Origin of the sequence: Nostoc sp. S13 (assembly GCF_029379315.1) — a bacterium.
In the GTDB taxonomy this organism is placed as follows: domain Bacteria; phylum Cyanobacteriota; class Cyanobacteriia; order Cyanobacteriales; family Nostocaceae; genus Nostoc.
On sequence record NZ_JAQYWQ010000044.1, the window covers coordinates 1 to 48,970 of the forward strand.

Annotated in this window: 53 protein-coding genes, 1 tRNA gene and 1 pseudogene; 18 read left to right on the plus strand and 37 right to left on the minus strand. The window is 41.6% G+C overall.

Annotation, left to right across the window (positions count from 1 at the left end):
• Positions 1-94: 94 nt before the first annotated feature.
• The 3 genes from PUQ00_RS15420 to PUQ00_RS15430 form a co-directional block, all read right to left on the minus strand.
• Complete coding sequence (locus PUQ00_RS15420; RefSeq protein ID WP_300418083.1) at positions 95-1,849, minus strand: DUF3352 domain-containing protein; 1,755 nt, start codon at positions 1,847-1,849, stop codon at positions 95-97.
• Between the two features lie 641 nt (positions 1,850-2,490).
• A complete protein-coding gene (locus tag PUQ00_RS15425; protein WP_300418085.1) occupies positions 2,491-3,120 on the minus strand; it encodes a chorismate lyase in 630 nt (209 codons plus the stop codon).
• 410 nt (positions 3,121-3,530) lie between these two features.
• Positions 3,531-3,611 (minus strand) — tRNA-Leu (locus PUQ00_RS15430).
• A 156-nt stretch (positions 3,612-3,767) separates the two neighbouring features.
• Here PUQ00_RS15430 and PUQ00_RS15435 point away from each other — a divergent pair.
• The 3 genes from PUQ00_RS15435 to PUQ00_RS15445 all read left to right on the plus strand — a co-directional run bounded on the left by PUQ00_RS15435 (position 3,768) and on the right by PUQ00_RS15445 (position 5,551).
• Entirely contained in the window at positions 3,768-3,950 is a 183-nt protein-coding gene (locus PUQ00_RS15435) for a hypothetical protein (protein ID WP_300418087.1), read from the plus strand.
• Positions 3,951-4,033: 83 nt separating this feature from the next.
• Positions 4,034-5,377, plus strand: coding sequence for an acetyl-CoA carboxylase biotin carboxylase subunit (gene accC, locus PUQ00_RS15440; RefSeq protein ID WP_300418090.1), 1,344 nt, complete (start codon positions 4,034-4,036; stop codon positions 5,375-5,377).
• Between the two features lie 18 nt (positions 5,378-5,395).
• Positions 5,396-5,551, plus strand: a complete 156-nt coding sequence (locus PUQ00_RS15445) for a histidine kinase (protein WP_300418092.1) — start codon at positions 5,396-5,398, stop codon at positions 5,549-5,551.
• Here the strand turns inward: PUQ00_RS15445 and PUQ00_RS15450 are convergent.
• Positions 5,534-5,827, minus strand: coding sequence for a YggT family protein (locus tag PUQ00_RS15450; protein ID WP_229548642.1), 294 nt, complete (start codon positions 5,825-5,827; stop codon positions 5,534-5,536). The genes PUQ00_RS15445 and PUQ00_RS15450 overlap by 18 nt on opposite strands.
• A 309-nt stretch (positions 5,828-6,136) precedes the next feature.
• On the opposite strand from PUQ00_RS15450, the gene PUQ00_RS15455 reads away from it, so the two are divergent.
• From PUQ00_RS15455 to PUQ00_RS15465, 3 genes are all read left to right on the plus strand, one after another.
• Positions 6,137-6,256, plus strand: coding sequence for a photosystem II reaction center X protein (locus PUQ00_RS15455; protein ID WP_300418097.1), 120 nt, complete (start codon positions 6,137-6,139; stop codon positions 6,254-6,256).
• Between the two features lie 245 nt (positions 6,257-6,501).
• Positions 6,502-7,419 (plus strand): Ycf66 family protein, encoded by a 918-nt coding sequence (locus PUQ00_RS15460; protein WP_300418100.1) that lies wholly within the window; start codon positions 6,502-6,504, stop codon positions 7,417-7,419.
• 47 nt (positions 7,420-7,466) lie between these two features.
• Entirely contained in the window at positions 7,467-8,027 is a 561-nt protein-coding gene (locus PUQ00_RS15465; protein ID WP_300418103.1) for a hypothetical protein, read from the plus strand.
• Between the two features lie 324 nt (positions 8,028-8,351).
• Here the strand turns inward: PUQ00_RS15465 and PUQ00_RS15470 are convergent, their stop codons facing one another.
• From PUQ00_RS15470 to PUQ00_RS15485, 4 genes are all read right to left on the minus strand, one after another.
• Complete coding sequence (locus PUQ00_RS15470; protein ID WP_300418106.1) at positions 8,352-8,729, minus strand: hypothetical protein; 378 nt, start codon at positions 8,727-8,729, stop codon at positions 8,352-8,354.
• 285 nt (positions 8,730-9,014) lie between these two features.
• Positions 9,015-9,398 (minus strand): hypothetical protein, encoded by a 384-nt coding sequence (locus PUQ00_RS15475; RefSeq protein WP_300418108.1) that lies wholly within the window; start codon positions 9,396-9,398, stop codon positions 9,015-9,017.
• Positions 9,399-9,673: 275 nt separating this feature from the next.
• Positions 9,674-9,862, minus strand: a complete 189-nt coding sequence (locus PUQ00_RS15480; RefSeq protein WP_073641045.1) for a hypothetical protein — start codon at positions 9,860-9,862, stop codon at positions 9,674-9,676.
• A 236-nt stretch (positions 9,863-10,098) separates the two neighbouring features.
• Positions 10,099-10,320: a hypothetical protein gene (locus PUQ00_RS15485; protein WP_300418115.1), complete on the minus strand. Its 222-nt coding sequence runs from the start codon at positions 10,318-10,320 to the stop codon at positions 10,099-10,101.
• Positions 10,321-10,407: 87 nt separating this feature from the next.
• On the opposite strand from PUQ00_RS15485, the gene PUQ00_RS15490 reads away from it, so the two are divergent.
• Complete coding sequence (locus PUQ00_RS15490; protein ID WP_300418118.1) at positions 10,408-10,689, plus strand: site-specific integrase; 282 nt, start codon at positions 10,408-10,410, stop codon at positions 10,687-10,689.
• A 63-nt stretch (positions 10,690-10,752) separates the two neighbouring features.
• The gene (locus PUQ00_RS15495) at positions 10,753-11,277 is read left to right on the plus strand and encodes a Tol biopolymer transporter periplasmic protein (protein WP_300418121.1); all 525 of its coding nucleotides are present in this window, start codon (positions 10,753-10,755) and stop codon (positions 11,275-11,277) included.
• Between the two features lie 65 nt (positions 11,278-11,342).
• Here PUQ00_RS15495 and PUQ00_RS15500 read toward each other — a convergent pair whose 3' ends face one another.
• On the minus strand, positions 11,343-12,350 hold the full coding sequence (locus PUQ00_RS15500; RefSeq protein WP_300418210.1) for a succinate dehydrogenase/fumarate reductase iron-sulfur subunit: 1,008 nt from the start codon (positions 12,348-12,350) through the stop codon (positions 11,343-11,345).
• Positions 12,351-13,819: 1,469 nt separating this feature from the next.
• Between PUQ00_RS15500 and PUQ00_RS15505 the strand changes: the two genes are divergently transcribed.
• Together PUQ00_RS15505 and PUQ00_RS15510 are read left to right on the plus strand one after the other, a co-directional pair.
• On the plus strand, positions 13,820-14,257 hold the full coding sequence (locus PUQ00_RS15505) for an AbrB family transcriptional regulator (protein ID WP_273766880.1): 438 nt from the start codon (positions 13,820-13,822) through the stop codon (positions 14,255-14,257).
• A gap of 185 nt (positions 14,258-14,442) precedes the next feature.
• Positions 14,443-15,312, plus strand: coding sequence for a type II CAAX endopeptidase family protein (locus PUQ00_RS15510; protein ID WP_300418123.1), 870 nt, complete (start codon positions 14,443-14,445; stop codon positions 15,310-15,312).
• A gap of 262 nt (positions 15,313-15,574) precedes the next feature.
• On the opposite strand, the gene PUQ00_RS15515 is transcribed toward PUQ00_RS15510, so the two are convergent.
• From PUQ00_RS15515 to PUQ00_RS15555, 9 genes are all read right to left on the minus strand, one after another.
• Positions 15,575-18,604, minus strand: coding sequence for a type I restriction endonuclease (locus PUQ00_RS15515; RefSeq protein WP_300418126.1), 3,030 nt, complete (start codon positions 18,602-18,604; stop codon positions 15,575-15,577).
• Positions 18,605-18,644: 40 nt separating this feature from the next.
• Positions 18,645-19,061, minus strand: coding sequence for a putative toxin-antitoxin system toxin component, PIN family (locus PUQ00_RS15520; protein ID WP_300418129.1), 417 nt, complete (start codon positions 19,059-19,061; stop codon positions 18,645-18,647).
• On the minus strand, positions 19,051-19,278 hold the full coding sequence (locus PUQ00_RS15525) for a hypothetical protein (protein ID WP_300418131.1): 228 nt from the start codon (positions 19,276-19,278) through the stop codon (positions 19,051-19,053). Before PUQ00_RS15525 ends, PUQ00_RS15520 begins: the two co-directional genes overlap by 11 nt.
• 14 nt (positions 19,279-19,292) lie before the next feature.
• Entirely contained in the window at positions 19,293-20,627 is a 1,335-nt protein-coding gene (locus tag PUQ00_RS15530; RefSeq protein WP_300418134.1) for a restriction endonuclease subunit S, read from the minus strand.
• Entirely contained in the window at positions 20,627-22,843 is a 2,217-nt protein-coding gene (locus tag PUQ00_RS15535) for a class I SAM-dependent DNA methyltransferase (RefSeq protein ID WP_300418136.1), read from the minus strand. The genes PUQ00_RS15530 and PUQ00_RS15535 overlap by 1 nt, the downstream gene beginning before the upstream one ends.
• Positions 22,844-23,132: 289 nt before the next feature.
• Positions 23,133-24,254 (minus strand): geranylgeranyl reductase family protein, encoded by a 1,122-nt coding sequence (locus PUQ00_RS15540; RefSeq protein WP_300418213.1) that lies wholly within the window; start codon positions 24,252-24,254, stop codon positions 23,133-23,135.
• A 183-nt stretch (positions 24,255-24,437) separates the two neighbouring features.
• Complete coding sequence (gene frr / locus PUQ00_RS15545) at positions 24,438-24,986, minus strand: ribosome recycling factor (protein ID WP_300418140.1); 549 nt, start codon at positions 24,984-24,986, stop codon at positions 24,438-24,440.
• Positions 24,973-25,701 carry a UMP kinase gene (gene pyrH / locus PUQ00_RS15550; RefSeq protein ID WP_300418143.1) on the minus strand — a complete coding sequence of 243 codons (729 nt, stop codon included), beginning with the start codon at positions 25,699-25,701 and terminating at the stop codon, positions 24,973-24,975. Before pyrH ends, frr begins: the two co-directional genes overlap by 14 nt.
• A 71-nt stretch (positions 25,702-25,772) precedes the next feature.
• Positions 25,773-26,327 carry a thioredoxin family protein gene (locus tag PUQ00_RS15555; protein WP_300418146.1) on the minus strand — a complete coding sequence of 185 codons (555 nt, stop codon included), beginning with the start codon at positions 26,325-26,327 and terminating at the stop codon, positions 25,773-25,775.
• Positions 26,328-26,792: 465 nt separating this feature from the next.
• Between PUQ00_RS15555 and PUQ00_RS15560 the strand changes: the two genes are divergently transcribed.
• A complete protein-coding gene (locus PUQ00_RS15560; RefSeq protein ID WP_300418148.1) occupies positions 26,793-27,692 on the plus strand; it encodes an alpha/beta fold hydrolase in 900 nt (299 codons plus the stop codon).
• Between the two features lie 38 nt (positions 27,693-27,730).
• On the opposite strand, the gene PUQ00_RS15565 is transcribed toward PUQ00_RS15560, so the two are convergent.
• The gene (locus tag PUQ00_RS15565; protein WP_300418151.1) at positions 27,731-28,213 is read right to left on the minus strand and encodes a hypothetical protein; all 483 of its coding nucleotides are present in this window, start codon (positions 28,211-28,213) and stop codon (positions 27,731-27,733) included.
• 68 nt (positions 28,214-28,281) lie between these two features.
• Positions 28,282-28,461 (minus strand): hypothetical protein, encoded by a 180-nt coding sequence (locus PUQ00_RS15570; protein ID WP_300418153.1) that lies wholly within the window; start codon positions 28,459-28,461, stop codon positions 28,282-28,284.
• Positions 28,462-28,589: 128 nt separating this feature from the next.
• Between PUQ00_RS15570 and PUQ00_RS15575 the strand changes: the two genes are divergently transcribed.
• The 3 genes from PUQ00_RS15575 to PUQ00_RS15585 all read left to right on the plus strand — a co-directional run bounded on the left by PUQ00_RS15575 (position 28,590) and on the right by PUQ00_RS15585 (position 29,603).
• A complete protein-coding gene (locus PUQ00_RS15575) occupies positions 28,590-28,967 on the plus strand; it encodes a hypothetical protein (protein ID WP_300418156.1) in 378 nt (125 codons plus the stop codon).
• 133 nt (positions 28,968-29,100) lie between these two features.
• Positions 29,101-29,340, plus strand: a complete 240-nt coding sequence (locus PUQ00_RS15580; protein ID WP_300418159.1) for a hypothetical protein — start codon at positions 29,101-29,103, stop codon at positions 29,338-29,340.
• Positions 29,337-29,603, plus strand: coding sequence for a type II toxin-antitoxin system RelE/ParE family toxin (locus tag PUQ00_RS15585; RefSeq protein WP_300418162.1), 267 nt, complete (start codon positions 29,337-29,339; stop codon positions 29,601-29,603). The genes PUQ00_RS15580 and PUQ00_RS15585 overlap by 4 nt, the downstream gene beginning before the upstream one ends.
• A gap of 374 nt (positions 29,604-29,977) precedes the next feature.
• On the opposite strand, the gene PUQ00_RS15590 is transcribed toward PUQ00_RS15585, so the two are convergent.
• Positions 29,978-30,679 (minus strand): SEC59/DGK1/VTE5 family protein, encoded by a 702-nt coding sequence (locus PUQ00_RS15590; RefSeq protein ID WP_300418165.1) that lies wholly within the window; start codon positions 30,677-30,679, stop codon positions 29,978-29,980.
• 61 nt (positions 30,680-30,740) lie between these two features.
• Here PUQ00_RS15590 and yidD point away from each other — a divergent pair, with 61 nt between their 5' ends.
• The 3 genes from yidD (at position 30,741) to ychF (ending at position 32,544) form a co-directional block, all read left to right on the plus strand.
• Positions 30,741-30,977 (plus strand): membrane protein insertion efficiency factor YidD, encoded by a 237-nt coding sequence (yidD, locus tag PUQ00_RS15595; protein ID WP_300418168.1) that lies wholly within the window; start codon positions 30,741-30,743, stop codon positions 30,975-30,977.
• Between the two features lie 244 nt (positions 30,978-31,221).
• Positions 31,222-31,407, plus strand: a complete 186-nt coding sequence (locus PUQ00_RS15600; protein WP_300418171.1) for a hypothetical protein — start codon at positions 31,222-31,224, stop codon at positions 31,405-31,407.
• 45 nt (positions 31,408-31,452) lie between these two features.
• Positions 31,453-32,544 carry a redox-regulated ATPase YchF gene (ychF, locus tag PUQ00_RS15605; RefSeq protein WP_300418174.1) on the plus strand — a complete coding sequence of 364 codons (1,092 nt, stop codon included), beginning with the start codon at positions 31,453-31,455 and terminating at the stop codon, positions 32,542-32,544.
• Between the two features lie 366 nt (positions 32,545-32,910).
• Here ychF and PUQ00_RS15610 read toward each other — a convergent pair whose 3' ends face one another.
• The 15 genes and pseudogenes from PUQ00_RS15610 to PUQ00_RS15680 form a co-directional block, all read right to left on the minus strand.
• Complete coding sequence (locus tag PUQ00_RS15610; RefSeq protein ID WP_300418177.1) at positions 32,911-33,900, minus strand: hypothetical protein; 990 nt, start codon at positions 33,898-33,900, stop codon at positions 32,911-32,913.
• Between the two features lie 411 nt (positions 33,901-34,311).
• Complete coding sequence (locus PUQ00_RS15615) at positions 34,312-34,419, minus strand: DUF4351 domain-containing protein (protein WP_334739324.1); 108 nt, start codon at positions 34,417-34,419, stop codon at positions 34,312-34,314.
• A 304-nt stretch (positions 34,420-34,723) separates the two neighbouring features.
• Positions 34,724-34,855, minus strand: coding sequence for a hypothetical protein (locus tag PUQ00_RS15620; protein WP_300418180.1), 132 nt, complete (start codon positions 34,853-34,855; stop codon positions 34,724-34,726).
• 18 nt (positions 34,856-34,873) lie between these two features.
• The gene (locus PUQ00_RS15625; RefSeq protein WP_300418183.1) at positions 34,874-35,785 is read right to left on the minus strand and encodes a hypothetical protein; all 912 of its coding nucleotides are present in this window, start codon (positions 35,783-35,785) and stop codon (positions 34,874-34,876) included.
• 479 nt (positions 35,786-36,264) lie between these two features.
• Positions 36,265-38,034: a GTPase HflX gene (gene hflX / locus PUQ00_RS15630; protein ID WP_300418218.1), complete on the minus strand. Its 1,770-nt coding sequence runs from the start codon at positions 38,032-38,034 to the stop codon at positions 36,265-36,267.
• Positions 38,035-38,252: 218 nt separating this feature from the next.
• On the minus strand, positions 38,253-38,507 hold the full coding sequence (locus PUQ00_RS15635) for a UPF0175 family protein (protein ID WP_300418221.1): 255 nt from the start codon (positions 38,505-38,507) through the stop codon (positions 38,253-38,255).
• Between the two features lie 100 nt (positions 38,508-38,607).
• Entirely contained in the window at positions 38,608-40,188 is a 1,581-nt protein-coding gene (locus PUQ00_RS15640; RefSeq protein WP_300418186.1) for a tetratricopeptide repeat protein, read from the minus strand.
• A gap of 771 nt (positions 40,189-40,959) precedes the next feature.
• On the minus strand, positions 40,960-41,940 hold the full coding sequence (gene cofG, locus PUQ00_RS15645; RefSeq protein WP_300418188.1) for a 7,8-didemethyl-8-hydroxy-5-deazariboflavin synthase subunit CofG: 981 nt from the start codon (positions 41,938-41,940) through the stop codon (positions 40,960-40,962).
• Between the two features lie 86 nt (positions 41,941-42,026).
• Positions 42,027-42,788, minus strand: a complete 762-nt coding sequence (crtW, locus tag PUQ00_RS15650; protein WP_300418190.1) for a beta-carotene ketolase CrtW — start codon at positions 42,786-42,788, stop codon at positions 42,027-42,029.
• 309 nt (positions 42,789-43,097) lie between these two features.
• Positions 43,098-43,300, minus strand: a pseudogene (locus tag PUQ00_RS15655) (high light inducible protein).
• Positions 43,301-43,611: 311 nt separating this feature from the next.
• A complete protein-coding gene (locus PUQ00_RS15660; protein WP_300418193.1) occupies positions 43,612-44,058 on the minus strand; it encodes an SRPBCC family protein in 447 nt (148 codons plus the stop codon).
• Between the two features lie 20 nt (positions 44,059-44,078).
• On the minus strand, positions 44,079-44,267 hold the full coding sequence (locus PUQ00_RS15665; protein WP_300418224.1) for a CPXCG motif-containing cysteine-rich protein: 189 nt from the start codon (positions 44,265-44,267) through the stop codon (positions 44,079-44,081).
• Positions 44,268-44,429: 162 nt separating this feature from the next.
• Positions 44,430-46,085 carry a radical SAM protein gene (locus PUQ00_RS15670; RefSeq protein ID WP_300418196.1) on the minus strand — a complete coding sequence of 552 codons (1,656 nt, stop codon included), beginning with the start codon at positions 46,083-46,085 and terminating at the stop codon, positions 44,430-44,432.
• 21 nt (positions 46,086-46,106) lie between these two features.
• The gene (locus PUQ00_RS15675; RefSeq protein ID WP_300418199.1) at positions 46,107-46,361 is read right to left on the minus strand and encodes a SemiSWEET transporter; all 255 of its coding nucleotides are present in this window, start codon (positions 46,359-46,361) and stop codon (positions 46,107-46,109) included.
• A 196-nt stretch (positions 46,362-46,557) separates the two neighbouring features.
• On the minus strand, positions 46,558-47,043 hold the full coding sequence (locus tag PUQ00_RS15680; RefSeq protein ID WP_300418201.1) for a hypothetical protein: 486 nt from the start codon (positions 47,041-47,043) through the stop codon (positions 46,558-46,560).
• Between the two features lie 315 nt (positions 47,044-47,358).
• Between PUQ00_RS15680 and PUQ00_RS15685 the strand changes: the two genes are divergently transcribed.
• Positions 47,359-47,661: a virulence protein gene (locus PUQ00_RS15685; RefSeq protein WP_300418204.1), complete on the plus strand. Its 303-nt coding sequence runs from the start codon at positions 47,359-47,361 to the stop codon at positions 47,659-47,661.
• Between the two features lie 91 nt (positions 47,662-47,752).
• On the opposite strand, the gene PUQ00_RS15690 is transcribed toward PUQ00_RS15685, so the two are convergent.
• Entirely contained in the window at positions 47,753-48,223 is a 471-nt protein-coding gene (locus tag PUQ00_RS15690) for a GNAT family N-acetyltransferase (protein ID WP_300418207.1), read from the minus strand.
• Between the last annotated feature and the right edge of the window lie 747 nt (positions 48,224-48,970).

Here is a 48,970-nt window from a genome sequence, read left to right on the forward strand (position 1 = left end):
CTAACTCCTAACTCCTAACTCCTAACTCCTAACTCCTAACTCCTAACTCCTAACTCCCCACTCCCCACTCCCCACTCCCCACTCCCTCATCTCCCTATCTAATAGAGTTGCCCTTATTGCTTCCTGGACTAGGCAAGGCAGTCGAGTTCGTAACTTTTTTTAGTCCGATAAAAATGTCGTAGATGTTACTGCGACTGTCGCTGACAGCAGATGTCATCCCAATTGAGCGCGTTGCATTTAGCAAAGTTTGTTGATTAGGAATTAGAGTTGGTAAAGGGAAATTTTTCACAATTCGTTCCACATCCACGAAAAATTGACCATTTGTCGGATTTGGTTCTGTAGGAACTGTTTGTTGGAAGGGGATCGTGCTAGCTAGTGTGTTGTTGGGTTTGGGAATAATTTTATCAGTGATGGGAGCGCCCACTACTAGAAAGGCGACATCTCCATCTAACCAGCCGTGGGTAGCAGTTAATGTACCATAAGGTGAAAACCAGTTAACAACGGGTTGATCTGCGACTTTTGCCGGTTGGATTTGGAATTGGTATTGATTTCTCATTACGTCATCGAGCTGTTTTATGGATGCTTCAGCTGATTGGCGATTGCTTCCCTGTACCATGAACACCAAACCCGCACGAAAATCATCTGGTGAACCTTGTTTTGAAGTAGTCGGAATCACTGATAGAGAAAATTCGCCTTTCATCCAACTGAGCAAATCCTTATCTAAATCAAGATTGGTAAGAGATTTTATACCACTTCTGAGCTGTTCTGGTGCGATCGGCGAGAGGGGATTTCCCTGAGATGTTAAAACGTAATCTCCCCACAACCTCTGTAAGTTACCGCCAGATAGCATCATTAAGGTTTCGGCTGGTAGGCGGCTTTGCATTTCCCCAGCTTTGTTTTCCACCGCCAGCACACGTTGACTATTAGGGTTTAGCCAAGAAACACCCTTGAAGCGAATTCCTTCTGGCTCTAAAGTCATTGTCCCCGCTAAACCTTGGTTATTTTGCAGTTGAGCCAAAACTTGAGCAGGTAAAGGGCGGTTTGGAGAAGCTGCGGCTATTTTGGCTGCTGTTGGCACATTTATATAAAACTGGGCAAAGGGTTGGTAATTGCCAATTTTCAGAAAATTCTCAGCAAAGCCCCCTGTTGTAGCTAAAGATGTTTTATTTTTGTAGGCATCGATCGCTCGTTCTGTGGCTTTGGGATTATCAGTTATGACTAAAAAGCGCCCATCTAGTAATGCTGCGGAGAAGTTTTCTCCTGCTTGTCCCTGATTTTGTTTGATGGCGATCCCTTCATAAGTCCGGTCAATCCATTTGCCTTGTTTAAGAGTTTTGGGTTGTGCCAAAATACTTTTGGCGATTTCTGGGTTTTTCACTGGCAATACCATTACCATCGACTGCTGATCATTGGCAGCATCTTCATTGGTGGTAACTGGTTTGGGTACAGGTTTACTCCCTGTGTCTGGGGCAAGAAATGCGATCGTCACGTCATTGCCTACCCAAGGAGCGATATCTTTCTGGAAGTCGTAACCATTATTAGTCAGAAAGCGATCGCGCAATTCTACTAAATTTTTGTCCAGTTCTACTTGGGTTTCTCTTGTCCCAAACTGCCGCAATTGCTGCCACTGCTGGGTATCTGTTGTCAGAGAAACCGCAAACAGGGCATCACCAGGAATAATATTTGCACCTACTAGCAAATCGCTAGAAGATAGTTGTCTCTGGCTTAACAACCAGTATGCTACACTCCCAGCACCAATCAATAACCCAGCAGCCGAGAGCGTCAGCACCAGAGACGGTTTCTTATTTTTATTTTTCTTCATCGGAACAGACACAAGAGGCGGTGCCATTGAAACCTATACCTCATACTTGCAAACTCATTACTTGTTTGATTGGTTAAGTTAACCAAAAAGTTTCTCGTTATCTAGGGCAGTTAACTGCATGAATGTCTCCATCCTAAACATTGATGATATTTCCGTAATCAACCTTACCTACTGTTTCAAAAGCAGTGTTTTAGTAGTTAGTTACCTTTTTTAACACGCTTTGTTGAATTTCGCCGGACACTTCCTTTGGGCGGTTGCCTCTACGGAAATTCTTTGAGGGTTAAATCCGTCATTTCAAGCACTTTGAGGATATAACTAACTTAGGCATTGCTGCAAGTCATGAGCAACCCACACTACCTTCTATTTACAGAACTCCCATATGTTGTATTGACTTTATCTAACCTAAATAAATTCAGTATCTAGGATTTCGGATGGATTACCAATCTTACAAATCAGATATATTGCTGAATTATGATTTTTCGGAATTTGCATCAAAATGATACAAAATGCTTGTTATTTTTGCTGAGGAGGAACTGGTAATTTTTGATTAAAAATTAATTGAATTTTTAATTGGAGCGGACTTTTTCAAACAAGCATATTATGTGCAGCCTCTGTAGAGAAGCGGTACTAGGCTGCTGCTAAAAACACGTTTGAATTTTTCAATGGGATTATCCCTCAGCATTAACAGCACTCAGCTGCATAGGCCCCAAATATTTGGTTAAATAAGGCGAAAAAACTTCATAAATTAAAGTCAGTGGCTCTCCATGATGCCAAAACAAGTAGTGGCGACCCCAAAAAGGCCCAGTTACATCAAAACCAGACTCTAGCGCCGATGAGTCACCGTAGTAAATTCCTCGAACATCCCGATATAACTCTGTGCGAAGACGAGCTAAACTTGCCCAAATCGGTAATGAACGATTTTGCAAATACTCATCTACATGACTGGCTTCCCACCACGAAGTAGCATAAGCTAATCGCTGGCCAGAAGCAGTACGCAGCCACACTTGTCGCCGTAGTCGCGGCCCTGGGACAGCTTGGATTAACTCAGGAGCAACATCCAAGTCCATGCCAATTAATGACATATCAATCACATCTACTTCTACAGGCTCACCTGTAAGCAATTCTAAGTGACGCGTTGGAGAGCCGTCACCCAAAAGCATTAGCTGCCACGCAGGTGCCAGCTGAGTGTGAGGTAAACTTTGTTGAATTATTTCCTCTCCTGCTTGCCAAATCGGAGTGAGGCGATGCCAAGCTGCTGGAAGTGTTAAGTTGTTTGTCGGCGTAAAAGTAATACTCAATGCTTTTTACAAAACTTCATCTATTTCTATAAAAGCATAAAAAACTAGTACTTTAGCAAGGCAAGTTTGCTGAGTGGGGAGTAGGGAGTAGGCTTGCCGTGAGCGTAGCCGAACGGGAGTGGGGAGTAGGGAAAGGTTTTTTCCTTTTCTCAAATTTTCTAGCTAGGTATGTAGTAAGCACTTCTCTCAAAGACCAAGGCGTAGCTTGCTTCCCCAGAGGGGTACACTACAAACTTATCTAGGGATTTCCAACAAATAAATTATTCAATTTTGTGGGGTATTTTTTTTTGTCAGTCCCTTAGCAAGTATTGTTGCCTTGAGGAGTATTAGAGCTAGGTTCAGATTTAAGGGTCAACAGTCTAAGGTTTTTTGACCCTTGACTATTGACCCTATGACTAAACAAGCAAAAATGCGGATGGCGAGACTCGAACTCGCAAGGCAAAGCCACACGCACCTCAAGCGTGCGCGTATACCAATTCCGCCACATCCGCATGGTTTCTCTAAAGATAGACTATAGCATAAGAAAATAATTATAGTAAGGTGATATCTAAATTCAGTTACTCAAAAATATAAATTTTCTCAAGGCGGTATCAGACTGACAGAAATCTAGCAGTTGCACAAGTGATATTAAAAAGGGTAGAGCTAGTGTGTTGGGCTTTTGCGATGGCGTAGGCGATGTCTACGACGGGCTATTCGGCGTCGCAAAAGCCCAGTTTGGTAAGCTAGCCAAGACTTACAGCAGCAATGTTGTTAATGTAGTAAGACCTGTAGAGGCAGCAAGCCTGCAATATGAAAGTTTGCTAAGAATCAAGGTGGCGAATCTCCTGTGATAATTTGAAATAGTGCGAAAGCGTCATTTCAAGTTGGATCAGAGAAAATGTCAATCTACTGGTAATGATATCGAAACTAAAAAATGAAGTTTGACAAAATATTAATTGCCAATCGGGGAGAAATCGCCCTTCGCATTCTCCGCGCCTGTGAAGAAATGGGGATTGCGACAGTTGCGGTTCACTCCACCGTTGACCGTAATGCTCTCCATGTCCAACTTGCTGATGAAGCGGTTTGCATTGGCGAACCTGCTAGCAGTAAAAGTTATTTGAATATTCCCAATATTATTGCTGCCGCACTGACGCGCAATGCCACTGCCATTCATCCAGGCTATGGCTTTTTAGCAGAAAATGCCCGGTTTGCGGAAATCTGTGCCGATCATCATATTGCTTTTATCGGCCCAACTCCAGAAGCTATAAGGCGGATGGGGGATAAATCCACTGCCAAAGAAACCATGCAAAAAGCTGGAGTACCGACGGTACCAGGTAGTGAGGGATTGGTAGAATCTGAGGAAGAAGGATTAAGATTCGCTAAGGATATCGGCTATCCAGTGATGATCAAAGCCACAGCCGGTGGCGGTGGACGGGGTATGCGCCTAGTTCGTTCTGAAGATGAATTTGTCAAACTTTTCCTCGCAGCCCAAGGTGAAGCAGGAGCAGCTTTTGGTAATTCTGGCGTTTACATAGAAAAATTTATTGAACGTCCCCGCCACATCGAATTTCAAATTTTGGCGGATAACTACGGTAATGTTATCCACTTGGGCGAACGTGATTGCTCTATTCAACGCCGCAATCAAAAGCTACTGGAGGAAGCACCAAGTCCGGCTCTCGACCAAGACCTGCGTGAGAAAATGGGACAAGCTGCTGTCAAAGCTGCCCAATTCATTAATTACACTGGGGCGGGTACTATCGAGTTTCTCTTGGATAGATCCGGTAAATTCTACTTTATGGAAATGAACACCCGGATTCAAGTAGAACATCCTGTAACAGAGATGATTACTGGGATAGATTTAGTTGTCGAACAAATTCGGATTGCCCAAGGAGAAAGACTTAAGCTTACCCAAGAGCAAGTAGTCTTGCGGGGTCATGCGATCGAATGCCGGATCAACGCTGAAGACCCCGATCATGACTTTCGCCCTTCTCCTGGACGTATAAGTGGCTATCTTCCCCCTGGAGGGCCTGGTGTTCGGATTGATTCCCACGTTTACACAGATTACCAAATCCCGCCCTACTACGATTCCTTGATTGGCAAGTTAATTGTTTGGGGGCCAGACCGACCCACTGCTATTAACCGCATGAAACGCGCACTCCGGGAATGTGCCATCACTGGACTACCCACCACCATCGGGTTTCATCAAAAAATTATGGAAAATCCCCAGTTTTTGAAGGGTAATGTCTATACAAATTTTGTGCAGGAAATGAACGGTTAAGGGAGTGGGGAGTGGGGAGTGGGGAGTGGGGATATGAGGGAGATGGGGGAGATGGGGGAGATGGCGTGTAAGCAATGCCCAATGCCCCATGCCCCATGCCCCATGCCCCATGCCCCATGCCCCATACCCAATGCCCAATGCCCAATGCCCAATGCCCTAATTAACACGAGATAGCATAGTCAGCAATCCTTGCTGACCTAGCAGGATTTCTCGCAGCAGACTGAAGATACCAACCCAAATAATAGGTGTAATATCCACCCCGCCTATAGGTTGGACTAGCTTTCGCAATGGGATTAAAAATGGTTCAGTAGGCCAAGCTATTAAATTAAAGGGCAAACGATTCAGATCCACTTGCGGATACCAAGTGAGAATGATGCGGAATATAAATAAAAATGTCATCAGCCCTAAGACAGGGCCCAGAATCCAAGCAGTCAGATCAACACCAGTCATCGGTTTTAGCTACTATCTATCTGTAAAGAAAGAAAAAACTTAGGCGCTCGGCAAGCCGCGCTTTGCGACGCCGAATAGCCCGTCGTAGACATCGCCAGAAAATTTTAAGCTTTGTAAAGCACTCTCATGATCATTTTAACCAAATGCTGTCACTTCCTTCTGAAATAGAAAAGCGAACTCGCTGACGCGGTTAACTCAACAACTGGTGAAAGCAGTTACCAAGTTTGGTAGTTCAGAGTTAGAGGCTTCTCAAGAAAGTAATACACTATTAAAATTAGGATCGAAGTGTGTAAAAAAAGGTTGAGAAGTATGACGCCTTCTTTAGCAAATTTTCTTTGGAGTTTGGCTTGGGGTACTGCAATTGTTGTGATCCCCGTTATAGTTGGTCTAGTTTTCATTAGCCAGAAAGATAAAATTCAGCGTTCATAATGCTTATGAGAGTCGAATTGACTCTCATAACCGATTGTCTGTCAGGTATTTATAATTGCACCAAAAGCAGCAGTGTTTGCCGCTATAAGCAGTTGTAGCTAACAGACATAGGTTTTTTTACTTTTCGGTGAACAGCTTCAGAGCTTCTTTGCCAGAGGCTTTGAAGCTTCAACATATCGTGACTAATTAGAGTAGTGATTTTAATTGTGACTCGCTAACATAGATTTGATATTGGGAAAACAGCAATGATAAATTTTGGGCTGAACTCAGCCAGTTTTCTGGCTCAGGTAAATTTTGGGGCAAACTCAGCCAGTATTCTAGGAATTTTCCTGGCTGTGGCTGGGGCAGCACTGTATTTTCTCCGCACTGTGCGTCCAGAATTGTCACGGGATCAAGATATCTTTTTTGCGGCAGTCGGTTTGCTCTGCGGCTTCATTCTCGTGTTTCAAGGATGGCGGTTAGACCCAATTCTACAATTTGGTCAACTGCTTTTAGTCGGCACAACTGTGTTTTTTGCAGTTGAAAGTATTCGCCTGCGGAGTATAGCTACCCAGCAAGCAAAGCGCAACACTCCGATTGTGGATGATGAGCGAGAGGTAAGCGGAAATTATTCAATGAACCGCAATCGCAAGAAGTATGGAGCTCAGATGGAGGCAGACTTAGATCCACTGCCTTATGAAGACGAGGAAGAACGCCCCCCGCGTCGCCGGATTCAGGGTACCAGGGATGAGATTTCAACTCGTGATGACTACTACGAGGAGCAACCCCCCCGTCGTACAGAACGCCGTAATAGTAGCAGTAGCGAAAGACAGGCTCCAGCTGATAGAACGCGTCGAGGTAATTCTGGGCGTCCTGTGAATCGCCCTTCTGAAAGCTCTGAAGAAGAAAATTGGGGTTCTTCATCTAGGGAAGTTGATGATTGGGAAAGTTCGAGTGGGGAAGTCAGAAAACCTCCTCGCCGCAGTAATAACGGGCCCCAGCGTCCCGAAAGTCGTGAAGATGATGTTGCTCCCAGACCAAGAAGGCGTCGTCCACCGACTGACTCGGCTCCTCGAAGACCCCGCGAAGATGATGAGGCTATACCAACTGATTATGTGCCATACAACCCGATTGAAAAGCCAAATGAGGGGCCAAATAATTTGACTGATTATGATGATGTTTAAAACAGTTAGCGTGGAAGTAGATTTAGAGGCGACGGAAAACAGTTGAGGTGGAAAAATTTACGCCTACATTTTGGCTCCAAAGACCAATTCATTGGAGCCTAGTTTTTGGTTTAACAAGTTTGCTTGTATCTTGTGGTTCTAATGATATTCCCATAGGGTCTACTTCCCTCAACAGTCGCTACACCGAGGAGCAACCTGCTTTGAGCGGAAATGGGCGCTTTTTAGCGTTTGTATCTAATCGCAATGGTAATCAGCAGCTACTAGTGTACGATTTGGAGAGGCAACTGTTTATTAGCACACCAGGGATAAACCGACAGGAAACAATTGCCGAAAGTCCTAGTTTGAGTTACACAGGGCGTTACATTTCTTATCTTACTAGCGACCAAGGTAGACCAGTGGTGGCGCTTTACGATCGCGCTTCGCAACAATCACAAATCGTCACACCAATCTATCGCGGCTGGGTTAGAAAACCAAATATCAGCCCAGATGGACGTTATGTTGTCTTTGAAACCGCCAGCCGTGGTCAATGGGATATTGAAGTCCTAGACCGGGGGCCAAATATTGAGTTAGATATTCCCAACGGTGCAACCGTAGGTTCACCTCCGTAGGGGAAAAAGTTAGGAGTTAGGAGTTAGGAGTTAAGAGTTTGGAGAGACGCGATTAACAGTAAACCTGTCATAAAGTTTTAACTTTAGGTTGTCGTGTTCTTAAATACAAGAATTGAATTGCAGATAATTTTTTCTTGGAATCCAAACAAACAGCGATCGCACCCAATCACCAAAACAAAACCCCACAGCTAGAGACGCGCTAGGGGGTGAGGCTTGGGAAAAACTTTTTGGTTTACAGCTAAATCACAATTCCCCATAGCATGAGCTACAGGGAATCTAAGGGCTGGAAGGGCTGGTGGGAAGGGAATGGTTGTGGCTATGCGTCTAGCGGTTACAAATGTATGTGTTTACAACACCTGGCGCACTAGCAAAAGTATAGGTCAGAGTTATTTGAGTGGCCGAAACTACTTTTCCTGATACATACCCATAATTTGTATAACTTGCTTTCGGAAGATCAGCCCATGTACCATTAATGTAACCATTTAAAACAGTGCCATTAAAAGTGCTAGTAACTTGATAACCAGCATCACTAAGTTCCCATAATTCACTACCTACTTGACGTATATAGCTAGGACTGCTGCTACCTCCACAATACCAAGTACCAGTTAAATTAGATGTTGTCTGAGCCTGTGCTTGATTAGCGGAAGTTAGTAGTGCTAATCCTGCTATAACAGTAGGAATGTAAAATTTCCGAAAATCCATGATTTTTTCCTTAGATAAGAGAAAGCATAAGTAGGTATGTCACAGGGAGCATTCCATTTTTATTCTTCGATTAAGAATAAATAACAGCGAATGATTGTGACAAAAGTCTGTTACTAACCCTCATTACGATGTATTTTTTAATTTATGCACACGAATAAAAATTAAATAGACGATGTAGAGCGATCGCACTCAATCACCAAAAACAAAACCCCACAGCTAGAGACGCGCTACGGGGCGATTGATTCGGTGTGACAGGAATGGCACTAAGAAAACATGAAACTCTTTCTACTTAGAGGCGAAAAAACTATATTCTCCAGGCTGGTCATAGTCAGTAAATAAGCCGCCCATCCTAACTGTACTTGCATCTTGCGAAACATTAGCACTGTAAACTTGCAAGTGATAACTAGACTGTACTATAAAGTTTATGCGACCACTGTAGGGACAGTAAAAACCTCTTATTATTGAAGAACCGCCAATACTGCCTGATATTGCTCTACAGTTGCCTGTTGGAGCTTGATTTGTAATACTCAGAATCCCAGTAGAATTATTAGAATTCACACTCCAGTTTCCTACCACACTGGTTGGCCAACCATCTGCAAAAGCTGCTTGAGAAAACACGATAGGACTCAAGCCTATCAAACCCAATAATAAAGCAGGAATTAGTTTCATAAAAATTATCTCCAAAGGATAAGAGAAAGCATAAGTAGATCTATCACAGGGAGCATCCCAGTTTTTGTTCTTCCATTAAGAATAAATAACAGCGAATGATTGTGACAAAAGTCTGTTACTAACCCTCATTACGATGTATTTTTTAATTTATGCACACGAATAAAAATTAAATAGACGATGTAGAGCGATCGCACTCAATCACCAAAAACAAAACCCCACAGCTAGAGACGCGCTACGGGGTGAGAATTGGGAGGCTGTGACGGGGTTAGGGCGGGTTAGGGTGTTGACTCCGCTTGTATTCTTTTCCTAAATTCAATTAGGGCTTGTTCCTCTGTACTAACTACAACCCGGTTAGGTTTTGCCCTCATAATTGTTAAATAATGTTGAAAAGCCTCCTCATCATCAGGATGTGTTTTTACATAAGTTCTCAGTTCGGCTTCGCTTAATTGTTGATAGTTACTCATTGAATTAATTCCTCGCCGTTACTTAAAATTTCTACTTGAATTGTTTCGCCTATTAACACTACGATTCTTTGAGAGCGTGTATCGTAGCGAGTTAATTCAATTGTTCTTAATAGATTGCTTGCTCGTACAGCTACGCGGTAGAAGGTTTCTAGTTGTTCTATTGTAGGATGCAGTGGTTTGATTCAAACCTCCTCAGAATTTTTATCGAACAGAATTCAGGAGTCAGGAGTCAGAATTCAGAATGAATTCTCTACGACTGGTGGATGAATAATCGGCGTTTTTGCACCCCCACCAAATTTTCTTGTTTTGTGGTCAACTTTCGTAGTCGCGGGTCTGAATCCCCGACTGATAGCGTAGCGGTAGCGAGTCCGCGTTCGCGCAGCGTCTCGCAGAGAGCGTCTTGATTCTGACTCCTGAATTCTGACTTCTGAATTCTTCTTTAATTTTTGTACTACCACTTCTAGTTTCACCTAAAGGTCAAACAGTTATGCAAATCATGTGTCAAAACATTATAGGCTGTGGATCACAGGGTCTACAGTCTGCCAATGAAAATAAATCGGCATGGACGCGCCAAGGTTTTTACTCAGCAAGAGATACAGCTAATCTTCAGTGATGGCTTAGACAATGACCGCGATGCCTGCGGCGGGCTACGCCTACGCACCTTGTTTGCCGTATGCCTATTTAGCGCCTGTAGAATCCGCGAATGCAGTACCTTGCTAACTCAAGATATTTACACCCAAAAAGGTATTGTCAGACCCCGGTTAATTATCAGAAAATTAAACACCAAGGGGAAACTTGCAACTAGGTCAATCCTAGTGATTGATTAATCGCGTCTGTACCTTAGGAGTTAGGAGTTGTGAGACTATTGACTAATGACTAATGACTAATATATGAGACCTGTTTTTTTTATACCTGTATTTTTCTGCTTAAGTTTACTGACTGGATGTTTTGGCTACCCTCGCATTTTGAATTATCCCTTCGATCCGGGGGGTCGCAGTCTCAATAGTTTAGCGTCGGAATTAGACCCCCAAATCTCTGGGAGATACATTGTTTTTATTACTGACCGACGGGGTAGCCAAGACGTTTATATGTTTGATACAGTAACTCGTGATTTGGTTGATTTGCCAGGTTTAAACTCCTTTGATGCGATCGCAACTCATCCTAGCGTTTCACAGGATGGTCGTTATATTGTGTTTGGTGCTAGCCGTCAGGGGCGATCGGCTATTTTTCTCTACGACCGGGAAACACGTCAATCACGGAATTTGACCACTAACCTGCAAGCGGAAGTCCGCAACCCTACAATTAGCGCTGATGGTAGTAAGATTGCTTTTGAATCTAGTAACAACGGGCAGTGGGATGTTTTAGTATATGACCGTTATGGACAGCCGTTGAATATACCTCAAGAACCGCGTTGAAGAATGGGGAGAGTGGGGAGTGGGGAGTGGTGAAAGAAAATTCCCTATTCCCTATTCCCTACTCCCTATTCCCTATTCCCTTCTACTTGTTGCACGGCTTCAATGAGCGATCGCACTTGTTCCGTCCCTTCTGAAGGTTCAAAGAATAGGGGAAACTTACCCCGGAGGATCATCCGCAAACCGAGGGGTGCAAGACTGAGTAATCCTTTTAAATCTCGAAAGTAGTTACCGACAACTTGTAAACCAAATTGACGTTCATCAATCCAACCACCTTCTTTAACTAAATCCACCAAAACTTTCCGGTGACGAAGTGAGCGACTATCGCTGGCTTGTTTGTGGCTGAGAATTTCTTGTTTAATTTTGGTGATTTGTTCTAATGGTGCAACTTCCATTGGACAAACGGAATCGCAGTACAAACAACGGGTGCAACCCCATACGCCTTTAGTACCTTCGTTGTAGCTTTCTAAGCGATTTTGGGTGTCGCTATCGCGTGAGTCTGCTACCATCCGGTAAGCTTTGGCAAGGGCATGGGGGCCAACAAAGTTTGGATCAACTTCACGGGCGTTGCATTCCGAGTAACAAGCACCACACATAATACAGTTCGCAGTTTGATCGAGACGCGATCGCTCTTGTGGTGTTTGCAAAAACTCTCTTTCTGGTACTTGTCGTGCTGCCGTACTCACATAAGGAGCAACTGCCTCTAAATTATTCCAGAAACTGCTCATATCTACAACCAAATCTTTAATCACGGGCATATTGCCGAGAGGAGCGATCGTGATTTCGCCAATGGCATTTACTTTACTTGGGGATGACGGTATTTGTTGTAATCTGGCAAGTTCACTGCCAACATTTTCCTTACAAGCTAAAGCCGAACGCCCATTAATTCGCATAGCACAACTACCACAAATGGTATTGCGGCAATTTTTGCGAAACGCCAAGGTTCCATCTTGCTCCCACTTAATATGATTCAGGCAATCCAGGATGGTATTACCTGGTTCTGCCTCTACAAGGTAGGTTTGCACAACAGGGGAGGAATTTTGTTGCTGTCGAATGACCTTAAAAATAACTTCCATGACCACTAACCAAAATTTTAAAATTGCTTCACCAGCCTCAACAATCATCAGTCAAGGCAGGTAGTTGTGAAAAGTGAGCTATACTTTTTTGCCCTTAATTCAAACCCTGGTGTTAACAGGCTGACGAGGAAAGAGCGACTGATTCTAACTTAAGGATAACCATTAAAATTTTACTTGTAGCAGCCCTGTCAGCAAGATTTGTGTCAAATTCTGAGTTAAAACGCCAAAAATGTAATAGCAGCTTTGCATTGAATTTCGCTGTTTGAGAATGTAAAGGAAATAGGGTTTGCTCAAAAAGGCACTTAGATTTATCTTTAAACTACCGATCATATCCAAATTAAATGCATATCAGGTTAGCGACACGTCTTGATGTCAACTTGAGTCAAGCAGTCCTGGCTGGAAAATTCCGTCAAGTGATACCTTCATCTGAATTTTTTGATTATATAGAAGTGTAAAAGCACATGTTCAATATATAGTAGTGGCAATCAAGTGGTAGGCAGATGTTAAGATATTTATTCTTTCCATAGACAGACGTACAAAATCCTCTGACCGCTTTTGAGCTTACAGCAATAAACCGAGGAAAATCTTCATCACTTTCAAAGAAAAGTTCTTGCACCGGGAATCCATGATCCGCGAGACTTTTAGATTTTTGCCTCCTCTCAATCAAGAAAATCTTGGATTTAACTCATTCGTCAAAACTGCTCGTCTATATTAGATAAGTTTTTATAAAAGCCATAGGGCAACACTCACGCTTGCAATCAAGGGTTAGGAAAATCGTCACTGCTTTTTCTAAGGTTTAAGTCCAGGAATTTAAATAAAAATTTACCAGCAACTTTAATTCAAAATTAAACAACTATTTTGCTATTATTAGTCCATGCTAGTATTTAATATAAAATTACGAAGTCACAAAACCAGAATCAATAGCCGTATCAGCGCGGTTACTACTGCTTTGTTGATTCGTAATGTAGAGACAAGAAAATTCGCGTCTCTACTGGCAGGACAAAAGGGCGTATGCCCGTAGGACTCTATTGAAATACTATGCTGTCCTAAGCTTGAGAGTAGGAGTAGAGAAAACTCTACTTGCTCATTGGCCAGAAGGGCAAGCACTAAAAGTGGAAAACCTGCAATTTTTTGGTTCTATGACTTATTTGTAGTAGAACTAACCCAATTTGTTAAGGTGGCTGAAAGTTACACCGCTACAGTAGCGCCAAAAGAGAAAACAATTTCATTTCTAATGGCGAATAATGGTTAAAAGTGCCGTAAAAGCAGCAAAATTAATGTCTGTGGCAACTCTGACCTCTAATTTGTTGTGGACAACCATATATAGAAGTGCTTTTGGCTCCTATCAGCAGGAATTCACCCGTTACACTAGAGTCCTAAGTAGCTCTATGCAAATGCTAAAAAGTCAAATGCTGGCATGAGACTACATCGTTTATCAGTTTGGAGAGAGTAAGGAAAATTTGAGCATAATGACTGAAACTGCAACCGCGCCATTAACCGGAAAAGCACTACTTGCTAAAGTAAAAGAACTTTCCACTTTACCGCGCCGAGAAAGAGCTAAACAGTGTGGCTATTACACTGTTACTAAGAATAACCAGGTTCGTGTCAATCTCACCGATTTTTATGACGCTTTGCTATCGGCTAGAGGAATTCCTCTAAGTCCAGAAGCACCTAAAGATGGTCGTGGTCGTGAACCGACATATCGCGTTAGTGTCCATCAAAATGGTCAGATTGTGATTGGTGCCACATATACCAAAGCAATGGGCTTGAAACCTGGAGATGAGTTTGAAATTAGGTTGGGATACAAGCATATTCACCTGATTCAACTCGGTGAAACCGATAAAAAACTAACCTCACAAGATGTAGACTCTGACGAATCAGACGAAGATTTGGAAGACGAAGAGTAAATTTGCTGATGGTAGGGATAAGTTTCAGGTGATGATAACTTGTCCTTACCCCGACAGCAAACTAGTAGCTCTATTTAGAAAATTTTGTCCCAGGTAAAAAATACGATTAGACCCCTTGCAGGAGTCACCAAATTTAGTAGAGTCTTGATTAATCAGCAAGAAATCTATAGTGCAAGAAGTCTATCGTGTTTTTTTTGTTTATTTTGATAACTTTCTTTGAGCCTTCGGTCAACGTCCTACTAGCATTTCTGGAAAATGCACCACCACTAGTTATAGTGATGGCATTTTTTATTTGCTGGATAGTTTGCTGGTTGCCAGTAGCAGCAGTAGTAGCAATATTGCTCAATTGGCAACCCATTAAACCTTTGCAGCCAGAGCAAAAGATGCCGTTATTGGCATCACTGTACCTATTAGCTCCCCTAATTCTATGGGGAGTTAGTTGGCTGAGTAATAAGTCTTTTTCGGATTACGGCATTGTTGGAAATCTTTCAACTCTTGGTTCTTTAGCACTAGGTTTCGGTTTGGGAGTGGTGAGCCTAGCTATTGTATTTAGTGGGCAATTTGGGTTAGGTTGGTGTTCTTTTGAAAAGACGAATTTCAAGTTACTACTACCCATCTTGCTACCGATTTTCTTGATAGCGTTATTAGTCGGCGGGATAGAAGAGTTAGTTTTTCGCGGTTTCCTGTTCACTGAATTAGCGCAGGATTATCCAGTTTGGGTAGCAGCAGCAATTTCTAGCTTGATTTTTGCCTTGCTACACTTGGTTTGGGAGCAACGCGAAACGGCGCCGCAACTCCCTGGATTGTGGCTGATGGGAATGGTGTTGGTGTTGGCACGCTTTGCTGCGAACGGCAATTTGGGTTTAGCTTGGGGACTGCACGCCGGATGGGTATGGGCGATCGCAACCTTAGACACAGCTGAACTAATTACTTACACTGGTAAAGTCTCTGACTGGTTCACAGGTAAGAATAAAAAACCTTTAGCTGGCTTGGCGGGAATTATTTGTGTACTAGGAACTGGAGTGATTATCTGGCTTTTCTCTAGGTATTTTTAATTTCGCGTTAAGTAAGGGACTGACAACAAATAAATTATCCAATCTTGTGGGGTGGACAGCGTTCGACTGACTTGTACTGAGCTTTGTCGTTGGCGCAGCCTAAGAATAGAAGTAGCGCTCACGCCGAAGTCTTGTCCGCCCTTGGCTACGGACGGGCAAGACGCTATTCATGACAGGTAAAGAAAAAATGATTTTTGTCTATGAGTAATAATACTTAAATTTTGGTGAAATGGGCGATCGCTGCCAATGCGTCAAGTGCTAATCATGAATGTTCACTGTTGATACTCTCATAAATACTGGATAGTAATTTTTCAAACACGACTGCTTTAAATTCTTCGTTATTCATCACCTCCATAAAGATTTTTTCGTTGCCGTCTATGCGTTCGATAAAGAGATTTTCAAGATGCTTTTCTAAAACTGGGGTAAAGTTTTCTTTTGTATTGACTTGAGCCGCTTGTTTGATGGAGTCATTAGCGATCGCTGTTTCGGTAATTTGCTCAAAAAAGAGTTGGTCGGCTAAGGTGAAGTTAGTGCCAAAATATTCGTTAAGGGAGTCAATAAGCTTGGATAAGGGGACTTCTTTATCTGGCTGGCGAGTTCCGACTGCGGTAACACCTCGCAATGGTTCTGCTTTACCTTCTTTTAAATCAATTTTCCCTTCACTGATTTTTTCAAGGCGATAAAATTTTAGTTCTATATCCCCAGATAAATCAATTTTTGGAGCTTGGGTACTACGGGGTAATTTTTTTAGTAGAAAACGCCCATAGGCATAAAGCTTTTCCATTTCTGAATCTTGATAAGGAATAATCTGGGCAAGGAATAGGTAGAGATTGCGAAAGCTAGTAAGTTGGCTTCTAAATTGTTCTTTATCTGGGTCTTGAAGAGCTTTATAGTTTTCAATAATGGGGTCTAGTAATGTATTTAATTTTTTGTGTTCGCCTCCGGTGAAGGAGGTTTTCGGGCGAAACCAAATTTCACACCACTGGTTTACATCGTCTTGGCTAAAAAGTTGCCATTCATAAAGCTGGTAAGACAGGTCATTTAATTGTTGCGGATCGGCGGTTTCTCCAACGGGTGTTTTTTCGTAGTAGGGTTTAAAGGCTTGGTATATGTCTTCGGGTTTATTCACAAAATCTAGTACGAAGGTGTCTTCTTTCCCTATGGTGGTACGGTTGAGGCGAGATAGGGTCTGGACGGCTTGGACTCCATCCAGTCGTTTATCAACAAACATAGTATGGAGCAATGGTTGGTCAAATCCGGTTTGGAATTTGTTGGCGACAAGAAGCACTTGATAGGCATCGCTGGCAAATTTATCGGGAATTTCTGAACTTTTGATGCCACCGTTCATTTTGACTTCAGTAAATGTTTCTCCGGGAAACTCATCAAGAGTAATAGAACCGGAAAAGGCAACGAGGGATTTAATATCGCTATAGGCTTTTTCTTGAATGTATTTATCGAAGGCGAGTTTGTATTTAACGGCGTGTTCACGGGAACGTGTAACAACCATAGCTTTGGCTCGACCTCCAATTTTATGGCGAGTATTGTTACGGAAATGTTCAATGATGATTTCTACTTTTTGGGCGATGTTGTGGGGATGGAGTTCGACAAATCGAGCGATCGCCTTGGCTGCTTGACGACGGGGTAAGTCAGGGTTATTTTCGGAAATGCGGACGAGTTCGTAATAGCGATCGTAGCAGGTATAATTTGCCAAAACGTCTTTAATATAGCCTTCTTCAATCGCTTGGCGCATAGTGTAGAGATGGAAGGGGGCTTCGCCGTTCTCTCCGGGTTCATCGAATACAAGTTGAGTTTTATACTTAGGGGTAGCGGTAAAGGCAAAATAGCTGAGGTTTGGTTGTTTAGTGCGGCTGATTTGTTCTTTCAGTAATTGTTTTTTGGCTTCGTCACTGAAGTCATCTTCCTCAAGATCATCTTCAAGAAGTTGGGCGGCGATCGCAGATTCGATACCATCTTTATTGAGGATTTTGCGGAGTTCGGCGGCGGTTTCTCCGGTTTGGGAGCCGTGGGCTTCATCAACGATGACGGCAAAGCGTTTATCTTTGGTGGTAATGTCTATGGTTTTACCTTTTTTGGCTAAAGTCTCGATGGCTTTAGTAATGAAGGGGAATTTCTGGACTGTGGAAATGATGATGGGTACACCGTCGCTGAGGGCTGTGACGAGTTGTTGGGTATTTTCGTCAATTTTCTGGACAACTCCGGCTTTATGATCAAACTGATAGATAGTGTTTTGCAGTTGTTGATCCAGTACCGTGCGGTCTGTGATGACGACAACGGTATGAAAGATTTTTTCGTCTTGGTTGTCATGGAGGTTAGCTAGGCGATGGGCTAACCAAGCAATAGAGTTTGATTTTCCAGATCCTGCCGAATGCTGAATCAAATAATTATGTCCGGCTTTGTGTTGTTTAGTATGGGCAATGAGTTTACCGACGACATCGAGTTGATGGTAGCGCGGGAAAATCAGGGTTTCTTTTTTCTGGTAATTAACGCCAGTGGCGGTGGGAATTTTGGTTTCTTTGGTTTCGATGTGGAGAAAACGCGCCAAGATGTCCAAAAGGCTATCTTTTTGTAAGACTTCTAGCCAAAAGTAACTGGTGCGATATTCTTCATTGTCTCCCACTGGGTTGCCTGCACCGTGATTATTACCTTTGTTAAAGGGTAAAAAATGGGTACTTTGTCCAGCCAGTTTGGTGGTCATCCAGACTTCTTCGGTGTCTACGGCGAAATGGACTAAGCACCGTTGTTTAAAGGCAAATAGGGGGTCTTTGGGGTCTCTATCGTGTCTGTATTGGTGGATGGCGTTTTGGTATGTTTGCCCGGTGAAGGGGTTTTTGAGTTCGATCGTAGCGATGGGTAAACCGTTTATGCTGAGGAGAATATCGGGAATGCCTCCGATTTTAATGGTGACTTGGCGGGTGATGGTGAGGCGATTTTTTTCGTAGAGTGCCAAGGTTTCGGGGTTCATGCCTGTATTAGGCTGGAAATAGGCGACTCGCAGGGTTTTACCATAGCATTTAAAGCCATTGCGGAGAACATCGAGCATTCCTCGGCTTTTGAGTTCTTTGGTGAGACTATCTATAACGATTTTCTGGGCATCGCTGTTGTTGGCTAGGCGTTGCCATTGTGTGGGCTGGGTGGTTTGGATGAAGTTGATGATTTCTGTGGGGAAAAGGGCGGTTTCTTGGTCGTAGCCGCCTGCGTTGCCTTGGTGGTAGCCACTGAGTTGGAGGAGTTCCCGTTCGATGATGTCCTCAAATTTCTCTTCCGTGTGCATACTTCATGAAGTATAAATATATTCCAATATAAACGTGGAATTAATCAATGGCTAGAAAGTCTCTGGGAGTAATAATCTGGTTTTGATATTCGGCTAAAGCCTTGAGTGATAAAAGGTCTTGATCTCCTGTGATTAAGAATTCTGCGTTGGAATCTTTAGCAAGTTCTAAAAATTTGTTGTCGTCTGGATCTCTACAGGTGTTTATTTGAGATTTGATTTCTATAAATTGACTGTATTTTTTAACTACATCCAAAAAATCTTGTTGGTCTTCATCTGAGATATATTTATCGAACTTACGTTTGTAGATTCGTGTGTTTAATTCTTGATAAGTTTCATCGCTTTGAGCAATAAAGAATTCTTTATAGGCTTTATCTAGGGCTTTACGGGCTGTTCCATCTGGACTTAGGGCAGCGCTAAGTAAAACATTTGTGTCAATGACAATTAGTTTATGATTCATCGGCGAGTAATTCTTCTAGAGTTTCTTCGGTTAGTCCTTTGGCTTGAGCATTTCTGCCGATTCTGTCAAAAACACTAAGTAAATCTTCATCTTTATTATTTGGAGATTTTTTCTTTATTTCCTGAATGAGTTGTTCTTGTTCTTGTGCTGTCAGTTGTAGGACAAGATTAAGAATTTGCTCGAAGGTTAGAGGGAGTTGATAGGTTTTTTGAGTCATGGTGCCTTTTCGGGTTAGGGGATGGGGACTTGGCGTACATCTATTTTACCTGTGACGGCGTTGGTGATGAGGGCGGTGCGATATTCTTTTAATCGTTCAATGGCTTTTTTAATTTGGGCTTTTTGTTGGTCAATATTTTGAAGTTCTTTATCTAAAAATTTAGTTATCTTAATTTGTTCATCTAGAGGAAGAATAACTGTAAATAAATTGCTTATTCTTTCAACATTTAGATTTAATTGTGTATTTAAAACAGCCGTTGACAAAAATTGCTTCTTCATAGAACTAAAAAGATAGTAAAGAAAAAATATTTCTGTCATCTTTGATGGAAGAAAACCAACAATACTATCAGGGAAACAAGCATTAAAGTTTAAAATTGCCATGTCTCCTATATTTGCGGCAATTGTCATTACAAGTGTTCCTGAAGGAAACTCTTTACTTACTGCATAACCATTATCATTTAGTGTCTGTGTATATTCCATAATAAATTTATTGGCATTTGCAACATCACCTGTTTGTATAAAAGGATATTGACCATCATAGAATCTAGGATCATTTCTTGGTCTATGAGTAAATTTTCCACGCAAGATTTTAGTTAAATGTTTAACTTTTATTACTTCCCAGTGCTTTGGAATTTCGCCCAGCCACTCAACCCCAGAATCTTTCATCGGGACACTTGGATCTAGTCCTTTGGTGACAGCGTGACTGATGAAGGCGGTGCGTTTTTCGTCGAGTTTTTCAATGAGGGCTTCTTTCTTGGCGATGAGGTCGTCTATTTGTTTGGTTTTATAGTCGAGGAAGTGGGCGATCGCTTTCTGCTCATCCAGTGGCGGAAGGGTAGCCCAAAACTCTTTAATTTTGTCTAAGTGTAAATTAGTAACAGTATTCGATTTAGCACCAATATTAATTTGTGTTTCTGTAAGTTTCCCCAACAAAGAATATTGCAAAAATTCAATGTTGACTTTTGGTTTTATAACCTTAATTAGACATAGACTAACAAAAATACTAAAATCAAAATCCCAGTCAACAATTCTAGGAACTCCTATTGTTCCATTTTTAGAGTAAAGTAAATCTCCTTTTTCTGGTTTGCATCTGATAGATAATGTATTGTGTTCCTCTTCGGGAATAAATTTAATATTGTTCATGTTAATAGAATTATTTTTCGCCTGAACAATATCAGTAACTCTTAAAAATGGTATTCCTTCATTAACATAAGTTGGAGTAAAATGTGCGCCATCAATAATTTGATTGGTTATATGTTTGAGTCGAACAGCTTTCCAATGTTCAGGAATCGCCCCCAACCACTCAACGCCAGAATCTTTATACTTTTCATAACCCTTATACTTACCCATTACACTACCTCCCCCAACATCGCCATAATGTCCAACTCCAGTGATTTAATATCATTCTCAATCTCATCCAGAGGGCGAGGCGGCTGATACATATAGAAATGACGATTTAACGGAATCTCATACCCCACCTTAGTTTTAGAAAAATCAATCCAAGCATCTGCTACATGGGGTAAAACCTCGGCCTCAAAATACTTCTCACAATGTCCCTTTACTAAATTAATCAACTCATCTGCGCTTGCATCCTTGTCATATCCCAACGGTAACGGCAATGTAATATCATCCGGTAAAGGTACAATTTCTGTATCTCGCAAATTACTATCCGGTTCAGGATTCCCCTTCTTATCCCGACAGATTTCCGCTTCTGGATCAGCCTCACCCAACGCTGCTAAAATCGCCCTGATCACCGGCTCTTTCAACTTTAACCCCGCATTCTTTAACACCCGCTCTAAATCCCGCATAAACTCAGCACGGGACATATACAGGCGATTACCGTCCAGACACCGCAAAGCATCTAAAATCTGATTTTGAAGACTTTCACCCATCTCCATTTCTAACTGTTGCACTTTTTCATCCTTACGCTTCTTAGTCGTCGCTAAATTCTGAAACGCCGTTTGTTCCCACAACCGAGCTACCCGCTCCTCACTTGCCTGAAAATTTAACCTTAACGGACGCTCCACTGTAATTTTGAGAAACCCAAACTCTTGATTATCAAAAATCTTTGAGCAAATCTGCTTTTCTATCTGCCCGTCTGATTTCACCTCACTGACACCATTCTGCTCAAAGTCTCCATACAGTCGCACCAGTTCCGCAATATGCTCCGGTGATAATTCATTGCGCTTATTACCAAGACTCTTTTTCATTTTCTGAAAATGGTGCGTCCCATCAACAAGCTGAACTTTTCCCTGACGATGCGCCGCTTTCTTATTCGTCACCAGCCAAATATAAGTAAAAATCCCCGTGTTATAAAACATTTGGTCAGGTAGAGCAATCACCGCATCAAGCCAGTCATTTTCAATAATCCAACGGCGAATATTACTTTCACCACTACCCGCATCCCCTGTAAACAAAGGCGAACCATTAAACACGATCGCAATCCGAGAACCATCACCTCCTGACTCTGGGGAAGCGTGCATTTTCGATATCATGTGTTGCAGAAACAACAGCGAACCATCATTAATTCGAGGTACACCAGCCCCAAAACGCCCCTTAAATCCTAAATTGTCATATTCATCTTTAATAAAATCCTCTTCTGTTTTCCATTCCACACCAAAGGGCGGATTAGCAAACATATAGTGAAACTGTTTATCAGGATGACCATCACGGGGTAAAAAATTATTACTTTTGCTTTTGGCGTTTTTTATTCCCAAAGTGTCGCCAAAAACAAGATTGTTAATCGGTTCATCTTTTATCAGCAAATCAGAACAGCAAATCGCATAGGATTCAGAATTATACTCTTGCCCAAATAACCCTAAATTTGCTTCCAGGTTTTGTTTCTTAATATGTTCTTCCGCTACCGAAAGCATTCCCCCTGTTCCTGCTGTGGGGTCATACACTGTCCGATAAATCCCTTGCTTAAAGATATCCTGCTCGTCACAGAAAACCAGATTCACCATCAGCCGAATTACTTCACGGGGCGTAAAGTGATCTCCCGCCTCTTCGTTTGCCTGCTCGTTAAACTTTCTCACCAGTTCCTCGAACAGATAGCCCATTCGTAGATTAGAGAGTTTCGCTGGAGATAGATCAACTTCAGGACTATTGATCGCCTTCATCACCTCAAACAGACGGTTAGCTTCATCTAACTTCTGGATTTCATTATCAAACTCAAATTTCTCAAAAATATCCCGTGCCAGAGGCGAAAACCCATTGATATAAGCTCTAAGATTATCCGCAAGCCCCTCAGAATCCTCTAGTAATTTCTGAAACGTAAATTCACTGAGGTTATACAATGGCTGTTGGCGATTACCCCCAATTGCTACCTTAGCGATCGCCTTCTCAAAAGCGTCACCCTCTAAACCCATCGTCTCAAACTTGGCCTTGGACTCAAGGACAGCTTGTTTAGTAGGTTCTAGAACAGAATCTAAACGACGCAATACAATCAGAGGCAACATCACCCGGCGGTACTGGGGTGGACGGTAAGGGCCTCGGAGTTTGTCGGCAATGCTCCAGATAAAACCGACTAACTCTTGATTATTAGAATTTTCTATATTTGTCACCATAGGAATTTTGAGTAATAAAGTTAGATTGATTTATTTGCCAAAGAGTTAGCATCTGTTTTTTAACTATGATTTTCTTGCCGAATTAAAGCTTGTTCTACTAAATCAGGGTTTTGTTCAAGCTGGTCTAGAATTAAAAAAAATATTCAACCAATGATCGTAGGGTATATTACCGCGACAGCGTAACGCACCTATTATCTGTAGGCGGTGCGTTATGCTTAATTACGACTATTGAGAAAACTCAGCACAGGTTAAACCTTAGCTATCCGCTAACGGAAGTCAGCCCTCTTGATTAACCCCCAAAACCAGGGATTAAACGCTTAAGGGCGCGACCGGCAACGTCGCCATAGCGCAGTTCTCCGCACAGAATCTTACCCATGATTTGGGCACCGGAGGGGCGCTTAACACCAACTTTGTAGCCAATGCCTGGAAAGCGATAGAATGCTCCACCTAATTTTTGCGCCCAAGCCATCTCAGTACCCCATTGTTCATTAATGTCTTCGGTATATTTTTCTAAAGCGTTAGTGTCACCAGAAAGAGCCTGATTAATAGCTCCTGCTGCAATCAAACCGCTAAAAATGGAAGGGCGAATGCCTTCTGCTGTCATTGGATCAACTACACAAGCAGCTTCCCCAGCCAAAACTGCATTTTGAGTATGCAACTTTTGGTTGCCATCCCACAAGCAAAGGGGATAACCATACTGCTTGCTAGTTTTGATATCTACATTAAACGATCGCGCGTACTCATCTAAAATCTTCTTAAAGTCCTGGGGTTCACCGCCGATAAATGTACCAACACCAATGGAATAACCATCAGCCTTTGGGAAGTTCCAAATGTAGCCATTTTTCACCAAGCCAAACTCGAAATGAATTGTCGATTTGTCCTTGACAGTTGCGAGAACTTCTGCTTCCAAGGCTCCTGCTAAACGGCGTTTACGTTCTTTGAAGCCTAGCCATTTTGCCATTGACCCTTTAGCCCCATCAGCCGCGATTAGGTAGCGACCTGTAACGGGCCCATTGGCTGTGTTTACTTGCCAATAGTCACTTTGAAACTCAATACCCGTTACTTCAGTATTATCTCGTAGTTCAGCCCCTTGCTTCTGTCCTTGCTGTACTAGGAAATGGTCAAAAATATCTCGTCGCACCATCCAGACTGGTTCTTTTGTGGCGATTTTTGCTTCCACGGGGTCGCCCAATTTCCAGGTAAAACGAACGGAGTCGGCTTTCACAGAAATCGCTGGGCTAAAATCAAAGTCAAACCATTGAGCGATCGCTGGAGATACACCACCGCCACAAGGTTTATATCTTGGCAGGGATTCTTTTTCTAACACTAATACTGAGCGACCTTGCTTGGCTAAATGATATGCAGCTGTTCCACCAGCTGGCCCAGCACCGACGATGATGCAGTCGTACATATGGCTGAATTTTTGCTTCTGAATTAGTTTATTTTCTATTGAGTAGGGGCAATTCATGAATTGCCCCTACTTTAATTATTCACGCCCACTTACTTGATCAATTTTTTTTAGATACTTAAGAAATGATAAAGGCTGAAGAATTTCTCGATCATCCTTCAGCCTTTATACTTCAGACTTTAGACTTTAAACAGTCGTGATGTCTTTTTCTTTTTCTGCCAGCAATTCGTCTATTCTGCCACTGTATTTGTTTGTCAGTTTTTGCAGTTTGTCTTGCTGATCCCGTGCTTCATCTTCAGGAATTTCGGCATTTTTTTCCTGTTTGCGAATGAAGTCTATGGCATCGCGGCGGATGTTGCGAATAGCAACACGACCCTCTTCAGCATACTTGGATGCCATTTTGACGAATTCTTTACGGCGATCGCTCGTTAAGGGCGGAATATTCAGCCGAATCACGGAACCGTCATTACTGGGGGTTAAACCGACATCAGATAGAGAAATCGCTTTTTCGACTATATTTAAACTGCTGCGATCGTAAGGTTGAATTAAGATCGTCGTGGCATCCGGCGTGCTAATGTTTGCCAGTGATTTCAACGATGTAGGCGAACCGTAATAGTCCACCGATACCTTATCTAATAGACTCGCATTGGCGCGACCAGTGCGAATCGTGTTAAAAGCTCGTTGAGTTGCCTCAACGGTCTTTTGCATCGTACTTTCAGCTTCAGCTAATTTCACAAGAACCTCCCACAAGGGTGCCGATGGATTCTCCCAAGACTGCTCGGTGGATGTTACCTCGCACCGTTAGATCAAATACCAGAATTGGGATATTATTTTCTTTACACAATGCGATCGCAGTACTATCCATCACCCGCAAATCTTTGGTTAAAACGTGTGCGTAGGTGAGGCTATTGTAACGCTTGGCATCAGGAAAAATATGAGGATCAGCATCATATACTCCATCTACTTTGGTGGCTTTAAAAATCACCTCGGCATCAATTTCTGCGGCTCTTAATGCCGCAGTAGTATCTGTAGTAAAAAAGGGATTTCCAGAACCAGCACCAAAAATTACCACCCGTCCTTTTTCAAGATGACGGATGGCGCGACGACGGATATACGGTTCTGCTAATTCTTGCATAGCGATCGCAGTTTGCACCCGCGTCTGTACCCCTATACGTTCCAGCGAATCTTGCAGCGTCATCGCGTTCATTACCGTGGCAATCATCCCTATGTAGTCAGCGGTTGCCCTGTCCATCCCCGCCGACGCCGCTTTGACACCACGAAAAATATTGCCACCACCAACAACGATGGCCATTTGAACTCCAGTGGCGATCACCTCTGCTAATTCTTGTGCTATTCCTTTGACCACTTCTGGATCAATGCCATAGCCCATGTTGCCCATTAAGGCTTCACCGCTCAGTTTGAGTAAAACCCGTCGGTAATTCGTTCCCATGAAGTTCCGCTTTATCAAAAAAGTTGCAATTGCCTCCAATTTAAGATAGCAGTTAGAGGGACTATCTATGTCTAGTTACGCCAAATCAATGTAGTACCTATTGGTTCTGTTTGTGGTATATCTATTTTTTGACCTTGAAGCAGAGAAGCGATCGCAGTTCTCAAATAATCCTCTCCCACCGATGATGGGTCTTGGGGATGATCGTCAATTTGACCTTTGTAGCGTACTATACCATTAGTGTCTATGAGAAAGGCCATTGGTGTTTTTGTAGCACCAAAACTGCGGGTCACATCTTGGGTCGAGTCCCACAGGTAAGGGAAATTTAAGTCATGACCGAGGGCAAAAGCTTTCATATTTTCCAAGCTTGACCTAGTGTTGCGATCACTATTACTACCATTGACGCCAATTAGTGTAAAGCCTTCTGGGGCAAATTCGGCTTGAATGTTTTTTAATCTGCCTAGATACCAGTCTACATAAGGACAGTGGTTACACATGGAAATGACACCGACTGCTCGGAACTTTTCAAGATAACGCCTGAGATGGTGTACTTGATCATCAATTCCTGGCAGTTCAAAATCTGGTGCGTAACTTCCAACAGGAGTATCAATTGTTTCTAATAGATTCATGTTTTCTGGCTCGCAGAACTAGGAACAAGAAAAATATTGTTAAATTCAGCGTCAGTTTCCAGTTGCAAACCACCCCTTAGCCGATGCCTCATATTCGACAATCTTATAGACTCGCATTGGCTGTCGTAAATTGTGAAACTACTGAATCTAGCCCTAATGCTAATTCCCTCACATCTAAAAACAGCAAAAACATTACTCATATTACAAAATTTATGATTCCTAATACTGACATAATCTAAGTTGTGAGTAAATTACCTCTTTGAACAAGATGAAAATCTATACTGGATAAAACTATTAGCTTGATGCTAGTGTTATCAGCCTAAAAGCTTTCGTGGTGTACGTCTAAGCTATCACTAAAGCAAAGGATTTACTTTAAAAATCTGATAAATTTTAGACAAATTCCCAACAATTTTACTTGCGTCTTGCTGCTGAAAGGCTTTTACCCTTGTTTTGATCAAATTTCTTATGACAACCTTAAGTTCCAAAACAACACTTAACTCTACAAAAACCTGGATTTGGCAAGATTTCCCAATCTGCTATCAAACCCAAGGAACCACTGGGCCAGCTGTTGTCCTCGTGCATGGATTTGGCGCTTCTTGGTGGCATTGGCAGAAAAATATTCCCGTATTAGCGGAAAATTGCCGTGTTTATGCGATCGATTTGATTGGTTTTGGCGCTTCGGCTAAACCTCAACCGGGTGAAAAAATTGCCTATACACTAGAAACCTGGGGACAACAAGTGGCAGATTTTTGCCGCGAAGTTGTAGGTGAGCCAGCTTTTTTAGTTGGAAATTCTATTGGCTGCATTGTAGCCATGCAAGCAGCAGTAAACAACCCAGATATTGCCTTGGGAGTTGCTTTGCTCAACTGTTCTTTACGGCTGTTGCACGATCGCAAACGGGTAACTTTACCTTGGAGTCGTCGTTTCGGAGCGCCTCTACTGCAACGCCTGTTGTCTATTAAACCAGTTGGTGATTTCTTTTTCAATCAACTCGCCAAACCGAAAACAGTGCGGAAGATTCTGCTGCAAGCCTATGCGAATGCTGAGATGGTGACAGATGAGTTGGTAGATATTCTCACTTCACCAGCAAGTGATCCGGGGGCTGGAGCTGTTTTCCTTGCCTTTACTTCTTATTCCACAGGGCCACTACCAGAAGAACTTTTACCACTGTTAGCCTGTCCGGCGATTATCTTGTGGGGAACGGCTGATCCGTGGGAACCAATCAAGTTAGGTAGAGAATTAGCTAACTTTCCGCAAGTAGAAAAGTTTATTGCTTTAGAGGGAGTGGGGCATTGTCCGCAGGATGAAGCGCCGGAGTTAGTCAATCCGATTTTACTCGATTGGATTTTGGAGCGATCGCGGTAATCATCTGTGAGGGGTTAGAATAGAGTAAATTTTGTCAATCATCTCAAAAAAACACTTGAATACTGACTATAAACAATAAAGACGACAATTCCAACGAAAATAAAGAGGACTAAAGTAGCTATTAAACCACGATGTCGAGAGACAACATCAAGAACTACTAGTAGCCAGAATAAGGCAATCTCAACTGCGCTAGCAATGAACACAAGTCTGAGATTTATTTCAATTTTTGCAGCCTGTAAACCGAATAAAATACGCCTTGCTAAAGAACTGCCTGGAGAGGACGATATTATTAGCTGCGACTGTACCAAGTTAACTAATAACCAAATAATTACTATGCCTCCCATTACTGTCAATACAACAGCTAGTCCTTTAAATAATCGATTTATAAGCATCATTTTTTGCTCATAGAAGAAAATTTTGACATAATGATAAGTATTGTTAAGTTCAAAGATATCGTCCAATTTCCTTTCTAAATCTAAAATATAGTCCGATATCTTCGGTGCGTTAGGACTAGCGTCCATAACGCACCCTACAAAATTAAAGCTTTTAATTCACATTAGGCGTGAAGTATTAGTCCAAAAACTTTTAACTACTTCTCCCTATCTTCATCTAGTGCTTTTTGGATAGCTTGGCGACAAAATTCAGGAGGGTCATCCTTAGCCTTTACCTCTTCCTTCATTTCCTTAGTGACACGGAAGTTTAATTGTTCGCTTAATTCCTTGCTTGGTTGGTTTCCAAAATTTTCAGGTTTCCCCTTAGCTTTAGCCATTTATGTAGAAACGTAAATATAGCTTGAAGTCGATGTTAACAACGGAATAGAGTTATTAATCGGTGAGTACTTGCCTGGAAAACTTGTAACTCACCGATACCACTTTTACAAATGGGTAATTCTATTTTATGTTCACAAGGTCAGAACTCGAAATCAAAACCACTGCTGAGTTAAGGGACTTGTGTAGGCGTTACGGATTGAAGCCTACTGGGAATGGAGGGTATAAGACTAGTTGGATTGTTACCTTGATGGCATTCCCACAGATAGCACTCGCGCAACTAAGACAAGGAAGAGGGCTAAAGTCCCCAGGCTTTAGCATTACTCAATTTCTTGAAGGGGTGGTAGATGAGATGAACTCACCCACTGATGAGCAAGCGGCGCTGATTAAGCTAACAATGGAGGGCAAGGCTATGCCCTACCCTGACCGATACGACCAAGAGAGCCTGCTTAACTTGCATAGAGCTAAGATACACCTTGAAATGGCGATCGGGCTGCTAAACCAGTAAATCAGTTTACGACCTTAACGCACCTAGTCCCCAGCATCCTAAGCCTGGGGATTTTTTTATGTTTATTTCTCTACGTCTAGGCGAAACTAGAGACGGTGGCAGAAAAAGTCAAACCACGCTCGGATGATTAAAAATGAAACCAGCACACGAAAGAGAACAGTTAATTAAAGATATCAACGTACTGCTACATCAAGCTTATGACAGTACTTTAGATGAAATTCACGCACTCTTAAAAAGAATCGATGATGTAGACGACGAAGAAGACTTAAAAGCCATTAAAGAAGCTAGGGAAGATATACGCATTAATGGCACTGAGTCTTGGGATGAAATTCAAAACGAAATAACAAACAAAATAAACAAGGATGTTGCGTGAGTTACGAAGTTAAATTTTCAAAGGGTGCAAAAAGGCAGTTTAGGAAACTACCTCTAGACGTACAAGAGCGTATACAAACTAAAATTAACGAATTGGCAATAGAACCACGTCCAAACGGTGTTAAAAAATTGCAATGTGATGATAATTCATATCGTGTTCGAGTAGGAGATTATCGAGTTATTTATGAATTAGATGACGATGTTTTGATAGTAACTGTAATTAAAATAGGACATCGTAGCGAGATTTATAAAGATGAAAGTTAGCACAAGTCAGTCAAACTAAGACGCATCTTTAAATGGCGAACGGACTGCTAAACCAGTAAATCAGTTTCGTACCTAGTACTTTGTCAAGTTAGTAATGAAGAGTTTGTAGTAAGGACTAAAGTCTTTACTACGAAATTGCTTACCCGTATTGGACTCAACTCAGAAGCGCTATATTTATTAACTAAGGAACGTGAATTAAATAAAATGCAAAACTTCATCTTGTATCTAGCTACCCTCTCCAATATATCGGAGAGGGATTGAGGGTGAGGTAAGCCAAGGACATAAATTATATGTTATTTAATTCTTATTCCTAACGATAAATTTTTGGCGCTATCTCTTATTTGCTCAATGAGGAATAGTACTCAAGGCAATTACTAACTCAAAACTAACTGACTTAAGAAGAAAGCAAGGGCTGCACTGCCCAAAGGAACTGTTAAATTGTCAATACCCAAAAATGAAACAGCTTCTAAAGCAGTAGCTATAACTGCCACTATCAGCGATATCGCCCAAGTTTGCCAACTGTTTCCTTGAGTTCCAACTAAAATCAAACTACAGACGAGATAGCTAACAAACATCATAGTTAGGGAGCCTTCCCAACTTTTTTCTGTCCCAAAAACTTTATACTTATGTTTACCAAAGCGTTGCCCAATCAAGGCTGCTAATCCATCTCCCCAAGTCATTACCAAAATTCCTAGTGCTGCGTACTGGGGTTGTTGCAAGTACCAAAACCAGGCAACTAAAATACCAAAACTGACAGAGTAAAAAAATGTCCCTAAACTTTGGCGTCCAACGCTATTAATACCAGGAAGAATGGGTAATCGATAGGATAATAAGGTGATTGCACTCGCTAAAATTGAAGCTGTAATCCCTACACTGGCGGGAATATCAAGCCACCAAGCGATTAAAATTACATTACCAGTGCCAATATGAACTATCTTCCGCACGATTTCTGGCTTGTCGGCGAAGCGGTTTACCACCCACGCAATCACGAGGATGAGTAACACCCAGATTGCAGCCAACGCAATTTGCAGCCATAAAACCGGAATTGAGGTGAAGTCAGAAAATGTAATTAACAAAGATGCAACAAAATGAAAATTTTTACCTCTGTTACTAATTTATAAGATTTGGGTAACTGTAATGAAATTATTATTGATTTGGCTGATTCGGGGCTACCGAATGTTTATCTCGCCGTTGTTTCTCCCGACTTGTCGCTTTCAACCAACTTGTTCGATGTATGCCATTCAAGCCATTGAACGATTTGGAGTGTTGCGTGGTAGCTGGATGGCAACTCGGCGGATTTTGCGCTGTCATCCGTTTCATCCAGGTGGTTACGATCCAGTGCCAGAGGTGGTAGAAAAGGTAAAAGAGCAGTAGTTTTGTGCAAATGGTGGCAAATTGAGGGGTGAAATTTAAACGCATAGGTGCTTCTCTACGAGACGCTACGCGAACGCCTTCCCGCAGGGTAGGAGCGCGGAGGGAAGCGCAGAGGGACGCAGAGAATGAGAAGAGCGGTAAATTATTAAAGGATGTGTTCGTGAGTATAGCTATTTAGGGAGATGTCAACAGATGAGGTTGTCATCTACCGTGGGAACGTTGAATAATTTAATTTAGACTTACGATGATTAATCCCACTGCGATTTCTATACCAGAACCACAAATTCCCAATCCTGGGCCGAACCCCTTACCTAGTCCTGAACCTGTACCGGGGCCAGCGATTCCTCAACCTGTACCAGAACCGGTACCTGCTCCCATTCCTCAGACAGTTCCAGGGCCGATTCCCCAAACCATACCGGAACCTGTTTAGATTAACTTGGTAATGTAATCCAAAATCTCAAATCTAAAATCCAAAATGCTAAGAGCCGGAATTGTCGGACTTCCCAACGTCGGAAAATCTACTTTATTTAATGCTGTAGTTGCTAATGCTAAAGCAGAAGCGGCTAACTTCCCTTTTTGCACGATTGAACCGAATGTCGGCGTTGTCGCAGTACCGGATGAACGGTTAAATGTTCTTGCTAAGATTGCCAGTTCAGCACAAATTATCCCGGCGCGGGTCGAATTTGTCGATATTGCGGGTTTAGTTAAAGGTGCAAGTCAGGGTGAGGGACTAGGGAATCAATTCCTGTCCCACATCCGGGAAGTTGATGCGATCGTCCATGTGGTACGTTGTTTTGAGAATGACGATATTATCCATGTTGCTGGTTCTGTTGACCCAGCGCGAGATATTGAAATCATTAATATAGAACTAGGTTTATCAGATTTATCACAAATTGAGCGGCGAATTGACCGCACTCGCAAACAAGCTCGTACCAGCAAAGATGCACAGTTTGAAGTCTCAGTTTTGGAAAAATTAGCTGCGGCTTTAAATGAGGGTAAATCGGTGCGTCAGGTGAGCTTGAATGAAGAAGAAACAGAAATAATTAAAGGACTGGAACTGCTCACTTATAAACCGATTATCTACGCTGCTAATGTATCTGAGGATGAGTTAGCAACTGGTAATGATTTTGTGGAAACAGTGCGGCAAATTGCAGCGACAGAAAATGCTCAAGTTGTAATCGTTTCTGCCCAAGTTGAAGCGGAATTAGTGGAATTACCAGAGTCAGATAAAGCTGATTTTCTTGCGTCTTTAGGTGTGGAAGAAGGCGGTTTAAAATCATTAATTCGTGCAACTTACATGCTTCTAGGCTTGCGGACATATTTCACCTGCGGCCCCAAAGAAACCCGTGCTTGGACAATTAATGCTGGAATGTCTGCACCTCAAGCTGCTGGTGTAATCCACAGTGATTTTGAGCGGGGATTTATTCGCGCGGAAACTGTCGCTTATAAAGACTTGGTAACAACTGGTTCGATGAATGCTGCCAAGGAAAAAGGGTTGGTTCGCAGTGAAGGGAAAGAGTATGTTGTGCAGGAAGGGGATGTAATGTTGTTCCGATTTAATGTGTAGGAGTAATATCATGTCCTGCTGATTGCTTATCAAAAAACCTCACCCCCTGCCCCTCTCCTTGGTAAGGAGAGGTGTTTCTGAGGCGGAGTGAGGTTCAGAAATTAGAAGTATAGCGCTTCTCAGTTGAGTGCAATACAGACCTAACCCCCAGCCCCTTCCCTTGTAGGGAAGGGGAGTCAGATTCAAAGCCTCTCTCCTAAAAGGAGAGAGGTTAAAGTGTATTATTTCCATTCGAGAACCGCTATAATCATGCGGACTTGATATAATCAATGAGTGGTCGTTATCAATAAGATAATGGTCAACGTAGACCAAGTTGCGATTGTTGATAAAAAGGGAGATGAAAAATTTGCTACATAAGTTGAATAACTATTTGCAATTAACGAAGGTCAATTTAGGAAAAAACTCTAAAGCGGCACATGACACTAACATGGGATCTTCAATCGGAGGATTCGTCTTTGCAACAATGTGAGTAGCAGTAACTTCTTTGAGAGTCCAATTAAAATCTTCTTTTCTATTATGAGCAATACTTTTAACATGAGTGTAGAAATATTCGCCACGAGCTAAACGATTAGAACCTTGCTTTGTATAACAAGCATAAGAATCATGTTCAGGAGGTAAAACTTTATTATCTTTTGTACCTAAAATTATTGTCATTGGTATAGTAAATGTTTTTTTCAAATCTACAGATGATAGTGGGTCTCCAGTTAGTTTCTTCAGACCACAGGGATATTCCCTATTTTCATCGGGAATTGTATACGAACCTGCCTCAGCAGCCACAGCCTTTTGGATATGTGCATGGGGCATAAAGATGACCATTCGATGTACGAACTGTGCGCCCGCAGAGTGACCATATAGATAGTAAGTATTAGCCTTTACTTTCGTGGTTATTTTGACAAAAGTAAAGATATTTTCAATTTCAGTAAATGCCCATTGGTTTCGAGGATTTAAAATCTTTAAATCTTTTGTAAACATATTGCCTAGATTATACCCTACAGCTTTTGGAAACCGCTTTTGTTCAAACCGGGGAGCAAGTAAAATAAAATTCGTATGCTGCTCACTGTTGTATTTATAAATCTTTCTCCAATCATTTCGATAATCTTGAGCGTTGCGTTTTTCACCGTGCATAGCAAATAAAACTTTAGTATTTTCCTGCAATGTATCAGGTAAATAGTAGTAAATAGGAATATAAAAATTACCAGATTTCACTTTGTAAAGAAAACACCCTTCTCCTTTTTTCATAAATTGCAAATTACAACTATTATCTGAAGATTTTAAGGCGTAATCAGAGGCATTAGCAACATAAGTTGAATAAAAACATAAGAATACAATTATAATAAAAACGAGCCACTTTTTCATAATATAAAAAATCTTAAAAAGCCGATATTTTTTACTTGTTTACTATAAAACCTTCAGTCTGATACTAACGGAATTGAGACAAAAATTAAACTGGGTTCAACAGTTTGCGATATATCGACGTAAACCCCAAGTGTTTAAGGCATCCCACTATCACGCTGATTATCATCAACCTAATTCATAATTAAAAGCGCTCTGTTAGCGCAGCCTTAGCGACGCAGGAGCGTCAGTTTGTAAGAGAGGGTTTGTACCCGGTGCTTCGGCGTGAGCGCTCAGTCGAACGGCTTAAATCCCCCTATTCAACACAATTATGAATTGTAAAAATGCTGCGATCGCCATAAATAAATTGACAAAAAACTCAATGTATGTGTATTGATGCTTAAGGAAGTTGCTAGGCGATCGCAAATAAACCAGCTAAGATGCTTCCTCGTGTTCTAACCAAGCTGTCATATCTGCTATTGATGAAAAATCTAGCAGCGCCAAGGCTAATACTTCCAGTCGTTCTAAGCTTAAAATCGAAATGCGTAGGTGTAGTCCGCACTTCTCTACGAGACGCTGCGCGTAGCTTGCTTCCCCGTAGGGATACGACTTGGCTCAGTAACCACCGCAGGTAGCGCTTTGAATTTGCGATAACTGCCCCACTGGTTACTCTAACTGACGCAGGACAGATCGTCCTTGCTCTTGCCACCTCTGCTTGCAGGTCGAAGCATTTATGATTGCAGATCGCAACAGTTAAGCAATGATATGTACGAAGTCACCATTGTCGATTGTGTAATCAGTCAAAAGTTGACTGGTAAACGTGCCATTTCCATTCGAGAGATAATACTTACGCTGTGAGGATATTGTCAGTAGCATATGCGCCTTTTTCTTGGCGAATGAAGTCATCTTTGCCGTCACCGTTATAGTCTGCAACAATGATATTAACGAAATCACCTTTCTGGATTGTGTAATCAGTCAAAGGTTGGCGAGCATTCCTTCAGCTACTTCCACCCACAATGTATACATAAGAACCCAAATTCTCGTCATCTGTACCAACAACCACACCACCTTCTGCACCAGGAACAAGTTCTATACCTTCAATTTTGTGGTAGTTAGAGCGGTAGAGGGGAACAAATTGAGTATTTTGTCGCCAGACAATTTTGTTACCATGCAATCCCAAGTAACCAGCGACATACACAGCTGACTGAAATGGGCCATCATCTCCGGCATCACTTGCTGAGGTGATGTACACAATTCCTACGGGGTCTACTTTAATATCTGAAATATGGCGAACATTGCCTGATGGAAATGGTACTTTTAGATTGCCAGAACCTGCGAGGGTAATTTGATATTTAGCCAAGTCCAACACTCCCCAAAAAATAGTTGCTGGTTGTTTTCTTTCACCTCGATGTGCCCAAATAGCAACTAATTTGCCGTCTATATTTTGTAATCCAAATGCTTCAAAATTATTTCCTTGAATAATTCCTGGTAGATTAAATTCCTTGAGAACCGAGATGGTTTTGTTGACAGGCTCTAACCTGATGTAATACGCTTTTCCAGAACTGCTTAAAGCGATAAAAGAGGATTTTGTTTTCTCTGGAACAGATGTTATGGCTTCTAAGTCGATAGGCAATTCTATGTTATTTGGCCAGTTTAATGGGAAATATTCAGGTTGGTTCTTACCCTTAATGCTGATGATTGCTAAACGACCTTGGTTTTTTTGTTTGTTGTCATGCACAATCATAAAATCGAGCGTATAGCTTTGCTGCTCTATCAAAGCTATACCACTGATACCGAAAGGGATACCACCGCGAACCGGACGCCAATCTTGCGCCCAAACTTGCTGGGATATGAGTAATAATCCACTCAAGACTACTACATTGATGATTAACCTGAGAAACCGAGGCATATTGATTTAGCTAAGCTGTGAGTATCGGTAAGAGAAGTGTGTTAGCGGATACTCAATCATATCAACAAAGCAGCATTTTGTACTCACAGCTATCAGGTTACTTACGTATCAAAATTATAATTTTGGACTTTGACAAAATGTCTTCTTTTATACTAATATTTTAAGTACGGAGTGTGGGTTTTAAATAATTTTCATTAATCAATCAATTTGTATAAAAAATTCGTAATTCACTTCACGATAAAAGTTGATGTTTTTCCATACATTCCACGATATATCAGGATGAAATGAAGAGGGGAAGGCGATTTAGCCTTCCCCAAAGTTAAAAATTTAGGAAACTAATATAATATACTGACGCTGAATTCGCTACTCAAGTTTTAACAAAGTATGTTCAGTTTAATTCCCCAGCAAGACAGGCACTTCTGTTTTGATGCCTAATTAAAATCCCCGTCACAAAACGTAATTGCGAATTGCGAATTGGTTTAACCACAGTCAACGGCGTATTCAATCAGCTGGGCAAGACGCTGACGTAGGGTTTCTAATCCCAAGCGCTGACTCGCAGAAATAAACACCGCTAAGGGAAATTCTTCCCTAGCTAAAGCTAGTGTCTCACTATCGGCTTGATCAATCTTGTTAAAAATAACCAGCGCCGGCCCAGGAGTTATTGGCATTTGCGCCAAGATTTCTCTGACTGAGCGAATATGACGCAACCAAGCTGGGTGAGATAAATCTACTAAATGTAGTAGGGCATCGGCTTCTGTGACTTCCTCTAAGGTGGCGCGGAAGGCATCCATTAAAGATGCAGGCAGTTCGTGTATAAACCCTACCGTATCTGTAATCAGAATTTCCTGATGTTCATTTGTTTCGCCATAAGGAATCACCAGGCGGCGGGTGGTAGGATCGAGGGTGGCAAATAACTGGTCGGCTGTATAAACTTCTGCATTCGTCAGAGCATTCAGCAAAGTGGACTTGCCAGCGTTGGTATATCCAACCAAAGCCACCGAGGGAACTTCCCGATGCTGTCGTCGCTGTCGTAGCCGTGAACGATGTGCCTGCAACTGGTTCACTTCTTTTTGCAGTCGGGAAATGCGCTGCCCAATGGCACGGCGTTCAGTTTCCAGTTTGGTTTCACCAGGGCCACGAGTCCCAATACCACCACCCAATCGGGACATCGTGCGACCTCTGCCAGCCAGTCGCGGCTGCATGTATTCTAGCTGTGCTAGTTCTACTTGCAACTTCCCAGCACGCGACTGAGCGCGTTGGGCAAAGATATCCAAAATAACTTCGGTACGGTCAACCACCCGGATACCAATTTGCATTTCTAAGTTGCGGACTTGAGAGGGTGAGAGGTCGCGGTCAAAGACGACGAGATTAACTCCTAGTGTTTGGGCAGTTAGGGCAATTTCTTGCACCTTACCTTCACCAACTACGGTTTGGGGATGAATGCGCGATCGCTTTTGTTGTATTGTCTGTAATACGTCTCCCCCAGCAGTATCAACTAAACGCGCCAATTCCACTAGGGTGTCTTGGAATTGTAGGGGAGTTATTTCACTGGTCATCACCCCGACAATCAGCACCCGATCGTGGTCAGCATCTACTTCCTGGGCGATAAATTCGCGCTGGAATTCCGCTTCCAGATTTTCCACCAAGTCTACTAAATCTTGTTCTGCCAGATCATCCAAGTCCAGAGGTGGCGATATATTCCAACTTGGGGATTGGATTTGTTTAGAGTGAGCGAAGCCGAATTGGCTTTCCTCTAATTTGACAGCAGCAGGACTAGGAATCAGGGTGCGAGACTCTTGGGGTGTCAGATGAGCTAGATAAGCTTCTTTGACATACCCAGTCGCACCGCCTCCCCGCCGTGTAAATCCTGTTCCGGTAATATTTAGGACAACTAGAGCATCTAAGCGTTGCAGTGCCATAGCCGTGAGCGCCGATTCATTGGGCGGTTCTGTCTTCAGATGGGTGGCAATACAACGAATACCACTGAGTCGTTCTGCACCGTAACGGGGTAATTCCAGGGGTGGAATTTGCGTTTGACGCGGTGTGCCTACCCCGACGCGAATCACTTGTCCGCGACGATTAATGTAGGCGCACACAGGCTGATTGACTTCTGTGCTAATTGCTGCCAGACGCTGGGAAAAGTCAGATGTGGTGATGCGATCGCCTGGTATGCGCTGGTGATACAGCCGCTGTAGTTGTTTCAGCTGGCTGGACTTCAAACCTTGGAGATTTCCAAAAATAGTTTCTATAGGCGTTTTTGACCAGTTAAATGGCCCCCCGAATCCTTATATGTCTATTTTACAACAGGGTTTAGGCTCCTATCTCTCTCCTTTGAGGGATGCGTTATGAATTAGTTCACGGGGATATTGATTTGAGCCTATGGCGGTTCTGAGTTGAGTTCAATAGAGACCTAACCCCCAACCCCTTCCCTACTAGGGAAGGGGAGTAAGATTCAAATATATTAGTTTCAAGCATTTGCTAAATCAGATATAAGTTCCTCTTCTGTTAAATCAATCATCGCTACACCATAACGATGTAAATTAAGTAAAAAAGTTACCCTATCTATACCTGCTAATTGTGCAGCTAAACCAGAAGAAATGCGTTTCATTTCAAATAGTTTAACTGCCATCGCTATTTTTGCTTCTTGTTCAAACTGTTCTCGCGTTTGCTGCAAGGCATCTGGTAAAGTTTCTGGATAGTCAATTTTAAGTTGTGACATAATTTTATCAGGATGATCGCTTTGAATTGAAGTCGTCATAGTTAATATTTTCAGTGCGAGTGTGAAGGCGATCGCTAAATTAATCACTACATTAGTTTAGTTTTTATAGTGGTAATTGAATCAAGGCTTGAAAGCGTTCATCTTCGCGGATACTATCAAAATCTGAGTTGGTTTTTGCCCATTCACGGCATTCATCAGGACTTAGATTAATTGCTTGTTGTAGATTTTCCAGCGCCTGCTCAATATTACCTTGAACGGCATAACAGCAAGCTTTGTTGTACCAAGCTTTGTGGTCATCTGGTTTAATTTTCAGTGCTTGGTCGTAGGATGCGATCGCTTCTTCAGTGCGTCCTAAATTTCTTAGCGCAATGCCGCGATTGTACCAAGCTTGGTCTTTATCTGGTTTAAATTTCAGTGCTTGGTCGTAGGATGCGATCGCTTCTTCAGTGCGTCCTAAATTTCTTAGCGCAATGCCGCGATTGTACCAAGCTTGGTCTTTATCTGGTTTAAATTTCAGTGCTTGGTCGTAGGATGCGATCGCTTCTTCAGTGCGTCCTAAATTTCTTAGCGCAATGCCGCGATTGTACCAAGCTTGGTCTTTATCTGGTTTAAATTTCAGTGCTTGGTCGTAGGATGCGATCGCTTCTTCAGTGCGTCCTAAATTTCTTAGCGCAATGCCGCGATTGTACCAAGCTTGGTCTTTATCTGGTTTAAATTTCAGTGCTTGGTCGTAGGATGCGATCGCTTCTTCAGTGCGTCCTAAATTTCTTAGCGCAATGCCGCGATTGTACCAAGCTTGGTCTTTATCTGGTTTAAATTTCAGTGCTTGGTCGTAGGATGCGATCGCTTCTTCAGTGCGTCCTAAATTTCTTAGCGCAATGCCGCGATTGTACCAAGCTTGGTCTTTATCTGGTTTAAATTTCAGTGCTTGGTCGTAGGATGCGATCGCTTCTTCAGTGCGTCCTAAATTTCTTAGCGCATTGCCGCGATTGTACCAAGCTTGGTGTAAATCTGGTTTAAATTTCAGTGCTTGGTCGTAGGATGCGATCGCTTCTTCAGTGTGTCCCAAATCAGCTAGCGCAATCCCCTGGTTGTACCAAGCATAGTGGTCATCAGGTTTAATTTTCACTGCTTGGTTGTAAGATGCGATTGCTTCTTCAAAGCGTCCTAAATTTCTTAGCGCAATGCCTCGCCAGTCCCAAGCATAGTGTTTATCAGGTTTAAATTTCAGTGCTTGGTCGAAGGATGTGATCGCTTCTTCAGTGCGTCCCAAATCAGCTAGCGCAATCCCCTGGTTGTACCAAGCTTCGTGGTCATCTGGTTTAATTTTCAGTGCTTGGTCGTAGGATGCGATCGCTTCTTCAGTGTGTCCCAAATCAGCTAGCGCAATCCCCTGGTTGTACCAAGCTTGGTGGTCATCTGGTTTAAATTTCAGTGCTTGGTCGTAGGAGGCGATCGCTTTTGTATAATCTTGTCCACTATAATGCAAATTTCCCAGTTCAAACAGTAATTCTGCTTGGCTACTAGTTACTTGATAATTTTCTGCAAGCAATTCCTGAATTTCTAGTATTTTTTGAGTTCTTTCTTTTGGTGTTAGGGTGAGATATTTTTCATAGTCTCCATCCTGGAGTATACGTGATGATTCCTGCTTGAGAGTTTCTGCATCAATAGGAAAGTCAAACAACCCCGAACGCCAGTCAAAGAAGTCTGGGGCGCGTTGAATAAAATATTTAATAGCAAATAGAGGTAGAAAGAAAACAAAACAAATATTAAAGCTATCTCTAAAACGTTCTCGCTGTTGATTCAGGTTAATTAAAACAGGCGGTACACTCTTCCAACTATATGAATAAATATCTAGCCCTAAAATTCATTAGTGAAGTTCTGATACTCGTTGACTAGTAAGTAGTTAAACAGAATTACAGCGTATTGCAGGTAAATGAAGTACACGGGTAGGGGCACAACATGTTGTGCCCCTACGATGATCTGTACCTCACCAAGTTGCAATCTGCTGTAATTACACAATGTCATTGCGAATGCAGCGAAGCGGAATGAAGCAATCCCAGCCCTTGCGATTGCTTTGCTTCGCTTCGCTCGCAATGACTGTAAATATTTTTGTCCGATTACTTATCAAAGACTCATTAATGAAGCTCAAAGACTCATTCACGAGTATTAAAGACTCATCGGCGAGTATTAAAGACTTATCGGCATCAAAGACTCATTCACGAGTATCAAAGACTCATTCACGAGTATTAAAGACTTATCGGCGAGTATCAAAGACTCATTCACGAGTATCAAAGACTCATCGGCGAGTATCAAAGACTCATTCACGAGTATCAAAGACTCGTCGGCAAGTATCAAAGACTGATTCACGAGTAAAAAAGACTCGTCGGCAAGTATCAAAGACTCATTAACAAAGACACTAACAGGGAAGGAAAAAATCTTTACTTCTTTGTTATTACACAAGAAAAGCCGGAGTTAAAGTTTTTCGCCACCGATTCACCAATTTTTGCAATTCCCCCGACAACCAGCCATCAAATTGCGGATACACTGGCAAACGGGCTACCAATTCCCACCCCGCAGGTTGTAAAATTTCTCTTAGTGCCTGTTCCTGAACATGAGGATAATCGGGATTCACTTCATCTTTTGGCCCAATTCCGCCCAAATCTCGCGCACCAGCTTCGATACAAGCGAGTAACCATCGGTCATCTTTAACTAAATTGGGCGGAATTTGAATAGTAATATCTGGCGGTAAAATCTGACGCGCTCTGAAAATGACTTCTGGTAACTGATGGGGGTCAAAAGGTGGTGCATCAAAGGTTTGCTGATGTCCTGGACTATGAGGTTGCAGGATAACTTCTTGAATGTGATAGTAACGTTGATGCAAGTCAGATATAGCTTCCAAAGTTTCCCACCAATCATTTACAGTTTCTCCAATTCCCAATAGCAACCCAGTTGTAAAGGGAATCTGCAACTCTCCCGCCCATTGCAATTGTTGTAAACGAACTTCTGGTAATTTACTCGGTGCGTGCCGATGTACACTATTTAACAATGTTGGTGTCAACTGTTCCAACATCAGCCCCATCGAAACATTTACACGCTTGAGCTTTTGCATTTCCTCAAAACTCAGTGGACCTGCATTAGTGTGCGGTAAAAACCCCATTGAAAGCGCGAATTCACACAAATCATAAATTCGCTCAAACCACGCCTGACGCCTTGGCGAATAAGGATGCACTTCACCACTGAGTATGAGTATTTCACAAACTTTTTCGCTTTGAAGTGGTTTTAAAATACTGTTTGCATCTGAAAGACTCATCCAGGAACTTTTACCTGGTTCACTGCGAAAGTTGCAATAACTACAGCGATTAAAGCACTCGTAAGTGGGAACGATTGTATAAGCAGGGCTATAGGTGACAAGACGATAATTATTAATTGGCATAAGCAGGATAATCTAAAAGAATGCCTTGCTCAAACTATATAGATTAGCGTGTGACACTTGCTACCATTATATTAGATAAACAACAACTATTTTGCTTTGTAAATTTCTGGTAACTGCCACCAAGTAACATGAGGATATTCGTGATGTTCCTCGTGGTAGCCAAAATGATAGCATGTGATAAATGACCACCAAATTGGACGGCTAATCGTTTGGGAACAATGAGGCTGAATATAACCTCCTATGGGTTCGCTATGAGGGAGGAAAGTACCAAAATAAAATAATTGGAATGAACTTAAAAGCGAAGGAATCACCCAAAAGTAATTTAAATTATCAGTCGGTATATGGAATATATATTTAGCAAAGTTATAAATAATAGTTAGGGCTATTATTTGTCCCCAACTCCAGTAACCCTTCATAAAATGAAAATACCATGCAAATAAATTTTTGTGTTTCCCATTATGAAAATCTGGGTCTATTTTAGTTGCTGGATTGTGATGATGCAGCCAATGTTTTTTCAATAATTTTTTATAGGGTAAAAGACCATAAAATGATAGGGTTAATGTCCCAATAAGATGATTAATCTTGGTGCTCTGGGGAAACACTACCCCATGCATGGCATCATGAGATGTAATAAATAATCCCGTATATAAAAATGTTTGCCATAGTATAACAGGCGATAACATCCAAAATTTTAACTTGGAGATGTCAAGCGAAAGTAATAAACTCAGGCTAATGACCCATGCGCTAACAATAACAATAGCAATGAAAAGTCCCTTAAACTGAGATTTACTTTTCACTACTGGGGTCACTTTTGTTTGATGACTGTGTGGTTTTTCTAATTGAATCACGCTTTTACTCCGTCTAGTATTCAGGTGAAAATTCCTAAAATATAGTCACCACAAAAATTGCTAACCACGAGTCAGAAAACTTTTTTAGTGGTCAGTGTCTCGCATTGGATAGTGCCAACACTTGGAAATATTTAAAAATATTAAGATACTTTAACTATTATTACACATACTAGCCAATACCAACAAATTTTTTCGGTTTAAAGGTTGGTGTATAAGCAATAAAACTTACTACTATAGTAATTATAGATACTAGTATTTATAATATTACTTTCTAAACAGTCAAAGGTGGCAGCAAGGGTGACAACATATTTAGGGGGAAAAGTAAGGTATGAAGTGGAGTAATTCTCGTATTACGCTATAGTCGTTGAGCTCCCAAATTAGGTAAGCAACAAAACCGACCATAGCTAAACATTAGTGACAAGTTCGGACTGAGGAGTAAACCCCAACTCTAAAGCATTACAATCTTTGCCATTGTATGCGTTTTCTATTGCATCATTTGGGTAAAGTCCCATTGTTGATTTTCCTGAAGTATGAAATTATGTTTCTTATCATGTCTAACCAATAAATTAGAGCTATCTATCCGTCTGTAGTACTAAAGTGTAAACAAGTCTAAAGTATGATATTTTCAAGATTCCCAGGAATTACTTTCAAATTAGCAAAATAGTACTTCAGATGCCAAAAAAAATCTAACGAAAGTTAGAAGGTTTTATGAGTATTCTTGCCCAAACTAAGAAAGAGCAAAAAATCTTTTTCAAACTTATAGTATGGCTCCTACGCTCGACTTATCGATTTTTTGGCAACGCTCAAGCTGACGCTGAAACTATCATGACTCGCACTCCCGTTTAGTCACATAGTGACGATAGCGAAACATCGCTTCTAGTTGCACTTGCACTAACCAACCACTGACAAATTCAACTGTTCCTCCGCCAGGCATAGAGAAGGAAATAGCATCAGTCAGCTTAGTTTTGCCATTTTCCGGTTCAAATTCATGTCGATGTACCCAAGATTCAAAAGGGCCAGATATCTGTTCGTCGGTAAACAGGCGATATTTTTCACATTCAGTATGACGCGCTAACCAAGTTAAGGGTAATGGGCCCAGAAACAGACGAAATTCTGTGATAGCGCCCACGTTCAGCCCCCCCTCACGACGAACCACTTGGACTGGCTGCCAAGGTGGATTCAGCAGTTGCAAAATATCTGGCCTTTCGTGAAATTTCCAAACTATTTCTGGTGGGGCATTAATTACTGAGGAATGTTTAAATTGCAGCATGGAAAGAAAAACCTAAAAATTCAACTTTCGGATTCGGTATCAATCTCGATATCTAGGGTATCTTCATCAACCCGTATATACAAAATATTTGGGTTACAGCAAACTTGGCAATCTTCAATGTAAGATTGCTGTCCTCCAGCACTCAAATCAATAAAAGTTAAGTTCGGTTCGCCGCAATAGGCGCAGTAATACTCAGCTGTGTTTTGCATCAAGTTTTCAGCTATGAATTCAATGGTATTAGGGATGGGGCATGGGGCATTGGGCACTTGTACTGAGCGGTGTGGTTGGCGCAGCCTCTCGTAGAGAATTATTGGGCATTGGTTATGTATTTCTCCCTTATCCTCACCTACTGCTGTGTCCCCACTCCCCTATTATCGAGTCCCTCCCAGTAATGGCTGTAATTCCTTTGGGGATGGATTGATATAACTCTTAGCATCAGCCAAATGCTTTAGTAGTGTAGACTGTGGCAGAGGCCCTTGCAAGTGGCTCCAGGGTAATACTTGCTCCGTTGACCATTCGGCGTGGACGTAGAAATCTAAATCGGGGATTTGTCCTTTAAGTTGTTTGAAAGCACGTTTGTAGCTACCCAAGGAGTCGCCAAAGTCACGAGTAAGTTGAAGGAGTTGGCAGAGTCTACGATCGCCTCTCGATAACAAAGCCTGTATAATTGACCAATTATAGCTTTCTGGGCGAAACTCTATCCCCTGTGGTTTTAGCTGTTTTTGCAAAAACTGCAACCGCTTTTCGGCTTGACGATTCACCCCAAACCATTGAAACGGTGTGTGTGCTTTGGGTACAAAGGTGCTGCATCCATATGTTAAACGCAATCCCGGCGCAGCTTTTTTGATATTACGCATCATCGCCACGGTTTGCTCTAAATCCTCTGGTTCCTCACCGGGAATTCCTGCCATTCCGTAGAGTTTTAAGCTTTTTAATCCGCCAGCTTTGGCATTTATCGCTGCTTGGATAATTTCGTCGTTATGCAGCTTTTTGTTGATGATTTGCCGGATTTTCTCGGAACCACTTTCTACAGCAATTGTAAGCGATCGCGTGTCTCGTTTCGTCAAAGTTTCTGCTAACTGGACTGTTACGGTATTGGTTCGCACAGAGGCAATACTGAGACGAACATCATCGTACTTTGGCTGACTAATATAATCTAGCAAAGTCTCAAATTCTGGATGCTGAGTTACAGAAGCCCCCAATAATCCTAGCCGATTTGTGACTTCTAAACCTCTGGCGATCGCTGGAATCAATGAATCTTCAAGACTCGCTGTTCTAAAAGGCAGTGTGAGATAACTCGCCAAACAAAAGCGGCACATTTCTGGACAACTTCTCACCACTTCCACCATGTAAATATTTTCCCATGCGGCTTTTTCGGTGACTACAGTCGATGCCGATAGAGTATTTCCCCGATAAGTCTGCTTTTGCACCACTGCGGGAATTTCTGGAGAAATTGGTTTAATTGATTTGACTGCACCATCTATGCTGTGATATTCGACTTCATATAAACTAGGAATATAAATTCCTGGGACTTGTGCAAGTCTTTTTAGTTGAGTTTGTCTTGAGGCATTTCTTACTTCTTTGTACGCTTCAATAAAATTCCCTAACAGGTTTTCGCCATCTCCTAGTAAAATTACATCAAAAAAAGCTGCAAAAGGTTCGGGATTAGCTGTGAGAACTGGGCCACCACCAAAAATTATCGGATGAGAATCATCGCGAGAAGTTGCCAGAATCGGAATTTCTAAAGATTCTAGCAAATTTAAAATATTCACATAATCCAGTTCCCAGGAAATCGAAAATCCCACAATTTCCGGGGTTCTGGGGAGTTGTTCGTGAGTATCTGTAAACAGGCGACTCACCTGCACATCATCACGCATTGCCAAAGTTGCCCAAACTACCTGATAGCCGAGGCTAGTGATACCTACGCTATATTCATTGGGAAAGGCAAAGATTATCGGGATAGCGTTTGTATCTGGGGTGGCGGGGGTGAAAAGGAGGCGTTCAGAGGTAAATACAGATGATGTCACAGGTGTTTGTTAGGGGCAAGTTTATCTATATTTAATTTTAAGCCATAGAATTATCAAGTTAAAAACCAATGTCACGCTATTAGCAAGAATAATTGGTAAGGATTGTATATATATTCCATAAATTAACCACAAAAAAACACCAGTTATGAATGTAATGAGCGTTATTAAAGAAACATCTTTTGCTGATTTTGTTTGCCACGTTTTAAACATCTGTGGTAAGAAGGCGGTGGTGGTTAGTGTGGCAGCAGCTAATCCTAGAATTGTCAGAAAATCCATGTGATGCAAACCTCTAAAATAAAGTTTTCATTGATTAAAAAATTTAGAAGCTGATTTTTATAATACTGTATTAGTGTCTTCAATTTTACATTGTAACGTTAGGGAGAAAATGGAGAAAACAAAAAGGGAAAAAGTTAAACTCTTTTCCCTTCTCCTTTCAGCTTTATTCTAATCATTAAAGGATATGTGATTGACACTAGCAAAACCGATTAATTAATTCTTCACGGGATAACTGCAATAGTAAAGGCGTAAACTCTTCTGGTGATAACGCTAATAAAGGTTCAATAATTGCTTGAAGCTCATTATCTATTTCACCAAAGCGAACTTTAAGCAAGTTTTCCACCACTAAACGTTCTCCCTGCTCAATTCCTGTTTCGAGTCCCCGTTGTTCACCTTCTTGTATCGCCTGTTCTCGGTCTTCTTGTTGGTAAAGTGGTGCTAATGGCATAAGTAATTCCCTATCTTCCTCGTCTTGATTTGGAGTGACTTGTAAGTTTTGTTGCAAGTTGTATAGCAATTCTAACGCTGCTTTTCGGAAAGGATTATCAGGAGTAAGTGCTTCTAGTTCATCAATTGCTTGCTTTTGAACGTTCCCTCTACCGATGATTCTCAGCCATAAGGTTTCTGAGATAGATACGAATTGATGAATTGTTACTATCACGGTACGCAAATATTCTGGCATGAATTATATTCCAGGCAGGTAGTCATCTTTTGGGTTAGCACCAAATCCTGACAGATGAATAATTGTGAGAAATCAAGACTAGCGACTTAGCCCACCCTAACCACCACAAACCGCATAACCCTTTGATTCCCTGTAGCGATCGCTGTGGGGAATTGTCATTTATGGGATTATCCCGGTAGAATTGAGTCAAACAGTATTTACAGTAAAAATATGTACACAAAAACAACACGTAATTTAGTAGGTAAGAACAGTAAATTAAACGTCAGTTCATACCCTACAATAAGCAATAACAATTTCCCAGATAGGAATACCAGAGTGTATGCAATTGCTTTTGATATGGATATTGAACTGCTACGACAGTCCTATGGCGACCCATATAACAATGCTTATGGTGAGATTAAAAAAGTACTGACTTCACACGGTTTTACTAGACAGCAAGGTAGGGTTTACTTTGGAAATGAAAATGTAAATGCTGTTACTTGTGTACTAGCAGTTCAAGATTTAGCTAAACAATTAGTATGGTTTCCTGTAGCAGTAAGAGATATCAGAATGCTAAGGATTGAAGAAAATAACGACCTATTACCCGCAGTTCAAGTAAACTTACCCAGTGAAAACTGACGACGGTCAACAATTTTAATAGAGCCTCAATCCCTGCCACTGAACGGTAGGAATTTTTTATGTTTAAAAAATTTATTATAAGTAATGTCGTCTAACTGATTGTCATTTCTAAATATTTATGATTTTTTTGTAGACCTTTTTGCAGACCTTTTTTTGTTACCTTAAAACCAAAATTTTCATAAAAACGATAAGCATCTCTGTTTTGTTCATAAACTGCTAGACTGTATGGTGCTTTGCATTCAGAGAGTATTTTATTAAGTAATTTTTTGCCGTAACCCTTTTTTTGATATGCCGATAAAACATAAATAGAAACTATTATCGTTTCTGTGGAAGTTTCACGTACTGAGGTAAAACCTACTATTTTAGTATCTTCATAAATATTCCATATTTTAGTAATATATTGAGGATTTATAAATAATAATGATTCTTGTTTAGTATCTTCAATATAGTCTTTAAGTTCTTCTTTTGATAAAAATTTATGCGAATTTTGAATTTCTTCTTCTAAAATACGTGAAACTAAATCAAAATTTGCTGGATCGTATTTTTTGATTTGTTCGGTCATAATTTTCTTAGATTTCCTGGTAGTTTACAACATATACTATTTGTGACGCACTCAAGTAAAGTTTTTAATTAATAATCAAAGCAAAAATTACTTGCTTTTGGGTTTACCTTAACTCAAGTAACACATCATTCCAAATCGCAACAGTTGTCAAGATTATATATTTTTAAATCGCCTTTGAAAAAACTTTGCGATTTACTGAAGTGTTTTAACCGATTTTGTGACTCTTTACCCATGTTGATAGTAGATGCGATCGCATTTACTTAAATGTGTTATATGCTACTATAACAATACTTATAAAAAAGAGCGAGTCAGACACCCACCGTTCTTATAGCGGTTATCGGCCCTTGTGACGTACAAGAACCTCACCCCCAACCCCCTAAGAGCAAGGGTATACACACAAGTCGGATTTACCCCCAATGGATTGGTGGGAAACAGGAAATCCAGTTCCCTCCCCAATGCATCGGAGAGGGTTAGGGTGCGGTAAAACCTTGGTTAATCAGCTATTTCAGACTTGTGTATAACGTAGGCAAGCGAGGAGGCGGCTATGATGTACTTTATGTGATTTGGAAACGCTATATTTGCGGTGCTTGCTACTGTTTAAGTCGTCTAAAATTCGTTGCACTAATCTGGGCTAACAGAAAATCAGGAATTAAAATCTTAGCAAGAGGCACAATAGTAGCTGGAACTATTTTCAGGGTTAGCGCGTCTCAAAACCTATTGACAAGAGGACTTACCTGATCAGAAATC

Coding starts and splice junctions, on each gene's coding strand:
- PUQ00_RS15420 (WP_300418083.1), bottom strand. CDS start 1,849: ATGGCACCGCCTCTTGTGTCTGTTCCGATGAAGAAAAATAAAAATAAG.
- accC (WP_300418090.1), top strand. CDS start 4,034: ATGAAGTTTGACAAAATATTAATTGCCAATCGGGGAGAAATCGCCCTT.
- PUQ00_RS15450 (WP_229548642.1), bottom strand. CDS start 5,827: ATGACTGGTGTTGATCTGACTGCTTGGATTCTGGGCCCTGTCTTAGGG.
- PUQ00_RS15455 (WP_300418097.1), top strand. CDS start 6,137: ATGACGCCTTCTTTAGCAAATTTTCTTTGGAGTTTGGCTTGGGGTACT.
- PUQ00_RS15460 (WP_300418100.1), top strand. CDS start 6,502: ATGATAAATTTTGGGCTGAACTCAGCCAGTTTTCTGGCTCAGGTAAAT.
- PUQ00_RS15470 (WP_300418106.1), bottom strand. CDS start 8,729: ATGGATTTTCGGAAATTTTACATTCCTACTGTTATAGCAGGATTAGCA.
- PUQ00_RS15475 (WP_300418108.1), bottom strand. CDS start 9,398: ATGAAACTAATTCCTGCTTTATTATTGGGTTTGATAGGCTTGAGTCCT.
- PUQ00_RS15480 (WP_073641045.1), bottom strand. CDS start 9,862: ATGAGTAACTATCAACAATTAAGCGAAGCCGAACTGAGAACTTATGTA.
- PUQ00_RS15490 (WP_300418118.1), top strand. CDS start 10,408: ATGAAAATAAATCGGCATGGACGCGCCAAGGTTTTTACTCAGCAAGAG.
- PUQ00_RS15495 (WP_300418121.1), top strand. CDS start 10,753: ATGAGACCTGTTTTTTTTATACCTGTATTTTTCTGCTTAAGTTTACTG.
- PUQ00_RS15500 (WP_300418210.1), bottom strand. CDS start 12,350: ATGGAAGTTATTTTTAAGGTCATTCGACAGCAACAAAATTCCTCCCCT.
- PUQ00_RS15505 (WP_273766880.1), top strand. CDS start 13,820: ATGACTGAAACTGCAACCGCGCCATTAACCGGAAAAGCACTACTTGCT.
- PUQ00_RS15515 (WP_300418126.1), bottom strand. CDS start 18,604: ATGCACACGGAAGAGAAATTTGAGGACATCATCGAACGGGAACTCCTC.
- PUQ00_RS15520 (WP_300418129.1), bottom strand. CDS start 19,061: ATGAATCATAAACTAATTGTCATTGACACAAATGTTTTACTTAGCGCT.
- PUQ00_RS15525 (WP_300418131.1), bottom strand. CDS start 19,278: ATGACTCAAAAAACCTATCAACTCCCTCTAACCTTCGAGCAAATTCTT.
- PUQ00_RS15530 (WP_300418134.1), bottom strand. CDS start 20,627: ATGGGTAAGTATAAGGGTTATGAAAAGTATAAAGATTCTGGCGTTGAG.
- PUQ00_RS15535 (WP_300418136.1), bottom strand. CDS start 22,843: ATGGTGACAAATATAGAAAATTCTAATAATCAAGAGTTAGTCGGTTTT.
- PUQ00_RS15540 (WP_300418213.1), bottom strand. CDS start 24,254: ATGTACGACTGCATCATCGTCGGTGCTGGGCCAGCTGGTGGAACAGCT.
- pyrH (WP_300418143.1), bottom strand. CDS start 25,701: ATGGGAACGAATTACCGACGGGTTTTACTCAAACTGAGCGGTGAAGCC.
- PUQ00_RS15555 (WP_300418146.1), bottom strand. CDS start 26,327: ATGAATCTATTAGAAACAATTGATACTCCTGTTGGAAGTTACGCACCA.
- PUQ00_RS15560 (WP_300418148.1), top strand. CDS start 26,793: ATGACAACCTTAAGTTCCAAAACAACACTTAACTCTACAAAAACCTGG.
- PUQ00_RS15565 (WP_300418151.1), bottom strand. CDS start 28,213: ATGGACGCTAGTCCTAACGCACCGAAGATATCGGACTATATTTTAGAT.
- PUQ00_RS15570 (WP_300418153.1), bottom strand. CDS start 28,461: ATGGCTAAAGCTAAGGGGAAACCTGAAAATTTTGGAAACCAACCAAGC.
- PUQ00_RS15575 (WP_300418156.1), top strand. CDS start 28,590: ATGTTCACAAGGTCAGAACTCGAAATCAAAACCACTGCTGAGTTAAGG.
- PUQ00_RS15580 (WP_300418159.1), top strand. CDS start 29,101: ATGAAACCAGCACACGAAAGAGAACAGTTAATTAAAGATATCAACGTA.
- yidD (WP_300418168.1), top strand. CDS start 30,741: ATGAAATTATTATTGATTTGGCTGATTCGGGGCTACCGAATGTTTATC.
- PUQ00_RS15600 (WP_300418171.1), top strand. CDS start 31,222: ATGATTAATCCCACTGCGATTTCTATACCAGAACCACAAATTCCCAAT.
- ychF (WP_300418174.1), top strand. CDS start 31,453: ATGCTAAGAGCCGGAATTGTCGGACTTCCCAACGTCGGAAAATCTACT.
- PUQ00_RS15610 (WP_300418177.1), bottom strand. CDS start 33,900: ATGAAAAAGTGGCTCGTTTTTATTATAATTGTATTCTTATGTTTTTAT.
- PUQ00_RS15625 (WP_300418183.1), bottom strand. CDS start 35,785: ATGCCTCGGTTTCTCAGGTTAATCATCAATGTAGTAGTCTTGAGTGGA.
- cofG (WP_300418188.1), bottom strand. CDS start 41,940: ATGCCAATTAATAATTATCGTCTTGTCACCTATAGCCCTGCTTATACA.
- PUQ00_RS15660 (WP_300418193.1), bottom strand. CDS start 44,058: ATGCTGCAATTTAAACATTCCTCAGTAATTAATGCCCCACCAGAAATA.
- PUQ00_RS15665 (WP_300418224.1), bottom strand. CDS start 44,267: ATGCAAAACACAGCTGAGTATTACTGCGCCTATTGCGGCGAACCGAAC.
- PUQ00_RS15675 (WP_300418199.1), bottom strand. CDS start 46,361: ATGGATTTTCTGACAATTCTAGGATTAGCTGCTGCCACACTAACCACC.
- PUQ00_RS15680 (WP_300418201.1), bottom strand. CDS start 47,043: ATGCCAGAATATTTGCGTACCGTGATAGTAACAATTCATCAATTCGTA.
- PUQ00_RS15690 (WP_300418207.1), bottom strand. CDS start 48,223: ATGACCGAACAAATCAAAAAATACGATCCAGCAAATTTTGATTTAGTT.